The organism is Halolamina rubra (genome assembly GCF_000739555.1).
Lineage (GTDB): Archaea > Halobacteriota > Halobacteria > Halobacteriales > Haloferacaceae > Halolamina > Halolamina rubra.
This window is the reverse complement of record NZ_BBJN01000052.1, coordinates 1-54227: the sequence shown is the minus strand read 5'-3', so window position 1 is coordinate 54227 and position 54227 is coordinate 1. Positions and strand designations below refer to the sequence as shown.

The following is a 54227-nucleotide window of genomic DNA, read 5'->3' as shown; positions in this document are numbered from 1 at the left end:
GTCCTCGGCGTTAGATGTTGTCGAAGTACCCTCGGCGATTCTTCATTTCCTGTTCCTTCGTCCGTTTGTCGTAGTGCTTCTTCAGCACATCTGCACTCACGTCCATCCGTTCAGAGACAGCCTCAATCGGGACTTCACTACGGCGGGCGTAGGTAATCGCACCTTTTCGCAGGGAGTGCGACGCGTGAGAGGATGGACACTTCGACGCCGCGTGGTAGGAATTTGCGGCATCACATTCCTCAGGGTCGCGGTCATGTGGACAATCAAGGCCGTAATCACACGGGCGGGTAGTGCGGTAGCAGTTACTTCGAATAGAGGTCTTCGAGATACGTCCCTGACGGGTTGTTAGGAGTGGTTCACGACCGAATTCGTCAGTCTTGGCAAACCGATGATGGTCGATGTAGTCCTGCACGATTTGGTTGACCTTTGGCTTGAGAGAGACGACACGCTCGCCTTCTTTCCCGTTCTTCAACGGAGTGTCTTCGTCCGGTCGGTGATGGACTTCAAGCGTGCGTTCGTTGTTGTCGAAGTCATCAAGGTCGATAGTGCGGAGTGCGCCGTTTCGCATCCCCGTGTGCCACAGTAGCTCGAAGATGACGTGTTCCCGCTGAGAGTAGTTGAAGTTCCGTTGATACTCGATGATTGCCTGTGCAGTTTCGGAGTCAACGTAATCGTCGTTCACGTCCTCCTTGTTCTTCATCGTCGGCGGGTCGATGTAGTCCGACAGATTGGGTCGAACCGCGTCGATTCCCTCGCAGAAGTCGATGAAGACCTTGAGCGTACTCAGTTGTGTCGCCATCGTGACCTTGTTGCAGTCGCCTTTCTCCCGACGCCACTTCTTGTACCGGTGGAAGTGCCGACCGCTGAGGTCGTTCATATTCGTGACGTCTCCTTCGGTATTGCACCACTCAACGAAGGGAGAGAGCCGATACTTGTGGGCTTTGTAGGTGGCGTCAGCCAATTCGCCGCGACGGTTTTCGAGGTACCATTCCTTCGCTTCCTGCGGTTCGATGGGTTGGAGTTCGGTCGTCATTAGTGGGCCTCGCGCTCAGCACACCAACAGCGATACCCCGGTAATCCTCCTGCCCGTAGGCGCTGAAAGCGCCGGAGGGCGTCGAGGGTTCAAATCCCTTCCGGCCCGTTTTCCTGCGAACGAAGTGAGCAGTGAAAACGCCACGAAGGGATTCTGAACCAGGGAACGGAGCGAAGCGGAGTGACCGTGGTTCAAATCCCCTTCCGGCCCGCTTCTCGTCTTTCGAACGTGAGAACCCGAGAGCGTCGCGGCGGATCGAACGACGTTCCGGCAGTGCAGAACGCCGTCCGTCCCGCTCCGAACAGTGACCACCTGCATTTCCCAGTCGGTGATATGTTGCACAACGTTAATGTCGTGTTTGAACGAATATTCAGACGCTATGAGCACCGACGTGTTCGAACGACTCGACCGAGGAATCGACCGTGTCCGCGAGGAGATCAACGAAGCCATCGACGCCTCTCACCAGCTCAGCGAGGAGCTCCGGACCACCGTCGAGGAGTCGCTGGAGGAACTCGACGACCGACTGGAGACGATACGGTCCCAGACCGAGGAGCAACTCGACGCCGCCGTCGCCGACTCGCAGGAGTCGGGCGAGGAGGTCCGTCAGGAGGCGAACGACGCCCTCGACGACCTCGAAGACACGGTCGCGACGCTCCGGGAGCGGGTCGAACAGATGGGGGAGGAGGCCCGCCAGGACAGCATCGAGGCGATCGATACCCTGCAGGCCGAACTCGACGACCTCCGGGAACGAGTAAACGAGTGACGGCCGTCGCCGGGAGCGATCCTGGCGCCCCGGGAACGCGCCCTTTTTGCCCGCGTAGCGGGAACCTCCGGTAATGGCGAAAGTGAGCGTCGGCCTTCGCGGGTGGCGGTTCGACGAGGACGAGGTGTTCACCGAGGACGGGGAGTGGGCGCCGCTGGACGAGATGCCCGACGACGCCCGGAACCGGCTGCTGCGGCTGGGCCTGCTGATGGACCAGCCCTGCGACGCCTGCTACCTCGAGTACGGCGAGGCGGAGAAGAAACGCGCCAACCCCGCGGCCATCGTCTACGGCGAACCCGGCGACGAGGTGCTGCTCTGTGACGACCACGAGCCCGACTTCCTCTACTGGTTCCGCGAGGAGGGCGGCAGCGAGCTCGCCGGCGAGGAGCAGTTCCGCGACGAGTTCCACGAGTGGTTCGTCGCCGACAACCGCGCGCCCGAGGGGTACGGCCCCGACGAGCACGTCGAGGAGGCGCCGAGCGAACTGCCGAACCTCCCGACGCCCGAGGAGGCCCAGCGCCGCCTCGAGCAGGCCGTCGACTTCGAGGAGAAGCGCTACGACCTCCGCGCGGCCGAGAGCGAGGGCGAGGACGACGAGCTCGACGTGGCCGACCTCGACCTCGACACCGAGTACCCCAGCGGCGAATGAGCGAGGAGCGACAAGCCGACGCCGAGGGTGCCGACGGGAACGACGCCGTCGACGACGACACCGCCGAGGTCGCCGACGCCACCCCGGAGATCTCGGTCTGCGTCGTCGACGCCGGGACCCCGGGCAACGTCGGCACCATCGCGCGGGCGATGAAGAACTTCGGCCTCTCGGAGCTGCTGCTGATCGATCCGCCCGCGATCGAGCCCGACGGCGAGGCGTACGGGTTCGCGGGCCACGCCCGCGAGGACGTGCTCCCCGGCGCCGAGGAGATCACGTTCGACGAGCTCTGTGAGCGCTACCACACCGTCGGCTTCACCGCCATCACGGGCGAGGACAGCCGCAAGCACGTCCGGTTCCCCTACAGCACGCCCGAAAGCCTCGTCGAGGAGCTCGCCGGCGTCGATAAGCCGGTGGCGCTCGTGTTCGGCCGCGAGGACAAGGGGCTCTCGAACGAGGAGCTGAGCCGGCTGGATCAGGTCGCCTCGATCCCCGCCGACCCCGACTACCCCGTGATGAACCTCGGGCAGGCGGCGACCGTGACGCTGTACGAGCTCCGGAAGCTCACCCTCGAGGGGACCCAGCTGCCCGACACCGAGCCCCACCGCGCCGACCCGGAGCAAGTCGAGCGATTCCACGAGTACTGGGACGAGTTCCTGACCGCGATGGGCCACCGCGAGCACAAACACGAGAAGACCGAGCGGATGTTCCGCCGGCTCGTCGGCCGGGCGAACCCGACCGACCGCGAAATCACGACGCTGCTCGGCGTGCTCCGCCGAGCGACCGACCAGCTCGACGAGCGCCGGGAGCTGCTCGACGAGCTCGACGAGGAGGACACGCTGCGGCGCTGAGTCCGCCCGACGGCTCCGCCCGAAACTACCGTCGCGCGTACATCACCTCGCTGATCATCGAGAGCACCAGCTCGTCGTCGTCGGTCACCGTCTCCGAACGAACTCGAACGGTGCCTCGGTCCGGACTGTCGGCCGATTTCTCGAGCACTTCGGTCCGGACCCGGAGCGAGTCGCCCGGGCGAACCGGCCGTGGGAACCGCAGTTCCTCGACGCCGCGCGCGCCCATCGCCGCGCTGTCGTCGAAGTGGCCGTCGACGAGCAGTCGCATCGTCATCGCGCAGGTGTGCCAGCCGGAGGCGATGAGCCCGCCGTAGATCGTCTCGGCGGCGGCCTCCGGGTCCGTGTGGAACGGCTGCGGGTCGTAGTTGCCGGCGAACTCCAGGATCTCCGCTTCGGTCACGTCGTACGTGCCGAACTCGTCGGTGTCGCCGACGGAGACGTCTTCGAAGTAGATGGTCACGGCCGTCGTTCGCCCGGCGTCGTGTTGGCTGTTCCGGCGTCGGTCAGTCCGCGTAGTGGACCTCGACGCTCCCGCTCTCCGAGAGGTCGCTGTGGACGACTTCCTCGGTGTCGCCGACGCCCAGCTTCGTCAGCGGGTCGTCGACGGTCGCCAGCGCGAACCCGGCGGCGACGAGCAGGAACCCCGTCGCGGTCGTCGCCGTCGGCGCGCGGCCGAGGACGGCCCACGCCGCCATCGCCGCCGTCACCGGCTCGAGGTAGGCGACGAGGTTCACCCGGACCGGGCCGATCCGGGAGAGCAGTTCGAAGTACGTCAGGTAGCCGACGACGCCCGCGCCGAACACCAGGTAGAGGAACGGGAGCGCGGACGCGCCGCTGGCGACGCCGGCCGGGAACGCCTCGCCGCGGACGACGGCGCCGGCGATCAGGATCGTCGAGCCGAACAGCATCGCCCAGCCCTGGAGGGACGCGGCGGGGAGCCCCGAGTCGAGCGCCCGGAGGCCGACCGAGCCCGCGGCGAACAGCGCGACGCCGACGAACACCAGCGCGACGCCGTCGAGAGGAACGTCGCCGCCGGCCGGGTCCGCGATGACGAACACGCCCGCGAGCCCGAACAGCAGCCCGAGCCCGTCGACGAGATCCGGCGACTCGTCGGCGAGCAGCGCGCCGGCGGCGACGGTCGTCAGCACGGGGTTGAGGCTGACGATCACCGACGAGATCGACCCCGAGATGCTGGCGGTGCCGAGGTACAGCAGCGCGGGGTAGCCGGCCACGAGGAACGCGCCGACGACGCCGACCGAGAGCCACTCCGTCCGGCTGCGCGGCCGGAACCGACCGGTCGCCGCCGCGACGGCCGAGATGACCGCCCCCGCGAGGAGGTAGCGCAGCCCCGCGAACCACAGCGGCGGCACCGAACTCAGCCCCATCTCGATCGCGACGAACGCGCCGCCCCACGCCCACGCGAGAACGACGAACAACATTGCGGCCAGAAGTTGGCCGCGACTCCAGCGAATCGTACTCATTTCGTGTTTGAACCGAATCGAGAGGCGTACTTATGCTTGTCTCCCCCGGTACGCCGTTTTTTTTTCGAAGGCAGTTCGGAAAATTAGTTTTCAGTTGGTGATAGAGCTCAGTTCACCGCAATCCCTTTGGCTAACGGTCCCGAACAGTGATCCATGGACGAGCGAGACGTGCGCCTGCTGAAGGCGATCTCGGATCTCGGCACGGGGAGCCCGGAGCGACTGCACGAGGAGACGGGCATCCCCGTCTCGACGATCCACTACCGGCTGAACAACCTCCGGGAGGACGGCGTGATCGAGAACGAGCTGTACGACCTCGATCTCGACGCGCTCGGGCTCGGGGTGACCGTCGTCATCGAGGTGCTGGCGGACTACAGCGGCTCCCACGAACAGCTCAGCGAGCGCCTCCTCGCCGTCGAGGGCGTGACGGAGGCGTACTTCACGATGGGCGAGACCGACTTCGTCGTCGTCGCCCGACTCCCCGACAGCGACGATGTGGAGCGGCTCATCCGCGCCTTCGAGGACATCGAGGAGGTCGACCGCACCGACTCGACGTTCGTGATCAAGTCGCTGCGGGACGGCCAGCGGCCGCTGGAGAGCTACTCGCTGGAGTCGCTGGTCGGGATGCTGGCCGACGAATAGGGAGAACGGCTCGCCTGACCCCTCAGGCCCGCTTCTGGATTTCCTCGCGCAGCACCTCGCTCACGAGGTCGCCGCCGGCCTGCCCGCGGAGCGCGCCCATCGCCTCGCCCATGAGGCCGGAGAACGCGCCCATCCCCTCTTCTTCGACCTGCTCGGCGTTGCGCTCGACGACCTCCTGGACCGCCTCGCGAACCTCCTCCTCGCTCACGCCGCCGACGCCCGCCTCCTCCATCGCTTCCTCGGGCGTGAGGTCGGGCTTCTCGGCGAGCGCGGTCAGCACGGGGTTGACGCCCTCCTTCGGCAGGTCGCCGTCCTCGACGAGCAGCAGCGTCCCGAGCAGCGCGTTGTCGCGGATGTTCTCCACGTCGACGCCGTCGCGGCGCAGCTCCGTCAGCGTCGACTCCAGCGTCGAGGCGGCGAACGTGGGGTCGACGCCTTCCTCGACGGCCTCCTCGAACAGCACCATCCGGCGGCCGAAGGCGACCTGCTCGGCGAGCCCCTCGTCCAGCCCCAGTTCGTCGGCGTAGCGCTCCACGCGCTCGGTGAGGAGCTCCGGCGTCTCGACCTCGCTGGGGTCGGGCTCCACCGGCGGCACGTCGGTCTCGGGGTACATCCGCGCCGCGCCGGGGAGCGGCCGGAGGTAGCGCGTGGTCCCGTCGTCGTTCGCGCCGCGGGTCTCCTCGGGCACGCCCTCGATCGCGGTCCGTGCCCGGTCCGCGGCGGCCTCGATCGCCTGCTCGGCCACGTCGGCGCCGGCGGCGACGATGGCGACCGCGTCGTCCTCGTCGGCGTCGACGGCATCGCGGAGCGCGTCGACTTCTTCGGCTGTCACGCCGTAGGCCGGCAGTTCGTCGGTGTGGAAGATGCCGCCCGCGCCGGCGCGCTTGGCGTGGTCCGAGAGCTCGGTGCCGAGCCGGCGGTCGGGCTGGATCTCCCGGCCGACGAGCCCGTCGAACCCGTAGAGCGGGACCGCCTGCACCTCGCCGCCGCTGTCGAGCGCGCCGCCGATCACGCCGGAGTCGGTGTCGGCGAACACGCCGCTCACGTCGACGATATCGCCGACGGCGGCGTCGCGACTCTCGAGTTCGTCGCGGATCGTGAGCAGTTCGACCTGGCGGTCGACCTCGTTGGCGACGATGTCGCGGATGTCGCCCAGCGCCTGCACGCCCTTGATCTCGACGCGGGCGCCGTCGGCGATGGAGACGTTCACGTCCTGCCGGATCGTCCCGAGCCCGCGCTTCACGGAGCCCGTCGAGCGCAGGAGCATCCCGATGTGCTCGGCGGCCTCGTGGGCCTGCTCGGGGGTACTGATGTCCGGCGCCGTACCGATCTCCACGAGGGGGATGCCGAGGCGGTCGAGCGAGTAGCGGACGCCTTCGTCGGTCTCCTCGACGCGCTGGGCGGACTCCTCCTCGAGCATCACGTCGACGATGCCGACGCTCCCCTCGCCCGTCTCGATCTCGCCGTTCTGGGCCAGCAGCATCGAGCGCTGGAAGCCGGAGGTGTTCGAGCCGTCGATGACGAGCTTCCGCATCACGTGGGCCTGATCGACCACGTCGGCGTCGAGCAGGTCGGCGATGCTCATCGCGACCTGGAGCGCCTCCTCGTCGATCCGGGCGGGCGGCTCGTCGTCCTCCTCCACGAGGCAGGTGGTGTCGTAGGCGAGGTACTCGAACGTGCGGTCGACGCGGCTCTCCTCCATCGCCGCCTCGTCGAGCTCGCCGAGTTCGCTCCGCGTGGGGTGGAGCTCCCGGGTGATCGTGTGGGTCGCCTCCTCGGGCTCGCGGAGTTCGGTGGGCGACTCGCAGAAGAGTTTGGTCTCGGTGTCCAGCTGTTGGTGGATCTCGAGGCCGGCCACGAGGCCGAGCTCCTCGTAGTCGCGGGCGTCGTCGCTCATACGTTGATTGGGGAGCGGTGGGGGTAAAAATGGTCGCAGTTGTGGGCGGCTTCGACGCCACGCTCTGGCAGCGTTTACGCCGCTTCCTCCTCGGGGGCGCTACTCGAACGGACGAACTGCAGGAGGGAACTCCCCACGAGGTAGGCCAGCGCACAGAGGAGTACACCCAGCGCCAGTTCGTCCCCCATCGATAGGACGGGGTTCGTGAACGAGTGCGTTCGCCCGTAGTCCATTCGGATACGGGCGACGAACATCATCGGGAGCAGCGATACCACGACGACCAGCACCGCCAGACATCGACGCACGGTCCGCCGGAGGGCAGCGTCGGACATGGCCGACGGGTGCCACGCTCGGCGCAAAAACCTTCGTGGTGGATGCCGGGGCCCCAGTCGGGTTTACTCCTCGTCGCCCAGAATCCCGCGGTGGGTCATCTTCTCGGGGTCGAGCACGTCCTCGGCCTCGTCCTCGGTCAGGTACCCCTCAGCCACGGCGACCTCCTTCACGGACTTCCCCTCCGCGAGCGCCTGCTTCGCGACCTTCGACGCCTTGTCGTAGCCGATCGCGGGGTTGAGCGCCGTCGCCAGCGCCATCGAGCGCTCGACCTGTGCCTCGCAGTGTTCCTCGTTGGCCTCCAGTTTCGCGACGAACTTCTCGGCGAACGTCGTCGCGCTGTTGCTCAGCAGCTCCGCGGACTCGAGGAAGTTGTGCGCGATGACGGGCTTGTAGAGGTTCAGGTCGATCTGGCCCTCCGCGGCGCCCGCGGAGACGGCGGCGTCGTTGCCGACGACCTGCTTGTGGACCTGATTGACCGCCTCGGCGACGACGGGGTTGATCTTGCCGGGCATGATCGAGCTCCCGGGCTGGTTCTCGGGCTGCTCGATCTCGCCGAGGCCGTTGCGCGGGCCGGAGGCGAGCAGGCGCAGGTCGTTGGCGATCTTGTTTAGGCTCCCGGCGATCACGCGCAGCGCACCGTGGGCCTCGCTCATGGCGTCGTGGGCCGCCTGCGCCTCGAAGTGGTCGTCCGCCTCGCGGAACTCGAGGCCGGTCTCCTCGCTCATGTACTCCGCGGCGAGTTCGGGGAACTCGGGGTCCGTGTTGAGCCCCGTCCCGACCGCGGTGCCGCCCAGCGCGAGCTCCGCGAGGCGCGGGCTGACGCTCTCCAGTCGGTCGATCCCCTTCTCGACCTGCGTGCGGTAGCCGCCGAACTCCTGGCCGAGGCGGACGGGCGTGGCGTCCTGCAGGTGGGTACGGCCGGTTTTGACGACGCCGTCGAACTCGTCCTCCTTCGCGGCCAGCGCGTCCTCGAGCGCTTCGAGCGCCGGAACCAGGTCCTTCTCGACGGCCTCCAGCGCGGCGACGTGCATCGCGGTCGGGATCACGTCGTTGGAGGACTGCCCGAAGTTCACGTCGTCGTTGGGGTGGACGACGCGCTCGCCGATCTCGGCGCCGGCGATCTCGGCGGCGCGGTTGGCGATCACTTCGTTCGCGTTCATGTTCGAGGAGGTGCCCGAGCCGGTCTGGAACACGTCGACCGGGAACTGGTCGTCGTGCTCGCCGGCGATCACCTCGTCGGCGGCGGCGACGATCGCGTCGGCGGTGTCGTCGTCGAGGTGGCCCAGGTCGCGGTTGGCCTGCGCGGCCGCCTTCTTCACGACGCCGAGCGCGCGGACGAACCGCCGCCCGAACACGACGTCCGAGATCGGGAAGTTCTCCACCGCGCGCTGGGTCTGGGCGCCCCAGTAGGCGTCCGCCGGTACCTGCACTTCGCCGAGGCTGTCCGCTTCGGTTCGGTAGTCCTCGCTCATGCGCGATAGGTCGGCCGGTGCGGCGTAAAACCCTCCGGTGTCGGCGTCGCGGCCGGCCGCCGTCGGTCGCTACGCCTCGTCCTGTCGCTCGGCGTACTCCGCGGGCGTGTACGTCTCGATCTCCAGGGCGTGGACGCTGTCGGTCATCTCGTCGCCGACGGCGTCGTACACCATCTTGTGCTGGTCGACCAGCGTCTCCCCCTCGAACGCCGGCGAGACGACGACGGCGGCGAAGTGGGCGTCCTGGTGGTTCCGGTCGTGGTGCGCCCGCGGGAGGTCGACCGTCGCCTCCGCGTCGGGGATCTCGGCCTCGATGATGGCTTCGAGTTCGTCGGTCTCCATACCCAACACCCGGGGGGCGACGGGGAAAAACGGGTCGGTGGGTAGGGGACGAGGAGAGCCACACTCAAGCCGCCGGCCCGCCGACCAGTGGCCGTGACCGCCGACGACCCCGCGGCCGCCCCGCGAGCACACCTGCTCGACGCCCGCGCCGACGCCGTCGACGCCGTGCTCGCCGCCGCCGACGCCGTGGCGGCGGAGTGGCCCCGACTCGACGACGGCCGACGGGCGACCCCCGACCGCGACGCGCTGGTGGAGGACCTACGCGCTGAACTCGCCGACGCCGGCGTGCTCGAGAAGCTCCCGGAGGCGCTCGCGGCGGCCGTCGACGCCGCGGGCTACGCACTGCCGGCGACGCCCGTGGCCGCGCCGCCGTACGTCGTCCTCTCGAGCACCGGGCCGGTGCTGCGCGGCACGGTCGACGACGGCCGCCTCGTCGTCCGGATCGACTGCTTCGGGATCGCCCGCCAGCCCGACGGTGTCGACGCCGCCGTCGCGTACGCCCACCGGGCGGCGTCGCCGGCCGCGGCGCTGTCGGTCTCGTTCGTGGAAGCGGAGTAGGTGGTTTCGGCGACCGGCGGTTTCTGGACCCGAGCTACGTCCAGTCGTCCAGCCCGGTCTGGACTAGCGACTCCTCGATGCGCTCGAAGCCCCGCTCGACCTCGTCGGCGTCGACCTCCCACTCGTCGACGACGTACGCCCGAGCGGCGTCGATGTCGGGGTCCACGTCGAGATTCACCTCGTACTCGTCGGTGACCGGCGGGTCGAAGAACAGCTCCCGGATGCGGTCGGCGTTCTCGACGTACACGTCGTCGGCCTCCATCACGCCCCAGATGTCGCCGTGCTCCTTGATCGCCTTCACGGCGGTCTTGGGGCCGTAGCCGCTGACGCCCTCGTTGAAGTCAGTCCCCATCAGCAGCGCCACGTCGACCAGCTGTTCGTAGGTGATCTCGTGTTTCTCGAGGGTCGCCTGCAGGTCCATCAGCTCCGGATCGCCCTTCGAGGTGAGCTGGCGCAGCGTCCGCGGCGCGCCGAACACCATCGTGTCGTAGTCCTCGCTGCCGGCGTAGTCCACGTCGCCGCGGGCGGCCATGTGCGCGCACTGCGCCTCGCCCTCCGCCGGCGCCTCGATGTACGGCACGTCGAGTCGGTCGAGCAGCCCGCGGGTCGTCTCGTGGATCGTGTCGGTCAGGCGCTGGGTGCGGGCGTCGAGCCGCGCGGCCTCGACGCCGTCGCCGGCCTCCTCGGCCTCCTTCCGTCGCTCCTCCGCTTTCTCGCGCTGCTCGCGGCGGCGCTCGACCTCGTCGCTCTTGAGGTCGGTGACGCCGCCGTCGAACACGAACACCGGCGTCACGTCGTGTTCGAAGAACTTCGGCAGCCCCTGGACGACGCCGACGAGGTTCGCGACCTCCTCGCCCGAGCCGGTCGTGTACACGGAGTCGGCGGTGAACTTCACCGTCGTCGTGAGGTAGCGGTAGAGCCAGTTGTGCGCGTCGACGGCGACGACGCTGCCCGCGAGCGAGTCGAAGGAGACCGCCTCGATCGCGGCCACGTCGCGGAGATCCGCGTTGCCCATGGGTCGCGTAGCCGACGGGCGGGCTTGAAGGTGGAGGGTCGACGGTCAGGGCTCGGGGAGGTCGGCCGCGCCGTCGTCCCCGGCGTCGTCGCGGGCGCCTCCTCGTTCGGTACCCCCACGAGATCCGGCGCCGCGTCGCCCTCGTGGCGGTCGAGGAAGGCGCGCTCGTCGTCGCTCAGGTCGCGGTCCTCGTCGGTCCGGAACGTGTCCAGCCCGCACTGGTAGGTCGCCGCGTCGCGCTGGCCGGGGCGTTCGAGCACCAGCTCCGCGAGCCCGGTCTCCCGGCCGGTGAACACGAACCCCGCCTTGTACAGCGCGTGGTAGGCGAACGGGTTGTTGACCGCGATCCGGCAGCGTCGGTACCCCCGTTCGGCCGCGCGTTCGGCGACGAACGCGGCGAGCCGGGCGCCGATCCCCTCTCCCCGGCGGTCGTGGCGGGTGGTGATGTAGCGGATCCACAGCACCCCCGGGTCGGTGCGGTCCTCGTTGAACGCCGCGGCGGCGACCACGTCGCGCTCGAAGGGGTCGCCCTCGCTGCCCGGGTCCGGGCGGTCGATGTCGGCGTCGACGCGCGGCGGCGCCGCCCGCGGGCCGCCGGGGTCCCGAGCGACCGCTTTCCCCGTGTTGCTCATGACGAACTTCCCCGCGTAGCTGAACTCCCGGAAGTCGAGCCGTAGCGTCGGCCCCGCGTCCGGCCAGCCCAGCAGCGCGAACTCCATATCCGACCGAAACGGCTGCACCCTTATCAGCGTTCGCTCGTCCGAGGGTTGATTCCGCCGGGGCGCCAACCGCCGCCAATGACTGGCTGGCTCGGCCGGGGCGACGTGCGCTTCTTCGACCGTGTCGCGCGACTGTACGACGTGTTCATGCCGCCCTCCGGTACCGACTGGGCGACCGACGCGTTCGCGTTCGCGGACCGCCCGGTCGAGCGCGTGCTGGATCTCGCCGGCGGCACCGGCCGGGTCTCGGCTGCGCTCGCGGACGACTACGACCCCGTCGTCGCCGACGTATCCGTGGGCATGCTCGCCCGGGCACACGACCGCGGGCTCCCGACGGTCCGTGCGGACGCCGGCCGACTGCCGCTCCGTGACGACGCTGTCGACGCCGCGGTCGTCGTCGACGCCTACCACCACCTCCCGGACCGCGAGGCCGCGATCCGGGAGGCCACACGCGTCGTCGCACCCGGCGGCGTGGTGGTGATCCGGGACTTCGACCCCACCACGCTCCCGGGTCGCGGGATCGCCCTCGGCGAGGCGCTGTTCGGGATGGACTCCGAGTTCGTCGCCGCCGACGCCGCGGCGCAGGAGCTCACGCGGGCGGGCCTGCAGTCACGAGTGCTCGATCGCGGGACAGTGTACACCGCGGTCGGTCGCGTCCCGGGGGCGGACTGATCGGGACGGGAGCGAAGGAGCACTACGGAGGAGGGGGAAGCCGCGGCCATGAGCGAGTCGTTCCTCTCGAAGCGGGTCGACCGGTCGGCCGCGCCGCTGGCGGTCGGCGACGTGATCGCGATCGTCGCGGTGATCGCGATAGGTATGAAGTACGGCCACGGCACCCTCACGGGGCCGACGGCGCTGATCGAGACCGCCGCCCCGTTCCTGGTCGGCTGGGCCGTGGCGAGCGTCCCGATCGGCGCCTACTCCGCGGGCGCCGCCGAGTCGGCGAAGGCCGCGGTGCCGCTGGCGCTCCGCTCGTGGGTGCCGGCGGCGGTCGTCGGCGTCCTCCTCCGTGGCGTGCTGCAGACGAACCTCGACCAGGGGCTGCTGATCTTCCTCGGCGTGATGCTGGTCACCGGCGGCGTCGCCCTCGGCGGCTGGCGCTGGCTGGCGTTCAAGCTCCGGTAGGCGACGCGTTCTTCTCGACGCGAACTTCCAGCACGAACCGGCAGCCACGGGGCCGTGACCGACGACGCATAAGTTATCAGAATTCACTGAGAAGATTCGGCAACCGTTTCTAACTGGCCATCAGTGACCACGGTTCGGATTACCTCGACGACCGGAGTAACAGTTAATAGCGATCGTGGCAAACTCGTTACCGGAACATGACTGGCTACTACGACTACGTTCTGGCCCTGATTCCGGCCGTGTTGATCGGAGTGACGGCAGCGCTCTCCCTGCTCGGAATCCCCTTGCGCGGGGCGTTGGCGCTGGGGGCCGGGGCGGCGACGGTCGTAGTCGGCCACGCGCTGTTCGTCAGGAACCCGGTGGCCGACGGGTACGGGGCGCCCGACGCGCCCGGCCGCTCGGAGCCGCCGGCGTCGAACGCCGACTGATCGCCGACGGGGTCGGCAAGTACGCTTTAGACGCTCGCCGACCACGGTTCGGGTATGACCGAGACGCTGTTCCTGCGAAGCGACGAGCTCGACGGCCTCGCGACGCCCGCGGAGTTCGTCGACGCCGTCCGCGAGGGGTACCGCCAGCGCGGCGAGGGCGCCGCCGCCGAACCCCGGACCAAACTCGGCAGCGAGGAGCCGCCGGGGATGCTCACCACCTACGGCGCGGTGCTGCCGGACACGGGCGCGATGGGCGGGTACATGTACAGCGCCGGCTTCGCCGAGCGCGACGCGTGGTTCGCGACGCCGCTGTTCGACGCCGAGTCGGGCGAGCCGCTGGCGCTGCTCGACGGCGCGTCGATGAACCCGTTCAAAACCGGTGCGACGGGCGCCGTCGGCGTCGACGCGCTCGCCCGCGCGGACGCCGACAGCGTCGCCGTGATCGGCTCCGGCGCGCAGGCCCGCGGCCAACTGCGCTGTACCGCGGAGGTCCGCGACCTCGAGACGGTCTGGGTGTACTCCCCGACGAAGGAGTCCCGCGAGGGGTTCGCCGGCGAGATGAACGAGCGCCTCGACGCCTCCGTCGCCGCCGTGGCCTCCTCCGCCGCGGCGATCGAGGACGCCGACGTGGTGATCACGGCGACGACCGCCTCGGAGCCGGTGTTCGACGGCGACGACCTCGAACCCGGCACCCACGTCACGGCGATGGGGCAGTACGACCCCGACAAGCGCGAACTCGACGCGACGACGATCGAGCGCGCGAAATACGTCCCCGATCTCCGGGCCCGCGCGACCCAGGACGCGGGCTCGTTCCTCCACGCGCTGGAGGCCGGCGTCGTCGACGAGGACCACATCCACGCCGAACTCGGCGAGGTGGTCGCGGGCGAGGCCGAGGGGCGGACGGACGACGAGGAGATCACGGTGTTCGACTCCGGCGGCACCGGGATCGAGACGGTCGCCGGCGCGTACCTGCTGTACGAGAAGGCCGTCGACGCCGGGCTGGGCGAGACGATCGAGTTCTCGCCGGCGAGTCAGGCGCTGACCGGGGAGTAGGCGACGACTGTCCCTGTTCGGGCCGCTGCTCCTCCTAGTGGGTTCCCTGCTCTCGATCGAGAGCGATCCGTCGCCGCCCTCGGCGGCCGAAAGCCGTGCGAGAACCCACCCGACGACAGGTATAACCCACCGTATCGCCTCGTTTCGAACGAGCGGAGCGACCGCCGCACATCACCATTCAGCCCGGATCGGGCACTCACCATGCAAGACACAGCCAAATACCTCATCCACGCGAAGCTATCGGCGGACGGCGTCATCGAGCGCAGCGACGTCGTCGGCGCGGTGTTCGGCCAGACCGAGGGGCTACTCGGCGACGAGATGGACCTGCGGGACCTGCAGGACTCCTCGAAAGTCGGCCGCATCGACGTGAGCGTCGAGACGGAGGGCGGGCAGTCCTTCGGCGACGTGACCATCGCCTCCTCGCTCGACAAGGTCGAGACGGCGATCCTCGCGGCCTCCCTCGAAACCATCTCCCGGGTCGGCCCCTGTCAGGCCCGCATCGAAGTGACGAACATCGAGGACGTCCGCGCCGCCAAGCGCCGCATCGTCGTCCAGCGCGCCAAGGAGCTGCTCGCGAACTCCTTCGAGGAGACCGTCCTCACCAGCGACGAGCTCCACGAGGAGGTCCGCGAGTCGGTCCGCGCCGGCGAGATGCACGAGTACGAGGGCTACCCCGCCGGCCCGAACGTCGACGACGGCGACGCCATCGTCGTCGTCGAGGGCCGGGCCGACGTGGCCCGCCTGCTCGAGTTCGGCGTGAAGAACGCCGTCGCCGTCGAGGGGACGAACGTCCCCGACGCCGTCGCCGAACTCACGAAAGAGCGGACGACGACCGCGTTCCTCGACGGCGACCGCGGCGGCCAGCTTATCCTCCGGGAGCTCGGCCAGGTCGGCGACGTGGACTTCGTCGCGTTCGCCCCCGAGGGCGAGTCGGTCGAGGAGCTCCAGCGCGGCGAACTGCTGGCCGCGCTCCGGGAGAAGACGCCCTACGAGGTGTACGAGCGCGCCCGGCAGGCCGGCGACCCCGAGTCCGCCCGCGAGGTCGCGACCGGCGGGTCGAGCCACGTCCGGAGCGAGGCGACCGACTCCTCGTCCGCCGCCGACGGCGAGGCGCCGCCGCTGCGGGACGAGGCCCGCTCGGACGCCGCCGACGCCGACGACGAGCCCGCCTCGGCGGCTCGGGGCGACGGCTCCACCGCTGACACCAGCGCGACGGCGTCGGCGGACGGCGGCGCCGCGGCGGTGGCCGAGCCGTCGCTCGTCGACCAGGTCGAGGCGGCCGCCGAACCCGAGACGGAAGCGGAACCGACCGAGGCTGCGCCGACGCTGACCCAGCACGTTCGGGAAGTCGTCGGCGAGAACGCCGGCACGGTTCGCCTGCTCGACGACGAGCTGGAGACGCTGACCGAGGCGCCGGCCGACGACGCCTACGAGACCGTCGACGGGAGCGACGGCGCCCACGCGCTGGTGCTCGACGGCGAGCTCGACCAGCGCACGCTCGACGCCGCGGCCGATCGCGACCTCCAGCACGCGGTCGCCCGGTCGACCGGCGAGTTCGTCAAACAGCCCGCGACCCCGCACGTGCGGCCGGTCGAGGGGTTCCTCGACTGACTACCGCTCCGGACACTCCGGCAGGTGGGAGGCGATGTCGGGCACCGACTCCCCGCAGAGGCTACACTCGAACGGCTCGGTCTGTCGCCCGCCGCGGTCGGTGTAGTCCACCTCGTACCCCTCGGCGGAGAGCACCTCGCTGACCACGTCGCGTTTCTCGTGGGGCACCGACGCCCGTAGGCGCCGCCGGACCGAGTCCGGGGATATCTCCTCGATCTGGGACTCGTTCTCGGCGAGCCAGGCCTCGACGACCTCCGAGAGGGCGTGCTCGTCGCGGAGGTAGGCGATCCCCGTCAGCCCGCCCGCGACGCCGGCCGTCGACCCGCCGCCGCCCGGGCCGCCGGAGATGTTGAGCGTCCCGATCAGCGACCGCACGTTCTTCGCGAGGTTCTTCACGGGGAGCTCGTCGCGGGGGGAGGGCCCGTGCTCGGCGAGGTAGCGCACGGCGCGGGAGTCGCCTGGCTTCTTCGGCATGGTCTCACACACCACTGCACGCTCCAGAACTGTATGCGTATCGGCAGTTCACCCGTCGACGACGGCGCGAAACAGGTAGCCCGCGCCGCCGTCGTACGCGTCGGGCTCGACGCCGACGCGCCCGAAGCCGAGCTCCCGGTAGAGCGCCCGCGCGCCCTCGTTGTCGGCGGCGACCCTGAGGACGACAGCGGTCTCCGGTTCGAACCGGTCGAACAGCGCTTCGAACAGCGCGCGGCCGCGGCCCTCCCGGCGGTACTCCGGGTGAACGACGGCTTCGGCGACGTACACGGGATCCCCGGGGAGCCAGAGCAGGTAGCCGACGACCCCGCCCGCCGCCGTCGAGACGAACAGTTCGCCGCCGGCGACGGGGTCGAGCAGCTCCGGCGCGGGTTCGGGGAGGAGCTCCTGGAGGCCGCGGATCGCGGGCCGGTCGGCGGGGCGGCCCTCGCGGATCACACCACGAAGGCGACCAGCACGCTCGCGAGCGCCCCGGCCAGCGTCGCGAGCAGGTTCACCGTCTCGTTCTCGAGCCGGTCGCCCTCGACGGTGGCGCCGAGCAGGCTGTCGGCGGTCATCCCGGCGAACCCGCCCAGCGTCACGAGCGCGACGACCGCCGCCGGGCTCCGAGTGACGCCCAGCAGCAGGACCGCCAGCACGCCGACCAGCGCCGCGCCGACGAGCCCCGCGAGCTCGCCCTGCCAGGTGACGGCGCCGTCGGTGCCCGGCGGGACGCGCTCGCCGGTGGTGACCAGTCGCGGCGTGTCGAACAGGCCGCCGATCTCGCTGGAGAGCGTGTCGCCCGTCGCCGTCGCCAGCGAGCCGGCGAACGCGAGCCGGAACAGGTTCGGGTCGATCGGGAACTCGCCCGCGCCGACGGCCGCGAAGCCGACGACCGCGGCGAGGGCGATCCCCGCGTTGCCGAGCACGTTGCCGAGCCCGCGGGCGCCCTCGTTCGCCTCGGCGACGCCGCGGTCGGCCTTCTCCTCGTAGCGGAACTTCGTCGACAGCGAGCCGATCCCGAAGAAGGTGAGGAGGATGACGAACCAGCCCGGGCCGCCGAAGCCGATGGTGACGAGGCTGAACACCACGCCAGCGAGCATCCCCTCGCCGGAGGCGGTGCCGGTGCGTAGGTGAAGCCGCCGAGGAACAGGGCGACGCCCAGCGCGAGCGCCACGTCGAGCACGTGGACCGCGGGGACGAGCGCGCCGACGACGAGCATCGACGCGCCGACCGCGAACGTGACGGCGGCGGTGTCGCCCGGCGAGAGCATCGAGCGCGTGAGCGCGCCGATCAGCGCCGCCATCGCGGCGTGGAACGTGAACGTCGGCGCGGCCGCGAAGCCAACGTCGACGCCGGCCGCGGCGAACGGCGTCGACGCCAGCGCGACGACGATCAGCTGGGCCAGCAGCGCGGCGAGGAACGCGGCGATCGCGAACGCCGCGACGACGAGGAACTGCTCGTCGAACCGGTCGCGGACGGCGGTCGCGCCGAGGTTGCCGACGCCGACGGTGACGACGCTGGCGGCGAACGCCGGGAGCGGCATCGTGTACGTCGCAGCGACCGGCGGCGCCGCGAGGAAGGCGAGCACGGCCGCCGCGAGCGCGAAGGAGGCGAGGCCGTACAGCCGGCCCGCCTGTCGGTCCCGGGGGCGGGCGAACAGCTCGTACAGGGGGCCGTCGTCGACCAGAAACGCCGCGGCGCCGGCGACGGCGAGGAACGGCAGCGCCGTCGCCCGCCCCAGCAGCGGCGCCGCGAGCGCGAGCAGGGAGACCGCGGCGAAGCCGGCGTCGCGCCTGAGCCTCCGGTTCACGTCGTCGGCTACCTGCGACGCCTACTTAACGGTCCCGACACCACGCCGTCCCCGGAGACGGGGGCTCGGGGGACCCCGGCGGCATCGAGCGCCGGCGAAGGGTTTTCGAGCACGCGACCGCTACTCGGCGACGTGGGAGCTTACGACGCCTATCTCGCCCTCCGCCACCGCCTCGCCGACGCCGACGGCCCCGACCACGTCGCGCTGGTGCTCACCGAGCGCGACCTGCTGGAGCAGGGCGCCTACGAGACGCTTGAGGCGACGCTGCGCTGGGCGTTCGACTACGGCGCCGAGCGCGTGACGGTGTCGGTGTCCGTGCTCGACGAGGCGGTCGTGCCGACGCTCGTCCGGGAGCTCCGCGGCATCGACGCGCCCCGCGAGGTCGCGGTCCGCGGCCCCGACGACGGCGAGCGGGCCGCCGCGCCGATCCGGATCAACGTCGGCCTCGGCGGGCGCGGGGAGTTCGCCCGCGCGGTCCGGGAGATGGCCGAGGACGTGGCGGCCGGCGATCTCGCCCCCGAGGGCGTCGACGAGGAGACGGTCACGGACCACCTCGTGTTCCCGGAGGAGCCGGACCTGCTCGTCAAAACCGGCGCCGAGCGGCTCTCGGACTTCCTGATCTGGCAGTCGACGTACTCGGAGCTCTACTTCACGGACGTGAACTGGCGGGATTTCCGCAAGCGGGACTACCTCCGCGCGGTTCGGGAGTTCGAGGACCGACAGCGTCGGTTCGGCGAGTAGCCGGACCAGCTTTACCTTCGCGCCGACGAACGACGCACTCATGCGTCCCCGAACTCGCCTCCCCGTCGCACTGGTGCTACTGATCACGCTCGCGGCCGTCACCGCGGTTCCGACGGCCGAGGCGCGCGAGCCACCGACGCCGGTCTGTGGGGTCTGTTCGGTCGACACGACCGTCGACGGCACGCACGTCGCCGGTGGGGAGAGCGAACTCACGATCCAGCTCCACGAGAACGGCTCGACGACGTGGGTTGCCACGATCGAACTCACAGCCGGCGCCGACGCGATGGCCGAGAACGACTCGCTCCGGCGAGTCGTCGTCGACGAGGCGATGGGCCGGAGTATCGCCGAACCCGAGGACGTCCGGAGCGGGGTCGACGGCGAGACGATGACGGTCCGCTACCGCGACGCCGAGGCCGCCGAGAGAACCGTCGGTACCGTGGTGTTCACGCCGCTGACGCCGGAGAGTCCGGACGGTCTGTTCGTCGCCGGCGGCGAGGGGCCGCGTTACCTCGGCGTCGACCGGTTCACGCTGCGCGCGCCACCCGGGTACGAGCTGTACGGCACAGGTGACGGCGGTCGTTCTGGCGAACTCGTCTGGACCCGTAACGGGACGACCGAGCGAACGTATCTCGACGTGACCGCCGATCCGGTCGCCGTTGACGCCGACACGTGGCTGCCCGGGGTCCGGGTGTGGCTCGCCCGACTACTGAGCTAATCCGCTGACTCCGTCGTGTTGGCGTCGAGTTCGGCGTCGATCTCGGGGGCGGCGCCCCCGGGGAGCTTCTCGCGCAGGCGGCCGGCGACCGTGCGGGCCTCCGCGAGCTCGGTCTCGGCGACGGCGCGCACGATCGCCGCGGCACGCTCGCGGCGGGTGCGCTGCCAGGAGCGCTCGCGGGACTGGTAGGTTCGGATCCCCCGGAGGAAGTCGATCTTCGAGAACTCCGGCCAGTAGGGGGCACAGAAGTAGGCGGCGGCTTCGTTGCCGTTGGCGTGCCACGGGAGGAAGTTCGAGGTGCGCTCGTCGCCGCCGGTGCGGATGATCAGGTCCACGTCCCGGACCTGCCGCCCGTAGAGGCGGTCGTCGACGAGCTCGATGTCGATCGCCGAGGGGTCGAGCTCGCCGGCGTCGACGTCCTCGAGCACGTCGCGGGCGGCCCGGAGGAGCTCGTTCCGGCCGCCGTAGGCGAGCGCGACGTTGAGCCGGAACGAGTCGTACCCCGCGGTGCGGTCCTCGGCGTACCGGATCGCCTCCTGCACGCGGCCGGGCAGGCGGTCGGTCTCGCCGATGGCGCGGATCGCGACCCCGTTCTCGTGGATGCGGTCGTGGTCCGCGATCGACGTGAGCTTCTCCTCGAGCAGGTCGTAGAGGTGTTCGCGCTCCTCGGGCGGGCGCTTGAAGTTCTCCGTCGAGAACGCGTAGAGGGTGAGCTCCTTCACCCCGAGGTCCTGACACCACTCGAGCACCTGCTCGGTGGTCTCGGCGCCGGCGCGGTGGCCCTCGGGGGCGTCGTCGCCCTGCTCGCGGGCGTAGCGCCGGTTGCCGTCCTGGATGATCGCGACGTGTGAGGGGCCGCCGTCGCCCTCGCGACGGAGCAGCCGCTCGTAGGCCCGCGCGAACTGCTCCCGGACCCACTGCTTCATGGGTGCCAGTCCGCCGGCGTCGTGTATGAGTCTTGTGACGTACCGAGGCCACGGCGCTCGCCCCGCCGCGGCCTCCGTGTCGCCGCATTGAGGCTGTGCCGCGGCGGTGTGCTCGGCGCCGACGCTACCGTCCGCGACGAACACGGGTGCTCGCCGCCGGCCGGCAAGACAGTCGACGGTAGGCTCCCACAAACCACTTAACCCAGAGCGACGCAGTGAACCCCATGGACCCCGTTGCGCTCCAGTTAGACATCGACTTCCGGCAGCTCGGCGTGGAGGCCGGATCCGGCGCCCTCATCGGCGCCCTCATCGGCTTCGCCGCGAAGAAGGTCGCCAAGATCATCGCCGTGCTGGTCGGCATCGAACTGGCGCTGTTCAAGTTCCTCGAGTCCCGGGAGATCATCACCGTCGACTGGGACAGACTCACCGCCGGGCTGATGGGCGCCGGCGAGGACGCCGCCAGCGGGACGCCGCCGTCGTGGCTCGAGACGATCCTCTCGACGATGTCGGTGTCGGCCGGCTTCACCGGCGGGTTCTACGTCGGCTGGCGGCGGGCGTAACGAGCGTCGAGAACCCCTAGCGCGTCTTGAGGTCGTCTTTCTCCTTCACGATCCGCGTCTCGGCCTCGCCGCTGGTCTCCTCGTTGACCATGTCGTAGAAGTCGTTCTGCATCCCCGCGGGGAACGTGACGACGCCGATCCAGGAGCCGTCGGCCTGCCACTCCTCGCGCTCGAGATCGCCGTACTGGCGGATCTTCGCCTGCGCGCTGCCCGCGTAGTCCGCGGGGACGTTCACCGCGACGGTGACCTCGTCGAACCGGATCGGGATCACCGGCCGAGCGCGTCGAGGGCGTCGTCGACCTGGGCCTCCACGGGCTCCATCGGGTCGATGGAGAAGCCGGCCTCCTCGAGCGCCCGCTCGATGCGCTCGGGCGGGTGCGGTGCGTTGTCCATCTGGGGGTTGACCGCGTTCCGGGCGATCTTGTTGATCAGCGCGTTGTGCTTCTGCTCCTCCATCTCCTTGCGCTGCTCGGCGGTGATCTGGATCTCCCCGCGCTCGACGACCTCCGGGATGATCTCCAGCGGGTCGGTCGTCCCGAACACCTCCTCCAGCGCGCTCTCGGCGGGTCGGTCCCCCCGCGAGGCGTTCTCGAACACGTCCTCGGCGGCGATCACGTCCTCGAGCTCGCCCTCGAACTCGCCGCGTTTCATCTCCAGGGCGGCGTCCGGGTCGATCAGCACCTCGAAGCGCTCGCCGTGGGACTCGAGCCGCGCGGTGACGGCATCCTCAAGCGGAATCATGCTTCACGGTTCCACGGCCGGGACCATAAACCGTCGCCCTCCAGTCAGCCGAAGGCACCGAGGCTCGACTGCATCTCGCGCTCGCTCGCCCCCTCGCTCACCTCGTACCCGACCAGGCGCCGCAGGTCGACGGCGTAGCTGCTCCCCGCGCGGTCGAGCAACAGGATCCGGCCCTTGACGCCCCGGACCGTCCCCGTGGCCATCGTCTCGGTCACGGGCCGGCCGTCGAGCTCGAGGCCGTAGTCGAAATCGAACGTCTCGATCGGGTCGAACTCCGAGAGGAGCGACGCCCACGCGTCGTCGTCGACCGAGCGGTCGAGCCCCGCGATCTTCGTCGGCACGCGGACGCGGTCCGGGATGCGCTCGGCGATGCCGGCCTCGATGCGTCGGGCGGCGCGGCCGTCGTCGACGGTCCGGACGTGGGCCGCGCGGTCGGCGCCCTGCTCCAGCAGCCGGGTCTCGAGGCGCCACTCGCGGGTGACGCCGACTTTGAACGTGTCCGGGGCGAAGGCGGCGAGGTACACCGCGTGGTCCTCGAAGCAGTCCATCTCGTCTTTCAGACAGTCGCCGGTACATTTCGCACAGACCCAGACCTGGCTGTGGTCGTCGCAGTACGGCGCCCCGTCGGCGTCGCAGGCGGCGTGGCCGTCCTCCTCGACGACGCCGGCGCAGTGGCGCTCGCCCAACTGGTAGGCGAGCTCGGTGCCGGGCGTCAGGTCGACGTACTCCACGTCGCCGTCCCGGGCGAGCAGCAGGCCGCCGTCGCCGGCGTCGTACCCCACGATCTGCACACGCTCGCTTGGACGCCGGCCCGCATATGACTGTCCATCCGGTCGATCGATCACGGCGACCACGCCGTTCGAGGTGAAGAATATTTCTCCACCAGCCACGGGAGAATATGTCTACCGAGAGTTAGTTACAACTCACCGCCGATAGATTTTTCATGCCGCTACGTTAGTTCCCCACTGCCATGCCAGAGGATGACGCGGGCACGAAGCGTCGAACCGTACTCAAAGCGACCAGCGGCGCCGTCGCGGCCGGGGCGTTCTCCGGGCTGGCGTCCGCGGGCGAGGCGACGGTCGAAGTCAACGTCGGCTACGAGAACGAGCGCGGCCGCGGCGCCGCCGTCGAGGCAGCGAGCGAGGTGGTCCGGGAGTTCAACTTCGACGCGCTCACGATGCGCGTCTCCCGGAACGCGATCGAGGGGCTGGAGCAGAACCCCCACGTCCGGTACGTGGAGGAGAACGGCACGATGGAGGCGCTGGCCCAGTCGCTCCCGTGGGGGCAGGACCGCGTCGACAGCGAGGTGGCCCACGCCAACGGCGACACCGGCGAGGGCGCCGACATCGCCATCCTGGACACCGGGATCGACTCCGACCACCCGGACCTGACCGCGAACGTCGGCGCCGGGAAGGCGTTCGTCAGCTGTGACACCCAGGGCGGCTGTCGGTTCGGCGCCAAGCCGGCCGACAACACCTGCTACGAGTCGTGGGACGACGACAACGACCACGGCTCCCACTGCGCCGGCATCGCCGACGCCGTCGACAACAGCCAGGGCGTCGTCGGCACGTCGACGACAGCGACGCTGCACGCGGTGAAGGTGCTCGACAAGTGCGGCTCGGGCTCGTTCTCCGACATCGCCGCCGGGGTGGAGTACGTAGCCGACCAGGGCTGGGACGTGGGCTCGATGAGCCTTGGCGGCTCCAGCAGCTCCTCGACGCTCAAAGACGCCTGCCAGTACGCCCACGACAAGGGCGTGTTCCTCGTCGCTGCTGCGGGCAACTCCGGCCCGTGTTCGGACTGTGTCGGCTACCCCGCAGCGTACGACACCGTGATGGCGGTCTCCGCGACCAGCGCCGACGACAGCCTCGCTGACTTCTCCTCGACCGGGCCGGAGGTCGAGATCGCGGCGCCGGGCGACAACGTCAACTCGACGATCCCCGGCGGCTACAGCGAGTTCTCGGGCACGTCGATGGCCTGCCCGCACGTGGCCGGCGCGGCCGGGCAATTGATGGCCAACGGCGCGACCAACACCGAAGCGCGGGACACGCTGAGCAGCTCTGCGGAGGATATCGGCCTCGGGAGCAACGAGTCCGGCAGCGGCCTCCTCGACGTGGCCGCCGCGCTGGGGTACGACTCGAGCGACAACTGATCCGCGATCCGGTCCCCGTTCCTGCCGCCGGGCTGCGTGAAAAATGGGTAGTAGCCGGTCGGCCGTTCCACCCGACCGGTGCCGGCCTCAGGCGTCGGACGCGTCCCGCACGTCCATCGAGCGACAGTTCGGACAGCGCACGCCGATCATGCGGGTCTTCGGGAGGTCGAACTCGGTGCCACACGAGACGCACTCGTAGGTGAACACCTCGTCGTCGCCGTCGGACCCGCCGGAGATCGCGTCCGAGATGGAGCTTAGGAGCCCTGCGCTCATTGGCTCTCCGGGAAAGTTGCCCCGGGAGCCGTTTCAAAGTTGGGCCACCCCTGCCCCCACGGAGCGGCGGCCGGGAGCCGCACGCCTCTAGGGGGGTGACGCCGGGTCGACACCCATCCCCCGCAGCGCGTCGGCGTAGTCGTCGTAGGCGACCAGCACCGTGTACTCGGCGACGGCACGGGCGTCGGCCCAGTCGTCGTCGCTCTCACAGAGCGCCTCCAGCAGCCCGAGCCCGCGCCGGGTCCCCGCCTCGGTCTCCGCGCGCAGCTCCCGGAACAGCTCGGCGCGCCGGCTGTCGCCCGCGTCGACGAAGAAGGAGACCAGCCGCGAGTGGGTCCGATCGGCGACGAGCCCCCGCCCGACCGTCCCCGCGGCGACCCGAAGGATCGCCCCCTCGCGCCCGCGGAGGTACTCGTGGAGCGGGCCGCCGTCGTTCGGGTCGTACGCGCCGTCCATCGCGTCGAGAACCCGCTCGCGGTGGTCGCGCTCTCGGGCCGCGACCGCGGCGAACGCCTCGCGGGCCCGGTCGTCCGGCTCGTCGGCGGCCCAGCGGGAGAACGTGACGTGTGCGGCGTGTTCGGAGTCGGCGGCCGCTTCGAGCACGCGTCGCGTCGTGGGGTCGCCGTCGGTGAGTGCGGGCAGCAGGAGCTTCGAGCCGAGTCGGTCCAGCTCGGTCGATTTCGCGGCTCGCAGCCGTTCCCGGAAGGCGGCGCCGTCCATCCCGGTGTCGGCTCAGTCGTCGTCGGCCGCGGCGCCGGCGGCGTCGGCCGGGGCGTCCTCGATGCTCGGCGGGTAGCTCCCGCGGTCGAGTTTGAGGTCGGACTTGGGGCGGGCCATGCAGGTCAGCGCGTAGTTCTCGGCCTCCGCCTCGGTGAGCGCGCGCTGCTCGACGACAGTCTGTTCGACCTCGCCCTCGATTATCTCGGCGGAACAGGCCAGACACATCCCGACGCGACAGGAGTACTCCTGGGCGATCCCCTCCTCCATGCAGACCTGCAGGATCGGACGGGTCTCCGGGACCTCGATGGTCTCGCCGGTGCCGACGAACTCCACGGTGTGCTCGGTCATACCCCGGTGGTGGGTGGGGCGGCGAGAAAAGCGTTTCCTGATTCGGGCCTACTCCTCGTCCTCGTCCGTCTGTCGGATCGTGAGCACGGGCACGTCGGCGGTGCGGACGACACGCTCGGTAACGCTGCCGAGCAGGAACCGCTCGACGCCGCTGCGGCCGTGGGTGCCCATCACGACCAGGTCGACGCCCTCGCTGTCGACGTAGTCGAGGATGCGCCGGTACGCCGTCCCGGAGACGACGTGGGTCTCGACGTCGACACCCGCGGCCTCGGCGGCGGCGACGACCTCCTCGACCGCGCGCTGGCCCTCCTCCTCGAGCGCGTCGATCACGAGTTCCGAGCCGGACTCGATCGAGGAGAACGCGCTGGCGTCGACGACGTACAGCGCGTGGATCGTGGCGTCGTACGTCTCGGCCAGCGAGACGGCGTGGTCGATGGCGGCGGTCGCGGCGGGGCTCCCGTCGGTGGGTACGAGGATGTCGTCGTACATCTCGTCCCCACAGAGGGTCGGCAGGCTTTAGAAACCCCGGTTCAGTCGAGCGCCTCCCGCACCGCCGACTCGCAGGCCCGCATGCCGTCGTAGCGCTCGTTCTCGCCGTCGCCCAGCGACACCGTCTCCGCGACCCGCCAGCCTTCGGCCCCGTAGGCCAGCCCCTTCACCCAGTCCTCGGTCGCGAGGATCACGCCGCCGATGCCGTCGTCGTCGGCCTCGGCCACCTCGACGGCGATCTCGATCGCCTCGGACTGGTTGAACGAGGCGAGTTCGGCGTCGGTCAGCGGGCGATCCGGGAGGGAGTCGAGCACACGCATACGGTGGCGTCGACCGCCGCGGCAAAAGGCGCTTCCGAACGTTCCCTCGCGGCAGGCCGCTTCCGAACGGTCCCTCGCGGCGTGGCCGCTTCCGAACCTTCTTGCCACAGCGCGCGACAGGGACGGCCATGCGCCGACTCGACCGGGTCGAGCGAGCCGTCGTCGCGGTCGCGGCGGTCGCCCTCGCCGTCCGGCTCGACGGCCTCGGCGCGCGCCCGTTCCACTGGGACGAGGCCCGCGTCGGCTACTGGACGCTTCGCTCGCTCGAGACCGGCGCCTACGAGTACCGCCCGGTCGCAGGTGGGCCGTTCCTCTACGTCGTCGGCCGGCGGCTGTTCGCGCTCGGGCTGACCAGCGACGCCGCCGCACGCCTCCCGGTCGCCCTGATCGGCGGCCTGCTGCCGCTCGCGGCGCTGACCTTCCGCCGCGTCCGCGATGACGAACCCGGCGGCGGGCTCTCGGGGGCCGAGACCGTCTCGCTCGCGCTCCTGCTCGCGCTGGCGCCGCCGCTGCTGTACTACTCCCGCGTCCTCCGGGGGGATCTCCCGCTGGCGGCGTTCTCGCTCGTCGCCGTCGGCTTCGCCTGGCGCGCACACCGACTCGAGAGCCGACGCGCGCTGTACGCCGGCGCTGCCGCGTTCGGGCTGGCGCTCACGACCTCGGGGTTCGCTCTCGCGGTGCTGGGCTGCTGGCTGGTCGCCGCGGTGCTCACCGTCGACGAAGCGCGGATCCGCGGCGATCCGCCGCGGGCGATCCGGAACCGCGTTCGCGCGGGCGTCGACGCCGTCGCCGAGCGATCCGTCGCCCTGCTCCGCGCCGCCGTCGTCACCGTCGCCGTCGCGATCGCGTTCTACCTCCCGCGCGGGCGGGTCGACCTCGCCGAGCCAGCCTCGCTGCTGGCCGCCCTCGAAGCTGGCACAGTCGGCGCGATCCAACGGTTCCTCGCAGTGCGCGTGCTGGGTCGGCACGCGCCGCCGACGTACACGAACGACCACGCGCTGCTCCCCTTCGTCGCCGGCACCGCCGAGGTGCTGCTGGCGGCGGCGCTGCCGGTCGTCGGCCTCGCCTTCTGGGGGTTCTTCCGTGAGCGATACGCCGGCCGGTCGCGACCGCTGGTGAACTTCGCCGCCTACTGGGCCGGCGCGGGGCTGCTCCTGTTCCCGCTGGCGACAGAGGTGAACCAGCCGTGGGTCGCCGTCCACGTGCTCGCGCCGGCGACCGTCCCCGCGGCCGTCGGGCTCGCGGCGCTCTGGAACGCGGCGCGGGAGAGCCTCGCCGCCGAGGAGGTCGCCCGACTCACGGCGGCGCTGCTGCTGCTCTCGGCGGCCGGCGTCCAGACCGGCGCCGTCGTCGCCGGCGAGGTGTACGACGCGCCCGAGGCCGGCGACACGCTGCCGGGGTACGCCCAGCCCGGGGCGGAGTTCCGCGCCGCGGCGACGGCGATGACGGCGGCCGTCGGGGGGAATCCCGGCGGCGTCGACGTGCTCTACGTCGGCGCCGACCTCGCGGTGGCCGAGGAGTCGACGCTGGACCGTCCACCCGTCCCCGCGTCCGCACAAGACGCGTTCTCGGCGCGGCTCCCGTTCACGTGGTACGTCGAGCGCGCAGACGCGGAGACCGCGAGCGTCGACGCCCCGGACGGGATGGCGTCGGCGCCGCCGGTGGTCGTCACGACGCCCGAACACCGCCGAGCGGTGGCCGAGCGACTCTCGGGGTACGAGCGCTACACGGTCGAGCAGGGGCTGACGAACCGGCGGCTGGTCGTGTTCGTGGCGTCCTGAGAACGGCAGTCGCGGGGCGGGAGCGTCGCGCTACCGGAAGCCCATCGCTTCGATCTGTTCCTGATACCGGTTCCGGATGGTGACCTCGGTCACCTGGGCCACGTCGGCGACCTCGCGCTGGGTCTTCTTCTCGTTACAGAGCAGCGACGCGGCGTAGATGGCGGCGGCGGCGAACCCCGTCGGCGACTTCCCCGAGAGTAGCCCCTGCTCCGCGGAGACGTCGATTATCTCGGTCGCCTTCGACTGGACCTCCTCGCTCAGGCCGAGTTCGGAGGCGAAGCGCGGGACGAACTGTTTGGGGTCGACCGGCTTCAGTTCGAGGCCGAGTTCCTGCGAGATGTAGCGGTAGGTGCGGCCGATCTCCTTCTGAGGGACGCGGGAGACCTCCGCGACTTCGTCGAGGCTGCGGGGGATGCCCTCCTGGCGGCAGGCGGCGTACAGCGCGGCGGTGGCGACGCCCTCGATCGAGCGCCCGCGGATGAGGTCCTCGTTGAGCGCGCGCCGGTAGATCACCGACGCGACCTCGCGGACTGAGCGCGGGACGCCCAGCGCGGAGGCCATGCGGTCGACCTCCGAGAGCGCGAACTGGAGGTTGCGCTCGCCGGCGTCCTTCGTCCGGATCCGCTCCTGCCACTTCCGGAGGCGGTGCATCTGGCTGCGTTTCTCCGAGGAGAGTGACCGACCGTAGGCGTCCTTGTCCTTCCAGTCGATCGTCGTCGTCAGCCCGCGGTCGTGCATCGTCTCCGTGATCGGCGCGCCGACGCGGGACTTGCTCTGGCGCTCGGAGTGGTTGAACGCCCGCCACTCCGGGCCGCGGTCGATCTGGCGCTCGTCGAGCACCAGTCCGCAGTCGTCACAGACGAGCTCGCCCTGATCGTCGTCGGTGACGACCTCGTCTGATCCGCACTCGGGACAAGTGAGAACCTCGTCGGCCGACTCGGACTCGTCCTCGGACTCCCGCTGTCGCTCCCGGCTCGGACGTTCCATTAAAAGGTTTCTGGTGACCCCGACGGATAAGGCTTTTTTCGTCCTCGACTGGGGCACAGAACTAATCGCCCGACTGCATCCCCGCGCCGTCGTTCGTGTCAGATCCCACTACCGGCCGGGCCACCACGATGTCGTCGCCGACTGATTACTACTGCGAATTAAGAAAGACTTTTGGATAACCAGTAGCTATGCAGCCGTATGAGCATGAGCCCGACGCGCGTCGAATCCGCCGTGTCGTCCTGTCGCCCGTCGAACGTCGAACCCGTCGAGCTCTCGGCGTCGTCGCTGTCGACGACTGCACCGGAGTACCTGCGGGAGCTGAAGGCCGAACTCGCCGCCGAGGGGTACCAGCCCGCCGAACTCTCCGTGAGCGCCAGCTTCGGGGAGGACTGTTCGCTCGCGACCCAGCGGGAGGCCGACCGCCTCCGGGACGTGGTCCGGGCGGGCGCGTTCCTCGGCGTCGGCGTCGTCCGCGTCGAGATCGACGCCGTCGGCGACCGCGAGAAGGTCCGCCCCGCGCTCGAAGCGCTGGAGGAGCGCGCCCGCCGCGAAGGCGTCACGCTTTCGGTCGACGGCCTCGACGTGTCGACCTGAATGGGCAAACGGGCGCTGGCCGAACGACTCCACGGGCTCGCGGGGTTCTCAGAGCCCGACGTCAGCCTCGAACAGTACCCGACACCGCCGGATCTCGCGGCCCACCTTCTCCACCTCGCCGACCTCCAGGGCGACATCGCTGGCCACACCGTCCTCGATCTCGGCACCGGCACGGGCGTGCTCGCGCTCGCGGCCGCCTGTCGCGACCCCGCCCGCGTGCTCGGCCTCGAACGCGACGCCGAGGCGCTCGCGGTCGCGCGCGAGAACGAGCGCACGGTCGCGCCCGGAACGCCCGTCGACTGGCTCCGCGGCGACGCCACGCGCGCGCCGTTCGGGCCGAACTCGGTCGACACGGTCGTGATGAACCCGCCGTTCGGCGCCCAGTCCGGCAACGAGGGCGCCGACCGCGCGTTCCTGACGACGGCGGCGTCGGTCGCCACCGTCTCCTACTCGATCCACAACGCCGGCAGCCGGGCGTTCGTCGAGTCGTTCGCCGCCGACGAGGGCGGCCTCGTCACTCACGCCTTCGCCGCGGAGTTCGACGTGCCGCGGTTGTACGACCACCACGAGCGCGAGCGCGAGGTCGTCGAGGTCGAACTGTTTCGAATCGAGTGGGCCTAGTCGGAGCGGTCCGGGACCTGCCGCCGGCGCGGGCTCGGGATCGGTAACTCCTCGGCCGCCAGCCACAGCCCGGCCGAGAGCAGCCCGTAGCCGAGCACCAGCAGCGCCCCGTTGAGGAACGTCACGCAGCCGTCGGCGGCGATCCCGACGCGGACGCCGCTCCGGAACAGCTCGGGGGTGTCGGCTCCGACCCCGCAGCCGCCGCCGAACGCGGTGACCGGCGCGGCGAGGATCAGCGCCACCCCCGAGACGACGAACGTGGCGGTCCCGTCCGCTCGCCGGCGCACGGCGACGGCGCCGCCCGCAGCGGCGACACTGACGACGACGACGGGGAGCGACGACGCCGGCGGGGCGCCGTCGACGCCTCCCGCCGCGAGGCGGACCGAGATCGAGAGGGCGAGCAGTTCGGCGGCGACGACGGCGGTCGCCCCCACGAGCGCGACCGCGGCTCGCGCCAGCAGCTGTCTGCCCGGGAACACGTCACCCAGTCGTTCGGTCACTGACCTAACCTTTTCGTCACGACGAACCGTCGGAGCTATGCCCCGACCGGCCGGGCGCACGGACATGGACGAGACGTTCCTCGAGATGCTGGATCGGAACGCCGACCACGCCGAGACGTTCGACGCGCGGTTCGACGGGCTCCAGCACGAGCAGCACCCGGACGCGGTGACGGTCTGCTGTTCGGACTCCCGGGTGCTACAGGACCACCTCTGGGGCAACGACGAGCCCGGCCACCTGTTCACCTGCGGCAACATCGGCAACCGCGTCGTCCAGCGCACCGACGCCGGCCCGCGCGTCTCCGGCGACGTGCTCTACCCGCTGGCCCACACCGACACCGACGTGGCCGTCGTCGTCGGCCACACGGGCTGTGGCGCGGTCACCGCGACGTACGAGAAGCTCACCGACGGCAGCGCGGAGCCGCCGGGGATTGAACACTGTCTGGACCTGCTCGCGCCGGGACTCGAGCCCGGCGTCGAGCTGCTCCCGGAGGACCTCCCCCGCGAGGACGCCGTGAACCACCTCGTGGAGTACAACGTCGACCGCCAGGTCGAGTTCCTGCTCGACAGCGAGGACGTGCCCGAGTCGGTGCAGGTCGTCGGCGCCGTCTACGACTTCCAGGACGCCTACGACGGCAAGCGCGGCGAGGTGCACGTGATAAACGTCGACGGCGAGACCGACCCCGCGGCGATCAGGGAGCGCCACCCCGGGATCGACTCGCGCGTGCAGCGCCGCTGGACGTACTGACCCGCGGGAAAACCGACGACAGCCTGGCCGCGCTCAGAGGTCGACGCGGTCGCCGATCTCGACCAGCTCCAGCCGGCGCGGGTGGTCGAAGGAGTCGACGTGGTCGTGGAGCTCGGTCGGGTCGGCGGTGAGTCCCTTCCACATGTCCCAGTGGCTCGGCAGCAGGCGGTCGACCCCGAGCGCGCTCGCGGCCTCGACGGCCTCGCCGGCGTCGTTGTACCACTTGGTGTACGTCGGCTCCCGCGTCTGCTTGTCCGGGATCATCCCCGCGGTGCCGAACGCGACGATGCCGAGGTCGATGTCGAACTGCTCCCCCAGCGCCGCGAAGGAGTCCGCGGGCCGGGAGTCGCCGGGGTGGAACACGGTGCCGGCGTCGTGCTCGAACACGTAGCCCACGGGGTGCTCGGCGTCGGGGTCGTTCACCTCGACGACGTGGACGGTGAACTCGCCGACCTCGAGCACGTCGCCCTCGGTGACCTCCTGGAACTGGTCGTCGGTCAGCTCCCAGCGGTCCGCCCAGGCCTGCTCCTCGCGGGCGGCCGCCATCGACGCGTCGGGCGCGACGAACGGCGCGCCGGTGCGCTCGAGGATCGGCGCCTGGGACTCGCCGTGGACGTGGTCGCTGTGCTCGTGGGTCGCGAACACGGCGTCGGCGTCGTCGACGTCGATCGGGTCGAAGGGGATCGGGATCATCCGGACGGTTCGCGGTGGGTCGCCCGTGCCGAGGTAGGGGTCGACGAACAGCGTCGTCCCGCCGGCGCCCTTCAGCACGAACCCGTTACAGCCGAGGTACCAGACCGCCACGCCGTCGGGGTGGGCCGCCGCGATCGCCCGCGGGAGCCAGTCGCCCCAGTCGCTCGTGGTCATGTGGTTCGTTCGGGTCGGCCCGCCCATAGCCGTTGTGACGTAGCGAGTGGAAGCCCACCCCTTCAGGGGTGGGAGGATGTCAAACCCCCCGAAGATACTCAAGGGTCGGTCGTGTCAGGTAGTAGCATGAACGGCACCACCCGCGAGACGGCCGCGTTCCTCCAGATGGCCGAGGCGATGGCGGCCACGGCCGGCGACGCCGCCGCAGCCGCCGCGGACACGCTCCCGAAGCGCCGCTGATCGGCGGCACGCTCTGCTTTCTGGTCGGTTCGGTTCGCACAGTCACGGCGTAGTCTCTGTGGTCGCGACACGGAGATCGCGACAGTTCGTGCGCCGTGACTGGCCAGTATCGAAACCCGGATACCGCCCCACGGCCCACTCCCGCGTAATGGAGTCGGGCCGCATCGACGTCTCCTCGCTCGACGGACCGTTCGACCTGCAGTCGACGCTCGAGAGCGGGCAGACGTACCTCTGGGAGCGCGCCGACGGCGACGGCTACACCGAGTCGGCGGCCCACGGCGGCGACGCGTGGTACGAGACCGTCCTGCCGCCGACGCCGGGGCTCACCGACCGACCCACGGTCGTGCGCGCCCGCCAGCGCGGCGGCGTCGACGACGGGACGGTCGAGTGGGAGGCCGGCGCGGTCCCGGCGGACGCCGACGACGCCCCCGCGGCGCCGACCGACCCCGTCGACGGCGAGGCGATCCTCACTCACCTGCTCCGGCTCGACGACGACCTCGGGGCGATCTACGACGCGACCGACGGGCTCCCGCTGCTCGAACGCGCCTACGAGCGCTACCGCGGGCTGCGCCTGATCCGCGACCCGCCGTTCCCCTGCCTGATCTCGTTCATCTGCTCGGCGCAGATGCGCGTCAGCCGGATCTTCGACATGCAGCGCGCGCTCCGGGAGCAGTACGGCACGCCCGTCGACCTCGGCGACCGGACGCTGCACGCCTACCCCACGCCCGAGGCGCTCGCGGCCGCCACCGAGGCCGAACTCCGCGAGCTGAGTCTCGGCTACCGCGCGCCGTACGTCCAGCGCACCGCCGAGATGGTCGCCGCCGGCGAGGGACGGCCCGAGGACGCCCGCGGTTTGCCCTACGAGGAGGCCCGCGAGGCGACGACCCAGTTCGTCGGCGTCGGCGACAAGGTGGCCGACTGCGTGCTGCTGTTCTCGCTCGGCTACCTGCAGGCGATCCCGCTCGACACGTGGATCCAGACCGCCATCGGCGACTACTTCCCCGACTGCGACGGCGGCAGCTACGCCGAGACCTCGCGGGCGATCCGGGAGCGACTCGGCGCCGACCTGCCCGAGCGCGACGAGCCGTTCGGCGAGAGCGGCGTCGACGCCTACGCGGCTACGCCCAGACGTACGTGTTCCACCACCTGCGGACCGACGGGGAGTAGTACCGCGGCGACAGCTTCGTCCACCCGAACTGACAAGCCGTCGCCGCCACAACCCCTGTCCATGTCTACCACCCCCTACGGAGAGTGGGAGTCGCCGGTCTCCGCGGCCGACGTGGCCGCCGACACGCTCCGGTTCGGCCCCGTCTCGGTCGACGACGGCAGCGTCTACTGGCTGGAGCGCCGCCCCGACGAGGACGGCCGCGGCGTCGTCGTCCGCGCCGAGGCGGGCGCGCCCGACGAGCCGGTCGAGGTCACGCCCGCAGACACGGACGTGCGCACGCTGGTCCACGAGTACGGCGGCGGCGACTTCGCCGCGCAGGACGGGACGGTGTTCTACGCCGCGTTCTCGGACCAGCGACTGTACCGGATCGACGACCCGGGCGCGACCCGACGGCGATCACGCCGGAGCCGGAGACCGAACACGGCCTGCGCTACGCCGACGTCGAGGTCGCTCCCGACGGCGAGCGCCTCTACGCGGTCCGGGAGCGCCACGAGGGGCCGGGAGCCGACGACGAGGCGGTCAACGAACTCGTCACCCTCCCGGCCGACGGGAGCGGTGCGCCAGAGATCGTCGCCTCGGGCCACGACTTCTACTCGTCACCGCGGCTCTCGCCCGGCGGCGACCGGCTCGCGTGGACGACCTGGGACCACCCGCGGATGCCGTGGGACGGGACGGAGCTCCACGTCGCCGAGGTGGCCGCCGACGGCACGCTCGCGGACGAGCGAGTGGTGATGGGCGGCCCCGAGGAGTCGGTGTTCCAGCCCGGCTGGAGCCCCGACGGCGAGCTCCACGCCGTCTCGGACCGGACCGGCTGGTGGAACCTCTACGCGCTGGATCTCGACGGCGACGACGGCCCCCGGAACCGAACGCCCGAGGACGCCGAGTTCGGCGTCCCGCAGTGGACGTTCGGCCTCGCGACGTACGGCTTCCTCGACGACGGCCGGGTCGCGGTCCTGCGGAACAGCGACGGCGAGTGGTCGCTCTGCCTGCTCGACGAGGACGACGGGCTCACGGGGGCCGACCTCCCGTTCTCGGCGTACCCCCACGCGCGGCTCGCGACCGACGGCGAGACGCTGGCGTTCGTCGGCGGCGGGCCGACGACGCCCGAGACGGTCGCGCGCTGGACGCCGGGTGACGAGCGCACGGACGAGTCGGTCGAACCGGTTCACCTCCGCCAGTCGTTCTCGCTCGACCTGCCCGACGGGCTGATCTCGGAGCCCGAGCACGTCGACGTGCCGACGCGGGACGGCGAGACCACGCACGCGTACTACTACCCGCCGACGAACGCCGACGAGCGCGCGCCCGAGGGCGAGCAGCCGCCGCTGGTGACGATGGTCCACGGCGGCCCGACGAGCCAGACGCTGCCGATCGCGAAGCTGGCGGTGCAGTTCTACACCACCCGCGGGTTCGCCGTCGCCGACGTGAACTACCGCGGCTCGACCGGCTACGGCCGCGACTACCGCGACGCGCTGCAGGGGGAGTGGGGCGTGCTCGACACCGCGGACTGCATCGACACCGCCGAGCATCTCGCGGCGACTGGGCGCGCCGACCCGGACCGCCTCGCGATCACCGGCGGGAGCGCGGGCGGCTACGCGGTGCTCTGTGCGCTCGCGTTCCACGACACGTTCGACGCGGGCGCGAGCCACTACGGCGTCGCCGACCTCGAGGCGCTGGCGACGGGCACCCACAAGTTCGAATCGCGCTACCTCGACGGCCTCGTCGGCCCGCTCCCGGAGGCGAGAGAAACGTACGAGGAGCGGTCGCCGGCGTTCCACGCCGGGGCGATCGACGCGCCGCTGCTCCTGCTGCAGGGCGGCGAGGACCGCGTCGTCCCCCAGGAGCAGGCCGAGGACATGGTCGACGCGCTGGTCGCGACGGAGACGCCGTACGCCTACGCGCTGTTCCCCGGCGAGCGCCACGGGTTCCGGACCGCAGAGGCGACCCGCCGGGCGCTGGAGCTCGAGCTCGCGTTCTACGGCGAGACGTTCGGCTTCGACCCCGCCGACGAGATCGAGGAGATCAAGCTCCACGAGGGGCAGCGATCGGTCCGCCGCGTGGAGTAGGGCGAACGCCTCAGAGCGTGAGCGTCGCCGCCGGCAGGTTCATGAACGCGGTCTCGTACCCCTCGTGTCTGGAGAGCTGCGGCGGCGTGTCGACGGTGATCGTCAGCTCGTCGCCGCCCTCGACGCCGTCGACGACCGCGCCGTAGTGGATGCCGAGGTCGGGGTCGAGCCACTCGTTCAGGTAGCCGTCGAACGTCGTCTCGCCGTCGCGTGACAGCGTCCCCGACAGCGACAGCTGCGGCAGCGGGAACCGGTTGTACGGCGTGCGCGGCGAGACGGCGAGGTACCCCTGTCCCTCGTCGCCGCCGAAGGGCGTGGCGTCCTCGAGCGTCGTCACGACGAACTGCGCGTCGCCGCTCTCGGTCGTCCCCCGGACCGTCCCCGGGAGGTCGTCGCTCGCGGGCGCCCGCATCAGCGGCACCATCTCCATCTCCATCGGCTCGGCGGCGCCCAGCGTCCCCTGTCGGGCCTCGGGGACGTCCTGGAACGGGAGTTCCCGGAGCTCGGACCGCTGGTAGTCGAGCGTGAACTCGAACTCCGCGCGTTCCGTTTCGGCCAGCGAGCCGGTGCGGCGGTCGCCGCCCGCGCCCACCGAGACTGTGACGGTGTACTCCCCCTGCTCGGGGAGTTCGACGTTGTCGCCGAAGTGGAACCCCATCTGCTGGGCGAGCATCGGCCACGGGTTCAGCCCGTCGACGACCGACTCGCCGTCCCGGGTCACGTCGACGCTCGGGTTCACGTCCGAGGGGACGACCCCCGTCTCGCTGTGCCAGACGACCGGCATGAGGTGGAGCGCGTCGTCGGCCCCCACCTCGACCTGCGTGGTGTCGTCGCCCGTGACCGTCCAGAACCGGTGGGGGTAGCTGTACGTCAGCGCGCAGCTGTACCCCCCGTCGCTGACGACCCCCGCCATCGCCATCCCCTCGGTGTGGGTCGGGCGGTAAACCGCGTCGGGGCGGTTCTCGACCAGCGCCGGCTCGCGGCTCCCCGACTCGAGTTCGAAGCCCAGACAGCCCGCGAGACCGCCGACGCCGGCGGCGCCGACGCCGCCGAGGAACGCCCGCCGGGAGCGCTCACGCATCGGCCACCTCCGCGCGCTCGGCGACCTCGGCCACGTCCGCGTCGGGCCTGGCGGGCGGGAGCGCCCGCAGCGAGCGCGGCGGCACGAGGAAGTTCCCCCGCCGCACCGTGGTGATGTACTGCAGGATCCCGTTGTTCGTGCGCTGACCGACCGCGGAGTCGCTGTCGATCTCCTCGCCGTTCATCGCCTCCCGGGTGGTGACGAAATCGGAGATCGTCCGCTGGAGCGAGAGGAAGTGGACGCCGGCGCGGTCGCCGTCGGTCGAGTCGAAGTCCCGCCGCAGGATGATCGGCGCGTCGTCCTCGCGCACGTCGACCATCTTCTGACTATGGCCGACGACGCCCTCGCTCCGGGCGGTCTCCATCGGGTCGCCGCAGTCGTCCATCCGCGGATCGGTGCCGAGGTTCTCGCCGGCGTCCTCGACCACGTTGTTCGCGGCGTGGTGGGGACAGAACATCTTGGAGACGCGCTGCTCGCGGGTGTCCTGCTCGTACCACTGGGTCAGGTTCAGCGTCAGCGTCGAGAGCTGCTGGGTCGTGCCGCCGGCGAAGGGCCCCTCCCGGATCGTCACGCGGTCCTCGGTGGGCTGGTTCCCCTCGAACGCCGACTCGAACCCCATGTACAGCGGGGCGTCCTCGGGGACCGGGCCGTCGTCGGGGACGCCCGACACGTCCTGGTTCTCGGCGGGGAGGCCGTCGCCGATGAACCCCGTCCGGCGCTCGCGGACCGAGAACGCGTCGGTCAGCGCCGCGTCGGGCTGGGGGACACCGTTGAGCTCGTCGAGCTCGCCCTTCAGCGCCTCCTCGGCGCCCATCACCACCTCGCCGTGGTCGCTGGCGAGGTGGACGATCGCGTCGGCGTCATCGGCGGCCGGGTCCTCGAAGGCCGAGAGCGCGCGGGGCTCCGGCAGGTCGACGCTCTCGGGCAGGTCGGCGTCGAACCGGTCGAAGTAGTACGGCGAGTAGCTTATCGTCAGCAGCAGTCCAGCCGCGGAGCGCTCGTAGGCGCGCTCGACGCCCGCCAGCGCGGCCTCGACGGTCTCGCGCTCCGCCTCGGTCGGCGTTCCCTCGCCGTAGTCGAGCGCGAGCAGCACGCGGTGGCGCGGGTGGTGGTTGTTGCCGGCGTCGGTGGTCGGCAGCGCGGCGTTCCAGGCGTGCTGGCGCTCCGGGAACGCTGCAGTCGGGTCCTCGGGCCCGCGTGGCACGTCGATCTCGGTCCCGCGGTCCAGGCAGGCCGACAGCGCCGCCGCGCCGCCGATGGCGACGGCGGACTTCACGAACGCGCGGCGGTCGATGCCGTGGGAGTCGCTCATGGGCGCCGTAGGAAAGCGACGGGAAAGTGGGTTCTGGTGAGCCTCTCGAAACCGGCGCTACCCCTCGAGCAGGTCGTCGACGAGCCGGGTGAACCGGTCGAGGAGCCGGTCGCCCATCTCGGGCTCGACCGTCGAGAGCAGCCCCCGCGTCGTCTCGGGCTCTGACAGCGAGAGGTGGACCCGTCCCCGCTCGTCGCGGCGCTCGTCGACGAGGTCGGCCTCGCGGAGGCGGTCGACGTGGTAGGAGAGGGTGCTCCGGGCGACGTCGAGATCGTCGGCGAGCTCGGCCGCGGGGCGTTCGCCCGACAGCAGCGCGACGAGCACGGCGCGGGCGGTCTCCCGGCGCGCCAGCGCGATCCGCTCCCGCTCGCAGTCGTCGTACCCCGGCGGGAAGTAGTGGGTGCGGCCGTAGCGGTCGTCGGCGACGACGCGGCCCGCGCGGCGCAGGCGTCGCAGGTGGTACTGGAGCTGGCCGGTCGCGAGGTCCAGCTCCCGGCCGAGCGCGCTGGCGTGGCGGCCGGGGTGCTCGCGGACGTGCGCCAGCAGGCGCTCGCGCGTGTCGCTCATCGCTCCCGATCACCCCCGTCGTCGGCGCCGCCGTCCGCACGGGTGGCACCCGCGGCCGACGGCTTCCCCACCAGATACACCGCGGCGATCACCAGCGCCGCCATCGCCACGTCGAGGCCGTGCTCGAGCGTGTGGTGGATTCCGGGCCCGACCGCGCCCAGGTACGCGGCCAGCCCCACGGCGCTGCGGGCCAGCAGCGTCGACAGCGCCAGCGCCACGAGCAGGTAGCGCCGGGAGCGCCGCCGGACGAACGCGGCGACGGCGAGGCCGGCGACGACGGCGGTCAGCGCCGCCGCGAGGCTCAGCAGCAGGAACGTCACGGGCTCGCGCCCGTGAACGCCGGCCACGAGCGGGCCGGCGGTCGCGACACCGTTCATTATCGGCGGTTCGCACTCGACGGGGATACGCCTCTCGATACGGTCGCTGGTGTGCCACGGCCGCCGTCGACGCGCTCGACGGCGTCGAACCTGGGTATGCCGGTCCGTAGAAGGAGTGCGGAGGGCGCTCTGGGTCCGAGCGGGCCTATCAGTCGTCGAACTTGACGGCTGACCGCTCGCCGTTCAGTCGTCGAACTTCACGGCTGACAGCGCGCCGTTCAGTCGTCGGCCAGCGGCGCGCCGTGTTCGGTCTCGGGCTTGTTCCGCAGACAGGCCGAGATGTGGCCGTTGCCGTGGTCGGTCTCCTCGGGCACCTGCTCCTCGCAGGGCGTCGTGAACGTCGAGAGGTGGTCGTTCGCGTCCTCCATCCGGCCCTCGGCGAGCGCGTCGAGCGCGTCCTGGAGGATCGACTCCGCCTCGGGGTCCGAGAGCTCCTCGGCGAGCTCGAACTCCGTTCTGAGCTCGTCTTTGATCGTCTCGTCGTCGACGGCCGACAGGTCGTCGGCCTCGAACGCGAGCGCCTCGCGGATGCTCTCGGGATCGACCTCGCCGCTGCGAACGCGGTCGCGGAACGTCAGCAGCGAGCGCCAGCGCTCCTGTTCGAGGTCGAACTCGTCGGACTGGATCACCATGTGACACCGCGTGTGGAACTTACAGCCCGACGGCGGGTTGGTGGGGCTCGGGACGGTCCCCTTGAGCTCGATGTTCTCCTGCTCCGCGGAGGGGTCGGGCCGGGGGATCGCCGACAGCAGCGCCTCCGTGTAGGGGTGCTGGGGGTTCCGGAACACCTCGTCGGTGTCGCCGATCTCGACGATCTCGCCCAGGTACATCACGGCGACCCGGTCACAGACCTCCCGCACGACGCTCATGTCGTGGCTGATGAACAGCATCGAGAGGCCGAACTCCTCCTGGATGTCGTTGAGCAGCGAGAGGATCTCCGCGCGGATCGACACGTCGAGCGCGGACACCGGCTCGTCGGCGACGATGAACTCGGGGTTGAGCACGAGCGCGCGGGCCAGCGCGATGCGCTGTTTCTGCCCGCCGGAGAACTCGTGGGGGTAGCGGTCGTAGTAGTCCGCTTCCAGCCCCACGCGTTCGAGCAGGTCCTCGACGATCTCGCGGCGTCGCTGTTTGTCGGTCATCCCGTGGACGAGCAGGAGCTCGGCGACCGAGCTCCCGACGGTCATCCGCGGGTCCAGGCTCGAGGAGGGGTCCTGGAAGATCATCTGGGCGTCCCGGCGGAACGACTTCAGCTCCTCGTCGTCGAACGTGGTCACGTCGTTGGGGTGGGCGCCGTCGCCCTCGCGGCTGCGGCCGGCGCGGCCGCCGCCGTTGAAGATCACCTCGCCCTCGGTGGCCTCCTCGAGGCGGATGATCGACGAGGCGGCGGTTGACTTCCCGCAGCCGGACTCGCCGACCAGGCCGAGCGTCTCGCCCTCGGCGATGTCGAAGCTGATGCCGTCGACGGCTTTGGCGGCGCCGACCTGTCGGGAGAGGATCCCCTCGGTGATCGGGTAGTGCTTCTTCAGGTTCCGGACCGAGAGGATCGGCTCCTCAGTCACCGGAGACACCTCCGGTTACCGTGCCGTCCTCCTGTGTGAACTCGCTTTTCACGGTCGCGGGGTCGTACCCCTGCTGGTAGTGGACACACGAGACGGCGTGGGTGTCCGACAGCGGCTCCTCGGGCGGTTGCTCGCCGGCGGTGCACTCCTCGACCGCGTAGTCACACCGCGGTGCGAACCGGCAGCCGTCCGGCGGGCTGATCGGCGAGGGGAGCGTCCCGGGGATCCCCTCGGCCGAGCGCGCCTGCCCGGGCAGACACTCGAGCAGCGCACGCGTGTACGGGTGGGAGGGGTCGTCGAAGATCTCCTCGACGGTGCCCCGCTCCATCACCTTCCCGGCGTACATCACGACCACGTGGTCGGCGATCTGGGCGACGACCCCGAGGTCGTGCGTGACGAACAGGATGCTCATGTCGTACTCGTCCTGGAGATCCTCGAGCAGGTTGAGGATCTGGGCCTGCACAGTCACGTCCAGCGCCGTCGTCGGCTCGTCGGCGATCAGGAGGTCGGGGTTGGTGACCAGCGCCATCGCGATCATCACGCGCTGTTTCTGACCGCCGGAGAACTCGTGGGGGTAGTCGTCCAGCCGCGCGGCGGCGTTGGCGACGCCGACGTCGTTGAGCAGGTCGATCGCCCGCTCGCGGGCCGCCTGCTCGGAGGTGTCCGGCTCGTGGGTCTGGATCGCCTCGACGATCTGCCACCCCACCGTGTAGCAGTGGTTGAGCGCGTCCTGCGGGTTCTGGAACACGTGGGCGATCCGCCCGCCGCGGATCTCCCGGAGCTCGGACTCGCTCAGCGACGTGATCTCCCGGCCGTCGAACGTGACGCTGCCCGTCACTTCGCCGGGCGGCGTCGGGACGATCCGGGTGATCGACTCGCTGGCGACGGTTTTGCCCGACCCGGACTCGCCGACGAGACACACCGTCTCGCCGCGCGGAATCTCGAAGTCGATGCCGTCGACCGCGGTCAGTACGCCGTTGTCGGTGTCGAACTCCGTCGTGAGTCCGTCGACCGTCAGTAGTGGTTCGTCAGTCATTTTTCGGCCTCCGCGTCGGCTTCGGGGTTCAGTGCGTCGAGGAGCGCGTCCCCGAGGAAGTTGAACGCCAGGATGGTGAAGAAGAGGAACAGCCCGGGGATCAGCGTGATCCACGGCGCGAACGCCAGGTCCGAGCGCCCCTGCGCGATCAGCACGCCCCAGGACGGGATCGTCGAGTCACCCAGCCCGAGGAACGCGAACTGCGCCTCGAACAGGATGAACGACGGGATCAGCAGCGTGATGTCGGTGACGATACTGCTCGCGCTGTTGGGCATGATGTGCGAGCGGATCACCCGGTAGGTGCTCGCGCCGCTGAGCTGGACCGCCTTGATGTACTCCTCCTCCGTCTTCGCCAGCGCGTTGCTCCGCACGTAGCGTGCGGTCCCCTCCCACGAGAACAGCGAGAAGAGGACGATGAACAGGAACAGGCTGGCCCCGTAGATGTAGAGGATCAGCAGGTAGAGGATGAACGTCGGGAACGACTGCTGGATGTCGACCCAGCGCATCAGGACCTCGTCGACGAGGCCGCCGGCGTAGGCGGCGACCGTGCCGACGATGCTCCCGATCGTGACGACGAACAGCGTCGCGATGAAGCCGATCTTCATGCTGATCTGCATCCCGTAGACGATGATCCGGAAGATGTCCTTCCCGTCGCCGGTCGTCCCGAGCGGGTGCTCGAGCGATCCCTGACAGGCGCCGCCGACGACGTCGCCGGCGCAGTTGATCGGGTAGATATTGTTGATCTCCAGGAACATCGGCGGCTGGTACTTCGTCATCAGGTCGACCGTCGGCGCCTTGATCACCGCCGGGCCGATGACGCCGATGACGAAGATGAACAGCAGCCACCCGAGGCTCGCCATCGCCGGGCGGTTGCGCTTCATGTCCCGCCAGTAGTACTTCGTCATCCGCGGGTTCTGGTACAGCGGCAGGATCATGTACGCCCCGAACAGCAGCAGGGAGAACGCGAACAGCCAGTCGAGCTGGGTCACGTCGTACCCCCAGCCGATGAACTGGAACGTCGGGGTGTACTGGTTGCCGAAGTCCATCCCGATCGCGGCGTCGTACGTTCCCGTGACGAAGAAGTAGTCGAACGCCCACACTAGGCCCATCAGGGCCGTGCCGACCGCGACGATGATGAAGTTCGGCGAAATCTCGCGTTCGGTCTCCTCGTCGATCTGCGCCCAGTCGATCTCGTCGAAGGATTGTCTGTCCGTCGCCATTATCGATCCTCGAAGCTGATCCGCGGGTCAAGCACTGTGTACACCAGGTCCTGGAGCAGGTTGCCGATGGTCGCCACGAACGTGAAGAACAGGGTCGAACCCAGTACGAGGTTCGTGTCCTGTGCGACCACCGCGTCGTACAGCGTCCGCCCCAGCCCCGGGATGCCGAACACCACCTCGACCAGCAGCGACGAGCCGGTGAAGATGGCGAGCAGGTAGCCCACCATCGTCGTCGACAGCGGCACCATCGTCGGCCGGATGACGTGGCGTGCGTAGATCCGGTACGTCGAGACGCCCTTGGCCTTCGCCGTCTTGACGAAGTCCGCGTTCGCGTACTCCGCGGCCTCGTTGCGCGAGACGCGCATGATGGCGCCGATGGAGCCGGTGACCAGCACGAATATCGGAATCGTGAGCTGGATCACGTTCTGGACGCTGAACACCGGCACGTCGGTCTGGTAGACGATGGGGATCCATTCCAACTGGACCCCGAATATCAACAGCAGTATGATCCCGAAGAAGAAGTTCGGGATCGCGTAGCCGAAGAACGCCAAGCCCGTGGCTGCGTGGTCCCGCCAGCTGTACTGGTTGGCCGCGGAGTAGACGCCGACGATCGGACCTATCAACACGGTCAATATCGTCCACGGCACCGAATACTGGACGGTGAAGTACAGCGCGGTGACCAGCGCGTCGGTCACCGGCTCGTTACGGGTGTTCGACCACCCCCACTCGAGCGTGTACACGCCGACCACGTAGTCCATGAACCGCACGTGGAGCGGGCGATCGAGCTGGAGCTGTGCCTCCATGCGCTCCTCGGCCGCGGCGGGGTTCTCCCCGTCCATCGCCGCCTGTGTGACCGCCGCCTGAACCTGGGGGTTCGGCGCCGCCGTCATCAGGCCCCAGGTGATCGTCACGATGATGAACGTCACGATGGCCGCCCACGCGACCCGTCGGACGATGTACCATTCCATTCCCATTGCTTATAACGACCTCATGTGTGTATTGCTGAAAGCTTCGACCGTCGTTTCTGCTGTATATGCATGCTCCCCCATCCGCGTGTGCGTACGTGTAGCAACCGTCGAACCGGTGTGTACCGGTACGACATGATTACCACATGTGTGTTTCGGTGGACAGCTCGATCGGGCGCTCAAAAAACGCCGAAGGCCCGCTGTGTCGTTACTCCTCGCGGTACCAGGCGGGGAAGTCCCAGCCGCTGAAGAAGTTCTCCTGCGGGCCGACGATGTCGGCGGCGTACCCGGCACGGCTGCTCGGGAACGCGAGCATCCCCATCGGCTGATCCTCGGCGACCTTCACGAAGATCTCGCTGAGGACCTCCTGGAGCTCCTCGGTGGACTCGGCGTTGTTCGCCTCCTCCCACAGCGACGGCGCGTCCCAGGACGGGACGTAGCCGTACGGGTTGTAGAAGGAGTCCTTGTCGAAGAACACCTCGGCCGTGAGCGGGTTGAGCGGGTAGGTGTTGAGGCCGAACACGACCGTCATGTCCCACGCGTTCTTACTCGTGGCCTCGTCACGCGGACCGGCGTTGTAGGCGCCCTTGGACCACTCGAGCTCGTCGGCGTTCTCGGGGATCTCCTGCTGCCAGTACTGGTTGGAGAACTGCGACCCCTGGATCGCGTTGACCTCGACGACGATCCCGGCGTTCCGCTCGAACTCCTGGGCGATGAACTCCGCCATCGAGCGCTCGGTGTTCTGGCCGGCGCTGTGGTAGAGCGTGAGCGTACACTGGTCGCCCTCGGGGTTGAGGAGGCGGCCCTGGCCGTCGTAGCTGTAGTCGTACTCGACGTTGTCGATCGCTTCCTGGATGCGGCTCTGGGTGGCCTCCTGCCCGTAGAGGTCGCCCGTCCCGTACTCCGGCACGTCGGCGTCGCTCGGGTACCACTTGGACCAGCGCGGCTGCCACGTGTACTCGACGTTCGCGTAGCCGCGGAACACGCCCTCGACGAGCGCCTGCTTGTCGACGGCGCAGCCGAGCCCCTGGCGGAACTTCTTCTCCCGGAACAGGTTGCCCGGGCCGGCGTTCCAGCCGTTCTCACGCATGTTGTAGACGCAGACCTCGTTGTACGGCTGGGGCTGGAGGTACACGTTGACGTTGTCCATGCCGTCGAACTCCTCGACGCGCTCCGGCGGCACCGACGCGTAGTCGGTCTCGCCGGTCTCGAGGGCGCCGAGGCGGGAGGCCTGCTCCTGCACGACCCGGCTCTCGAGAGTCTCGAAGTAGGGCGCGTTCTCGAAGAGCTGGTTGATGTCGGTCGCCTCCTGCATGTAGTAGTCCTCGTTGCGGGTGTACGTCTGCCCGCTGGAGCGGTTCCACTCCTCGAGGGTGTAGGCGCCGAGGTTCCCGGTGAACTCGAGGTTCAGCAGCTCCTGGTCCTCCTGGAGCCCCTGGGAGTCCTCTTCGGCCACGTAGGGCTCGAGGAGCTCCTTCGGGATCGGGTACATCAGCGGGTCGTACGTCGCCGGGTACAGCAGGTTGGCGCTCTCGAGCTCGATCTGGAACTCGAACTCGCCCGTCTGCGTGATGGTGGTCGTCTCCGGCCACGAGCTGGTGGCGGACGTCGCCGCCCAGTCGGACTTGTGGACCTCCTGCACCAGGTAGACGAAGTCCTCGGCGGTGACCTGGCCGTAGTCGCCGCCGAACTGGAGGTTCTCCCGAACCTTCCCCGTCCAGACCTTCCCACCGTCGTCGGTGGTCAGCTCGTAGAGCTGGGGGATCTGTTCGTTACCCGGACCGAACGTGTACCCCATGTCGAGGGCGTAGCCGATCAGCGTACCGGCGCCGGCCTCGGTGTTGAACAGCGGGTTGAGGGTGTCGACAGGGCTCGAGGTGACGGTGTTGTACGTGCCGCCGACCTCGGGGATCTCGACCTCGCCCTCGGGCGTGGCCGTGTCTTCGCCCATCGCGTCGCCCTCGGTGTCGGTCGGTGAATCCGTCGCCGTGTCGGTGCCGTCGCCGCCCGTACAGCCGGCCATCCCGGCTGCACCGGCGACGCCGATGGCCTGCAGCCACCGACGACGGTTGATACCTGGGTTGCTGTCGTCACCACGTCGTCCGTGAGGGTCAGACATGTGGTCACTCTGTTATCAGAAATAGCAGATAAAACTGTCGTTTGGTACCATGGTCCTTTCACTCATGGACCGATGCCGGCCGGGAACTCGTGGATCGACCCCGGGTTCGGTGGCTGTTTCGAAACTATCTACGGCGAAATCTCGAGATTCATCTGACCGCTACTGGCCGCGTACCTCCCACCCCGTGGAGACAGTGGACTGATCGAGCAGTCCCACGAGGCGGGCGTCGACGACGTGGTCATCGTCGGCTCCGAGGCCGAGAGGTGGGTTCCCGCGCCGACCTCTCGGGGGCGACCGTCGTCGAGAACCAGGAGTACGTTGGCGGGCACGCTCTCCTCAGTGCGCGCGTCCGGGTGGCGCAGGCGCGGGACGCCGACGGCCTGCTGCTATCGCCGGTCGACTACCCGTTCGTCCCGGCCGACGTGATCGGCGCCGTCGTCGACGCGTTCGCGACCTCCCGGGCCAGCGCCTCGACGGTCCCGCCGCCGATGGTGCCCTTTGTGTCGCCGTTCTCCCGGACGAGCATCGTCGCCCCCGGCTCGCGGGGGGCGCTCCTCTCGACGTCGGTCACCGTCGCGATCGCGACCGTCTCGCCGGCGTCGGTGAGTTCGGCCGCGCGTCGGTGGACGGCCATCGGTCGGGTTGCGCCGCGCTCCGAACTCAAGTGTGTCGGGGGCGGAACCCCCGCCGAACTGTCGGCTCGTGGCCGCGAACGACCGCCCCTGCATAGCGTGGGAGGTTTATCAGCTGGACCGGTGTTACAGCGTCTCTGTGTGGCGATTTCTAAGAAACTGAGAATCGGCAGCCCCCCATATACTCCCTCGGCCCCATGGTCTAGATGTGATGAGCGAAGTACCCACGACGACCCGACGGCGCGTGTTGCAGAGCATGGGTGCGGCCGGGGCCACGGCGGTCGCCGGCTGCGTCTCAGCCCCGCCAGCCGAGGAGGAGGCGGCGAACACCACCCCGCAACCCCCGAGCATGAACGAGAGCCCCGCACTCGACACCCAGCGCATCGCCGGCAACCCGACCGCGGTCCCGGCGCCGATCGACCGCGACAGCCCGGAGACCGTCAGCGTGGAGATGACCACCCACGAGCAGGTCGCCGAGATCGAGCCCGGCGTCACGTACATGTACATGAGCTTCGACGGCCGGATCCCCGGGCCGATGATCCGGGCCCGCGTCGGCGACCACGTCGAGATGACGATCACGAACGACGAGTCGAACTCGATGCCGCACAACATCGACCTCCACGCGGTGCGGGGGCCGGGCGGCGGCGCCGAGGCGACGATGGTCGCCCCGGGCGAGACGAAGTCGTTCACGTTCAAGGCGACCTACCCCGGGCTGTTCACCTACCACTGCGCCGTCCCGAACCTGGACTACCACATCTCTAGCGGGATGTTCGGCGCGATCCTGATCGAGCCCGAGGAGGGGCTGCCCGCGGTCGACCACGAGTTCTACCTCGGCCAGCACGAGCTGTACACCACCGGCGACGCCGGCGAGGAGGGCCACCACGACTTCGACTTCGAGGCGATGAAGGCCGAGGAGCCGACGTACGTCCTCATCAACGGCGAGAAGTACGCCATCGGCCCCAACGGCTACAACGAGATGGAGATGGAGACCGGCGAGAGCGCCCGGCTCTACTACGTCTCGGGGGGGCCGAACCTCTCCAGTTCGCTCCACCCCATCGGCTCGGTCTGGGACGAGGTCCACCCCCAGGGAGGCATCGGGAGCGACGTGCACCGCAACATCCAGACGACGCCGGTGCCGCCGGGATCGGCGGTGGTCGCGACGCTGCACTCGCCCGTCCCGGGCCCGATCAAGATCGTCGACCACGCGCTCTCGCGAGTCGGCCGGAAGGGCGCGCTGGCGGTCATCGACGTGCAGGGTGAGCCGAACACGGACGTGTTCGACCCCGGTCAGGAGGCGGGCGGCGAAAGCGAGGGCCCCGCCGAGTTCGACGGCTGGTTCGACAACGTCGACAACTACGACGGCGTCGTCGACCGGACCGGCGAGGAGGAGATCACCGTGCAGGTCGGCTCGCAGGCCAACGGCGGCGGGTTCGGCTTCGGCCCCGCCGCGGTCGCGGTCTCCCCCGGCACGACCGTGGTCTGGGAGTGGACCGGCGAGGGCGGCAGCCACGACGTGCAGGCCGACGACGGCAGCTTCGCCAGCGAGATGGTGGGCGACGCCGGCCACACGTTCAGCCACACCTTCGACGAGACGGGGACGACGAAGTACTACTGCATGCCCCACAAGACGATGGGGATGAAGGGCGCCGTCGTCGTCGAGTGACGGGCGTCTCTCCTGCCGAACACCTTTTTCGCGTCGTCGGGCTGCTCGCTCCTTCGATACGTCCTGCCTCCCGCGAGTAGCTATCACTGCGAGTGAATTACCGCGGGAGCAGTAACATTGAGGATGCGCGAAACCGTACGGACGGTCGTAATGAGCTTCGACCTCACTTGGTACGGCCACTCGACCTGGAGCGTCACCGTCGACGACACCGAGTTCCTGATCGACCCGTTCTTCGACACGCCGTTCACCGACACCGACCCGGAGGAGCTGGACCCCGATCACGTCCTGATCACCCACGGGCACGCCGACCACATCGGCGACGCCGACCGCTTCGAGGGGAGCCACTTCGTCTCGACGCCGGAAGTGACGAGCTACCTCGCGGACAACTACGGCGTCGAGCACTCGACGGGGATGAACCTCGGCGGCACCGTCGAGCTCGGCGACGCGTTCGTCACGATGGTGCGGGCCGACCACTCCAACGGGCTCGACACCGACTACGGCGCCAGCGGCGGGATGCCCGCGGGCTACGTGATCAGCGAGACGAAACCCACCCAGGAGTCCGACGCCGACTCGACCGCGTTCTACCACGCCGGCGACACGTCGCTCCACTCCGAGATGAAGGACGTGATCGCGCCGTTCCTCGAGCCCGACGCCGCCGCGGTGCCGGCCGGCGACCACTTCACCATGGGTCCGGCCCAGGCCGCGATCGCGGTCGACTGGCTCGACGTCGACGTGGCGTTCCCGATGCACTACGACACGTTCCCGCCGATCGAGATCGACACCGACGAGTTCGTCCGCGAGGTCAGGGCGACGGGCAGCGACACCGAGGTCGTCGTCCTCGACGGCGACGAGTCGTACACGCTGGCGGAGTAGCCGTCGACGCCCCGGCGCCGGCGACCGGCCGCCCTCGGCCGGGGCAGCAAGATTTAGGCCGCGACCGGACCAACTTCCGGTCGCGATGAGCAAAGAAGTCACCACAGTCTCCGAGGACGGCTACGCTTCCACGACCGAGATCCGCGATTTCTCCGTCGACATCGACCCCGGCGGCGAGTCCGCGCCCGACACGCTGGAGTCGCTGCTGGCGTCCTACGGCGCCTGCTACGTGCCGGCGCTGCGCGTCGGCGCCCAGCAGCGCGACGTGGGCGAGCTCGGCGAGATCGAGCTCTCGATCACGGGCGAGCTCAACGACGACGACAAACTCGACAGCGTCCACTTCGACATCGCCGTCGAGAACGACGTGAGCGACGCCGACGGGCAGGAAGCGATCGACCGCGCGTTCGACCTCTGTAAGGTCCACGACGCGCTCAAGAGTTCGCTCCACGCCGAGACGAGCTTCGAAGGCGACGCGTTCTGAGCCGGCGACTCAGCGCTCGACGGTCGCTTCCCGCTCGCGGTCCGCCGGGGCCGCGTCCCGCTCCCGCCGGTACTCCCCGTAGGTCATCGCCTCGCCGTCGCAGATGACGAGGTCGGTGCCGAGGGGTGACAGATCCGGACCGCGATCCCGGGGCGGCGAGTCGCGGACGACGGGCGGTGTGCTACTTGTACCCATACGTCGACCTTCGAGGGAGACGGCATAAGTCTTTGGCCAGAATCCCCCGCAGCGGACGGGTATCGGTGGTTCTCGGCACCCGCCACTCGGGTGAACCTTTTTGCCCACGGGGGTGTGACCGCCAACCGTGCCGGCGCTCTCAGTCCACCTCAACCGGGACCGCCCTCGCGACATCGACGCGCCGGCGTCGTACGTAGCCGACGGGCCGTTCGACGTAGCGCTGGAGAACCACGGGCAGGGCTCGCACGTCCACGTGAAGCTCGACGAGTCGCTCTCGCGGGCGGCGCGGCTCCGCGAGGACAGCCGCTACGTCGAGCCCGAGGCGACCGCCCGGATCGGCGTCGACGCCCAGCCGCTGTCGGAGCCGGTCACCGGGCAGCTGACGGTGTCGGCCGGGTACGGCGCGGAGACGGCGACGATCGAGCTCCGCATCGAGCCGTCCCGCGCCGGCGGCTACGGGATCGACGTGGACGAGACCCTCGCCAAGCCACAGTCCGAGGCGGGGATCCGGGACCAGCTCGACGCCGAGACGCTCGGGCTGCTGACGCTCGCGGCCGTGGCACTGCTCGCGGCCGTGGGCGTCTCCGTCGTCGTCCAGAGCGCCGTCGTCGTCGCCGCCGCCGCGTTCGTGGCGCTGGTCGCGCTCGTCGGCGTCGTGCTCGCGCTGACCTGAGCCCGCCCCGACGCCCGCGGGTGGATGGACTTTTGACGCCGCCGCCGTTGCGCTCGTGTATGTCCACCGCAGCAGCGACCCGCGACGCCGTCCGCGAGCGGCCGTTCCTCCTGCTCGCGCTCCGCGCGGGCGTGGTCAACTACACCGCCGCCGCCGAGTTCCTCGACACCGGCGAGACCGACTCCGTCGCGACCGCGCTCCGCCGGTTCGCCGACGATCTCCCGCCGCTCGCCCGTCACGACGCCGAGGCCCGCGTCCGCATGGAGAGCGGCGTCGGCTTCGTCGACGACGCGGCCGACGACGCCGACGGCGGACTCCTCTCGATCGGCGGCGTCGCGGTCGTCCCCGACGCCGGCTCGCTGACGGCCGTGATCGCGACGGGCGACGTCGGAACGAGCGCGCTCGGGGCGGTCTGTGGCCGCCTCGACGCCCAGGGCATCGACGCCGAGGCGGCCGCGGTCGCCGACGAAACCCTGCTCGTCGTCGTCGACCGCCGCGCGGGCGTCGACGCGCTGCGGGCGGTCGAGGACGCGCTGTCGGGCGTTCCCGACGCGTCGACGGGGGAGTGAGCCGCGCTTCCGACGGCTTCAAACCGCCGGCTGGAGAAGCGTCCCGCATGACCCTATCGCTGACCGACACGCTGTCGGGCGAGCGCGAGCCGTTCGAGGCGAGCGGCGACTCGGTGCTGCTCTACGTCTGCGGGCTGACGGTCTCGGACGACCCCCACCTCGGCCACGCCCGCCTCTGGGCGCAGGCGGACATCCTCCACCGCTGGCTGGCCCACGAGGGGTACGACGTGCGCCACGTCGAGAACATCACCGACGTGAACGAGAAGATCACGGCCAGGGTGGGCGAGCGCGAGGCGTGGGAGACCGAGGCCGACGTGGCCCGCCACTACACGAACGAGGTGCTGGGCCGGATGCGGGACCTAAACCTGCTGCGCGCTGAAGTGTACCCACGAGTCTCCGAGCACGTACCGGAGATCGTCGCCCTCGTCGAGACGCTGATCGAGCAGGGCCACGCCTACGAGTCGAACGGCTCGGTGTACTTCGACGTGACCTCCTTCGAGGAGTACGGCAAGCTCTCGAACCAGGAGATCGAGTCCCTCGAGGAGCAGGGCGACCCGGACGAGCGCAGCGAGAAGCGCAACCCCGCGGACTTCGCGCTCTGGAAGGCCGGGGGCGTCGACGCCGACGCCGTCGAGGAGCACCGCAAACACGAACACGAGGGCGCCCTCCCCGAGGGGCAGACCTGGGAGTCGCCGTGGGGCGCGGGCCGCCCCGGCTGGCACATCGAGTGCTCCGCGATGTCGATGAACCACCTCGGGGACACGCTCGACATCCACATGGGCGGCCAGGATCTCGTCTTCCCGCACCACGAGAACGAGATCGCCCAGAGCGAGGCCGCGACCGGCCAGCGGTTCGCCAACTACTGGCTCCACGTCGGCTTCCTGCAGGCCGGCAGCGAGAAGATGTCCTCCTCGCTGGGCAACTACTTCACCGTCGCCGACGCCGTCCGGGAGTTCGGCGTCAACGTCCTGCGGACGTTCTTCGCCTCCGCGGAGTACCGCTCCCAGCAGGCCTACACGGAGGAGACGATCGAGGAGGCCCGCCGGCGCTGGGAGCGACTCGAGCGCGCCTACGAGACCGCCGTCGAGCACGCCGACGGCGCCGACGCGCTCACCAAAGTCGAGGACGCCGAGTTCCGCGACGACCTGTCCGCCGCCCGCGCGGGGTTCGAGGCGGCGATGAACGACGACCTCAACGCTCGCGAGGCGATGGCCGAACTGCTCGAGGTCGCCACCGCGGTCAACCGCCACGTCGAGGCCGGCGCGCCATACGACTACCGGGCGCTCCGGGAGTCGATCGAGTTCTTCGAGGAGTACGGCGGCGACGTGTTCGGCCTCCAGTTCGGCGACGTGACCGAGGGCGAGGCCGAGATCGCGGAGAGCCTCGTGGAGCTGGTGCTCGACGTGCGCGAGGGGGAGCGCGACGCCGGCAACTACGAGCGCGCCGACGACCTCCGGGACCGGCTGGAGGCGCTGGGCGTCGAGGTCGAGGACGGCGACGACGGGCCGACGTACCGGTTCGACTGACTACTCCTCGCCGGCGTCGGTCGTGAACAGCGCCGTGTCTTCGGGGATCTCGAACAGCCCGAACCGCACGCCGGCGTCGAGCCAGCCGTAGCCGTAGGAGTACGACGCCAGCGCGTTCACGGGGTCGTCGGCCGCCCGGAAGTGACGGCCGTCGTCGAGGTAGGAGTCGGCCATCTCGTACGTCTCGGCGGCGGCCTCGCCAAGCGGGGTGCCCGGCGGCGCCGCGGGCTCGGCGGCGTCGAGGGCGTCGGCGAGCATCTCGCCGTAACGGTCGGTCTTCTCCTCCAGATCGGCGGCCATGGTCGGGCGTCCGGCGCTCGGGCGGTAAGGCTGTCGGAGGCGTCGCCGGGCGCGGTCTTGCACGGACGGCACACCGACAGCAAAACGTACATACCCGCCACCGCCGTACCGGCGACCATGAGCGAGTACGTCGAGGAGGCGGTCGCGCACCGTCGCCTGATCATCGCGGGAACGGGGATCGCCGGGCTGACCGCGGCCATCTACGCCGGCCGGTCGAACAACGAGCCGCTCGTGTTCGAGGGCGACGAGCCGGGCGGCCAGCTCACCCTGACGACCGAGGTCGACAACTACCCCGGCTTCCCCGAGGGGATCTCCGGGCCGGAACTGGTGAACAACATGAAGGAGCAGGCCGAGCGCTTCGGCGCCGAACTCGACCACGGGATCGTCGTCGACGTGACGGGGCTGGGCGAGAGCGACGACGGCAGCGACGCGCCGCCGTTCCGCGTCGAGATGCGCGACGGCGACGTGTACACCTGTGACGCGTTCATCGCCGCCTCCGGCGCCTCGGCGCGCACGCTGGGGGTCCCGGGCGAGGACGAGCTGATGGGGTACGGGCTCTCGACCTGTGCGACCTGCGACGGCGCGTTCTTCCGCGACGAGGACATGCTCGTGATCGGCGGCGGCGACGCCGCGATGGAGGAGGCGAACTTCCTCACCAAGTTCGCGGACACCGTCTACATCGCCCACCGCCGCGACGAGTTCCGCGCGGAGGACTACTGGATCGACCGCATCATGGAGAAAGTCGACGACGGCGAGGTGGAGATCCTCTGGAACACCGAACTGATGGAACTCCACGGCACGCCGGAGGACGGGATCGACCACGCCGCGCTCGTGCGCCACCCCGAGGGCCACCCCAAGGAGAAGTTCGAGGCCGGCGACGACGAGGTCGAGGCGTTCGACATGGACGTGGGTGCGGTGTTCTACGCCATCGGCCACACGCCGAACGCGGGCTACCTCGAGGGCACCGGCGTCGAACTCGACGAGGAGGGGTACATCGTCACCCAGGGCGGCCGCGGCGGCGGCCAGACCACGACCGACGTCCCGGGCGTCTTCGGCGCCGGGGACGTGGTCGACCACCACTACCAGCAGGCGGTCACCGCCGCCGGGATGGGGAGCGAAGCCGCGCTCGACGCCGACGACTGGCTCGAGGAGCGCGAACGTGCGGGCGAACTCGGCGTCGAAGCCGAGGCCGAAGCCGCAGCCGGCGACGACTGAGGGGGTCGCCGAGGCGAGCAGCGGGCGAGGACTAACGGTGTCGCCGAGGCGAGCAGCCGG

The 54227-nt window shown here is 70.1% G+C and carries 59 protein-coding genes and 5 pseudogenes; 29 read left to right on the top strand and 35 right to left on the bottom strand.

Translation table 11 applies throughout. The features are described from left to right. Nucleotides 1–10 precede the first annotated feature (10 nt). Nucleotides 11–1033, bottom strand: coding sequence for a tyrosine-type recombinase/integrase (locus ACP95_RS13375; protein ID WP_049981678.1), 1023 nt, complete (start codon nt 1031–1033; stop codon nt 11–13). A 379-nt stretch (nt 1034–1412) separates the two neighbouring features. Here ACP95_RS13375 and ACP95_RS13370 point away from each other — a divergent pair, with 379 nt between their 5' ends. The 3 genes from ACP95_RS13370 to ACP95_RS13360 all read left to right on the top strand — a co-directional run bounded on the left by ACP95_RS13370 (nt 1413) and on the right by ACP95_RS13360 (nt 3293). Then, nucleotides 1413–1796, top strand: a complete 384-nt coding sequence (locus tag ACP95_RS13370; RefSeq protein WP_049981677.1) for a hypothetical protein — start codon at nt 1413–1415, stop codon at nt 1794–1796. A 73-nt stretch (nt 1797–1869) separates the two neighbouring features. Continuing rightward, nucleotides 1870–2445 (top strand): hypothetical protein, encoded by a 576-nt coding sequence (locus tag ACP95_RS13365; RefSeq protein ID WP_049981676.1) that lies wholly within the window; start codon nt 1870–1872, stop codon nt 2443–2445. Beyond that, entirely contained in the window at nt 2442–3293 is an 852-nt protein-coding gene (locus ACP95_RS13360) for an RNA methyltransferase (protein ID WP_049981675.1), read from the top strand. Before ACP95_RS13365 ends, ACP95_RS13360 begins: the two co-directional genes overlap by 4 nt. A 25-nt stretch (nt 3294–3318) precedes the next feature. Here ACP95_RS13360 and ACP95_RS13355 read toward each other — a convergent pair whose 3' ends face one another. Then, nucleotides 3319–3753, bottom strand: coding sequence for a MaoC family dehydratase (locus tag ACP95_RS13355; protein ID WP_049981674.1), 435 nt, complete (start codon nt 3751–3753; stop codon nt 3319–3321). Between the two features lie 43 nt (nt 3754–3796). Then, entirely contained in the window at nt 3797–4732 is a 936-nt protein-coding gene (locus tag ACP95_RS13350; RefSeq protein ID WP_049981673.1) for a DMT family transporter, read from the bottom strand. 195 nt (nt 4733–4927) lie between these two features. Here ACP95_RS13350 and ACP95_RS13345 point away from each other — a divergent pair, with 195 nt between their 5' ends. After that, nucleotides 4928–5413 carry an Lrp/AsnC family transcriptional regulator gene (locus tag ACP95_RS13345; RefSeq protein ID WP_049981672.1) on the top strand — a complete coding sequence of 162 codons (486 nt, stop codon included), beginning with the start codon at nt 4928–4930 and terminating at the stop codon, nt 5411–5413. A 22-nt stretch (nt 5414–5435) separates the two neighbouring features. On the opposite strand, the gene gatE is transcribed toward ACP95_RS13345, so the two are convergent. The 4 genes from gatE to ACP95_RS13325 all read right to left on the bottom strand — a co-directional run bounded on the left by gatE (nt 5436) and on the right by ACP95_RS13325 (nt 9457). Then, entirely contained in the window at nt 5436–7310 is a 1875-nt protein-coding gene (gatE, locus tag ACP95_RS13340) for a Glu-tRNA(Gln) amidotransferase subunit GatE (protein WP_049981671.1), read from the bottom strand. Nucleotides 7311–7384: 74 nt separating this feature from the next. After that, entirely contained in the window at nt 7385–7642 is a 258-nt protein-coding gene (locus ACP95_RS13335) for a hypothetical protein (RefSeq protein ID WP_049981670.1), read from the bottom strand. 63 nt (nt 7643–7705) lie between these two features. Further along, on the bottom strand, nt 7706–9115 hold the full coding sequence (locus tag ACP95_RS13330) for a class II fumarate hydratase (RefSeq protein WP_049981669.1): 1410 nt from the start codon (nt 9113–9115) through the stop codon (nt 7706–7708). A 69-nt stretch (nt 9116–9184) separates the two neighbouring features. Further along, nucleotides 9185–9457 carry a BolA family protein gene (locus tag ACP95_RS13325; RefSeq protein ID WP_049981668.1) on the bottom strand — a complete coding sequence of 91 codons (273 nt, stop codon included), beginning with the start codon at nt 9455–9457 and terminating at the stop codon, nt 9185–9187. Between the two features lie 93 nt (nt 9458–9550). Here ACP95_RS13325 and ACP95_RS13320 point away from each other — a divergent pair, with 93 nt between their 5' ends. Then, nucleotides 9551–10015 carry a hypothetical protein gene (locus ACP95_RS13320; RefSeq protein ID WP_049981667.1) on the top strand — a complete coding sequence of 155 codons (465 nt, stop codon included), beginning with the start codon at nt 9551–9553 and terminating at the stop codon, nt 10013–10015. 34 nt (nt 10016–10049) lie between these two features. Here ACP95_RS13320 and fen read toward each other — a convergent pair whose 3' ends face one another. Together fen and ACP95_RS13310 are read right to left on the bottom strand one after the other, a co-directional pair. Next, nucleotides 10050–11030 carry a flap endonuclease-1 gene (gene fen, locus ACP95_RS13315; RefSeq protein ID WP_049981666.1) on the bottom strand — a complete coding sequence of 327 codons (981 nt, stop codon included), beginning with the start codon at nt 11028–11030 and terminating at the stop codon, nt 10050–10052. Nucleotides 11031–11137: 107 nt separating this feature from the next. Then, nucleotides 11138–11749 (bottom strand): annotated as a pseudogene (locus ACP95_RS13310) (GNAT family N-acetyltransferase); the annotation flags it as partial. 78 nt (nt 11750–11827) lie between these two features. Here ACP95_RS13310 and ACP95_RS13305 point away from each other — a divergent pair. From ACP95_RS13305 to dnaG, 5 genes are all read left to right on the top strand, one after another. Then, the gene (locus ACP95_RS13305) at nt 11828–12421 is read left to right on the top strand and encodes a class I SAM-dependent methyltransferase (RefSeq protein WP_049981665.1); all 594 of its coding nucleotides are present in this window, start codon (nt 11828–11830) and stop codon (nt 12419–12421) included. 48 nt (nt 12422–12469) lie between these two features. Then, nucleotides 12470–12874 carry a DUF3054 domain-containing protein gene (locus tag ACP95_RS13300; RefSeq protein WP_049981664.1) on the top strand — a complete coding sequence of 135 codons (405 nt, stop codon included), beginning with the start codon at nt 12470–12472 and terminating at the stop codon, nt 12872–12874. A gap of 197 nt (nt 12875–13071) precedes the next feature. Next, nucleotides 13072–13302: a hypothetical protein gene (locus ACP95_RS13295; protein WP_049981663.1), complete on the top strand. Its 231-nt coding sequence runs from the start codon at nt 13072–13074 to the stop codon at nt 13300–13302. Nucleotides 13303–13356: 54 nt separating this feature from the next. Continuing rightward, complete coding sequence (locus ACP95_RS13290; protein WP_049981662.1) at nt 13357–14355, top strand: ornithine cyclodeaminase family protein; 999 nt, start codon at nt 13357–13359, stop codon at nt 14353–14355. Nucleotides 14356–14556: 201 nt separating this feature from the next. Further along, on the top strand, nt 14557–15966 hold the full coding sequence (gene dnaG, locus ACP95_RS13285) for a DNA primase DnaG (protein ID WP_049981661.1): 1410 nt from the start codon (nt 14557–14559) through the stop codon (nt 15964–15966). Here the strand turns inward: dnaG and ACP95_RS13280 are convergent, their stop codons facing one another. The 3 genes and pseudogenes from ACP95_RS13280 to ACP95_RS13270 form a co-directional block, all read right to left on the bottom strand. Further along, nucleotides 15967–16440: a hypothetical protein gene (locus ACP95_RS13280; RefSeq protein ID WP_049981660.1), complete on the bottom strand. Its 474-nt coding sequence runs from the start codon at nt 16438–16440 to the stop codon at nt 15967–15969. It abuts the gene before it with no gap. 48 nt (nt 16441–16488) lie between these two features. Further along, nucleotides 16489–16896 (bottom strand): GNAT family N-acetyltransferase, encoded by a 408-nt coding sequence (locus ACP95_RS13275; RefSeq protein WP_049981659.1) that lies wholly within the window; start codon nt 16894–16896, stop codon nt 16489–16491. Then, nucleotides 16893–18250: pseudogene (locus ACP95_RS13270) on the bottom strand (DUF92 domain-containing protein). Before ACP95_RS13270 ends, ACP95_RS13275 begins: the two are co-directional and overlap by 4 nt. A 132-nt stretch (nt 18251–18382) precedes the next feature. On the opposite strand from ACP95_RS13270, the gene ACP95_RS13265 reads away from it, so the two are divergent. Beyond that, nucleotides 18383–18991, top strand: coding sequence for an undecaprenyl diphosphate synthase family protein (locus ACP95_RS13265; protein WP_049981658.1), 609 nt, complete (start codon nt 18383–18385; stop codon nt 18989–18991). Nucleotides 18992–19031: 40 nt separating this feature from the next. Continuing rightward, entirely contained in the window at nt 19032–19706 is a 675-nt protein-coding gene (locus ACP95_RS13260) for a hypothetical protein (RefSeq protein ID WP_049981657.1), read from the top strand. Here ACP95_RS13260 and uppS read toward each other — a convergent pair. Further along, a complete protein-coding gene (uppS, locus tag ACP95_RS13255) occupies nt 19703–20632 on the bottom strand; it encodes a polyprenyl diphosphate synthase (RefSeq protein WP_049981656.1) in 930 nt (309 codons plus the stop codon). The two genes, ACP95_RS13260 and uppS, sit on opposite strands and share 4 nt — an antisense overlap. Before the next feature lie 224 nt (nt 20633–20856). Here uppS and ACP95_RS13250 point away from each other — a divergent pair, with 224 nt between their 5' ends. Then, the gene (locus tag ACP95_RS13250; protein ID WP_049981655.1) at nt 20857–21192 is read left to right on the top strand and encodes an FUN14 domain-containing protein; all 336 of its coding nucleotides are present in this window, start codon (nt 20857–20859) and stop codon (nt 21190–21192) included. A gap of 16 nt (nt 21193–21208) precedes the next feature. Here the strand turns inward: ACP95_RS13250 and ACP95_RS13245 are convergent. After that, nucleotides 21209–21933: pseudogene (locus tag ACP95_RS13245) on the bottom strand (ribosome assembly factor SBDS). 44 nt (nt 21934–21977) lie between these two features. Next, complete coding sequence (locus tag ACP95_RS13240; protein ID WP_049981654.1) at nt 21978–22724, bottom strand: DUF2797 domain-containing protein; 747 nt, start codon at nt 22722–22724, stop codon at nt 21978–21980. Between the two features lie 179 nt (nt 22725–22903). Between ACP95_RS13240 and ACP95_RS13235 the strand changes: the two genes are divergently transcribed. Next, on the top strand, nt 22904–24085 hold the full coding sequence (locus tag ACP95_RS13235) for a S8 family peptidase (RefSeq protein WP_049981653.1): 1182 nt from the start codon (nt 22904–22906) through the stop codon (nt 24083–24085). A gap of 87 nt (nt 24086–24172) precedes the next feature. Here the strand turns inward: ACP95_RS13235 and ACP95_RS13230 are convergent, their stop codons facing one another. From ACP95_RS13230 to ACP95_RS13210, 5 genes are all read right to left on the bottom strand, one after another. Next, nucleotides 24173–24358, bottom strand: coding sequence for a hypothetical protein (locus ACP95_RS13230; protein WP_049981652.1), 186 nt, complete (start codon nt 24356–24358; stop codon nt 24173–24175). An 87-nt stretch (nt 24359–24445) separates the two neighbouring features. Further along, nucleotides 24446–25078: a hypothetical protein gene (locus ACP95_RS13225; RefSeq protein WP_049981651.1), complete on the bottom strand. Its 633-nt coding sequence runs from the start codon at nt 25076–25078 to the stop codon at nt 24446–24448. A gap of 12 nt (nt 25079–25090) precedes the next feature. After that, a complete protein-coding gene (locus ACP95_RS13220; protein WP_049981650.1) occupies nt 25091–25426 on the bottom strand; it encodes a 2Fe-2S iron-sulfur cluster-binding protein in 336 nt (111 codons plus the stop codon). Between the two features lie 48 nt (nt 25427–25474). After that, nucleotides 25475–25915 (bottom strand): universal stress protein, encoded by a 441-nt coding sequence (locus ACP95_RS13215; protein ID WP_049981649.1) that lies wholly within the window; start codon nt 25913–25915, stop codon nt 25475–25477. Nucleotides 25916–25956: 41 nt separating this feature from the next. Next, a complete protein-coding gene (locus ACP95_RS13210; RefSeq protein WP_049981648.1) occupies nt 25957–26235 on the bottom strand; it encodes a hypothetical protein in 279 nt (92 codons plus the stop codon). 128 nt (nt 26236–26363) lie between these two features. On the opposite strand from ACP95_RS13210, the gene ACP95_RS13205 reads away from it, so the two are divergent. Further along, nucleotides 26364–28016: a flippase activity-associated protein Agl23 gene (locus tag ACP95_RS13205; RefSeq protein ID WP_049981647.1), complete on the top strand. Its 1653-nt coding sequence runs from the start codon at nt 26364–26366 to the stop codon at nt 28014–28016. Nucleotides 28017–28046: 30 nt separating this feature from the next. Here the strand turns inward: ACP95_RS13205 and ACP95_RS13200 are convergent, their stop codons facing one another. Continuing rightward, complete coding sequence (locus ACP95_RS13200) at nt 28047–29003, bottom strand: transcription initiation factor IIB (RefSeq protein WP_049981646.1); 957 nt, start codon at nt 29001–29003, stop codon at nt 28047–28049. A 204-nt stretch (nt 29004–29207) separates the two neighbouring features. Between ACP95_RS13200 and ACP95_RS13195 the strand changes: the two genes are divergently transcribed. Continuing rightward, entirely contained in the window at nt 29208–29597 is a 390-nt protein-coding gene (locus tag ACP95_RS13195; protein ID WP_049981711.1) for a hypothetical protein, read from the top strand. After that, on the top strand, nt 29598–30218 hold the full coding sequence (locus tag ACP95_RS13190) for an METTL5 family protein (protein WP_049981645.1): 621 nt from the start codon (nt 29598–29600) through the stop codon (nt 30216–30218). Here the strand turns inward: ACP95_RS13190 and ACP95_RS13185 are convergent. Continuing rightward, a complete protein-coding gene (locus ACP95_RS13185) occupies nt 30215–30718 on the bottom strand; it encodes a hypothetical protein (RefSeq protein WP_154018546.1) in 504 nt (167 codons plus the stop codon). The two genes, ACP95_RS13190 and ACP95_RS13185, sit on opposite strands and share 4 nt — an antisense overlap. Nucleotides 30719–30782: 64 nt before the next feature. On the opposite strand from ACP95_RS13185, the gene ACP95_RS13180 reads away from it, so the two are divergent. Next, nucleotides 30783–31463: a carbonic anhydrase gene (locus ACP95_RS13180; protein ID WP_049981710.1), complete on the top strand. Its 681-nt coding sequence runs from the start codon at nt 30783–30785 to the stop codon at nt 31461–31463. 33 nt (nt 31464–31496) lie between these two features. Here the strand turns inward: ACP95_RS13180 and ACP95_RS13175 are convergent, their stop codons facing one another. Continuing rightward, nucleotides 31497–32330 carry an MBL fold metallo-hydrolase gene (locus ACP95_RS13175; protein ID WP_049981709.1) on the bottom strand — a complete coding sequence of 278 codons (834 nt, stop codon included), beginning with the start codon at nt 32328–32330 and terminating at the stop codon, nt 31497–31499. A 388-nt stretch (nt 32331–32718) separates the two neighbouring features. On the opposite strand from ACP95_RS13175, the pseudogene ACP95_RS13170 reads away from it, so the two are divergent. From ACP95_RS13170 to ACP95_RS13165, 3 genes and pseudogenes are all read left to right on the top strand, one after another. Further along, nucleotides 32719–33737, top strand: a pseudogene (locus ACP95_RS13170) (DNA-3-methyladenine glycosylase family protein). A gap of 61 nt (nt 33738–33798) precedes the next feature. After that, nucleotides 33799–34470 carry a hypothetical protein gene (locus ACP95_RS16390; RefSeq protein ID WP_237560448.1) on the top strand — a complete coding sequence of 224 codons (672 nt, stop codon included), beginning with the start codon at nt 33799–33801 and terminating at the stop codon, nt 34468–34470. Beyond that, nucleotides 34395–35801: a S9 family peptidase gene (locus ACP95_RS13165; protein ID WP_237560447.1), complete on the top strand. Its 1407-nt coding sequence runs from the start codon at nt 34395–34397 to the stop codon at nt 35799–35801. Before ACP95_RS16390 ends, ACP95_RS13165 begins: the two co-directional genes overlap by 76 nt. 10 nt (nt 35802–35811) lie before the next feature. Here the strand turns inward: ACP95_RS13165 and ACP95_RS13160 are convergent, their stop codons facing one another. The 10 genes from ACP95_RS13160 to ACP95_RS13115 form a co-directional block, all read right to left on the bottom strand. Further along, nucleotides 35812–36882: a DUF7350 domain-containing protein gene (locus ACP95_RS13160; protein WP_049981643.1), complete on the bottom strand. Its 1071-nt coding sequence runs from the start codon at nt 36880–36882 to the stop codon at nt 35812–35814. Next, nucleotides 36875–38194, bottom strand: coding sequence for a DUF7405 family protein (locus tag ACP95_RS13155; protein WP_049981642.1), 1320 nt, complete (start codon nt 38192–38194; stop codon nt 36875–36877). The genes ACP95_RS13160 and ACP95_RS13155 overlap by 8 nt, the downstream gene beginning before the upstream one ends. Nucleotides 38195–38251: 57 nt before the next feature. Beyond that, complete coding sequence (locus tag ACP95_RS13150; protein WP_049981641.1) at nt 38252–38761, bottom strand: winged helix-turn-helix transcriptional regulator; 510 nt, start codon at nt 38759–38761, stop codon at nt 38252–38254. Further along, nucleotides 38758–39138, bottom strand: coding sequence for a DUF7471 family protein (locus tag ACP95_RS13145; protein ID WP_049981640.1), 381 nt, complete (start codon nt 39136–39138; stop codon nt 38758–38760). The genes ACP95_RS13150 and ACP95_RS13145 overlap by 4 nt, the downstream gene beginning before the upstream one ends. A gap of 218 nt (nt 39139–39356) precedes the next feature. Continuing rightward, the gene (locus ACP95_RS13140) at nt 39357–40700 is read right to left on the bottom strand and encodes an ABC transporter ATP-binding protein (protein WP_049981639.1); all 1344 of its coding nucleotides are present in this window, start codon (nt 40698–40700) and stop codon (nt 39357–39359) included. Continuing rightward, a complete protein-coding gene (locus ACP95_RS13135; protein ID WP_049981638.1) occupies nt 40693–41736 on the bottom strand; it encodes an ABC transporter ATP-binding protein in 1044 nt (347 codons plus the stop codon). Before ACP95_RS13135 ends, ACP95_RS13140 begins: the two co-directional genes overlap by 8 nt. Further along, complete coding sequence (locus ACP95_RS13130) at nt 41733–42956, bottom strand: ABC transporter permease (RefSeq protein ID WP_049981637.1); 1224 nt, start codon at nt 42954–42956, stop codon at nt 41733–41735. Before ACP95_RS13130 ends, ACP95_RS13135 begins: the two co-directional genes overlap by 4 nt. Continuing rightward, nucleotides 42956–43930: an ABC transporter permease gene (locus ACP95_RS13125; RefSeq protein ID WP_049981636.1), complete on the bottom strand. Its 975-nt coding sequence runs from the start codon at nt 43928–43930 to the stop codon at nt 42956–42958. Before ACP95_RS13125 ends, ACP95_RS13130 begins: the two co-directional genes overlap by 1 nt. Nucleotides 43931–44129: 199 nt before the next feature. Next, nucleotides 44130–46040 (bottom strand): ABC transporter substrate-binding protein, encoded by a 1911-nt coding sequence (locus ACP95_RS13120; RefSeq protein ID WP_049981635.1) that lies wholly within the window; start codon nt 46038–46040, stop codon nt 44130–44132. 400 nt (nt 46041–46440) lie between these two features. Next, a complete protein-coding gene (locus tag ACP95_RS13115) occupies nt 46441–46674 on the bottom strand; it encodes an XdhC family protein (protein ID WP_049981634.1) in 234 nt (77 codons plus the stop codon). 209 nt (nt 46675–46883) lie between these two features. On the opposite strand from ACP95_RS13115, the pseudogene nirK reads away from it, so the two are divergent. The 4 genes and pseudogenes from nirK to ACP95_RS13100 form a co-directional block, all read left to right on the top strand. Next, nucleotides 46884–47957 (top strand): annotated as a pseudogene (gene nirK / locus ACP95_RS13110) (copper-containing nitrite reductase); the annotation flags it as partial. Beyond that, nucleotides 47946–48335, top strand: coding sequence for a halocyanin domain-containing protein (locus ACP95_RS16550; RefSeq protein WP_321163005.1), 390 nt, complete (start codon nt 47946–47948; stop codon nt 48333–48335). The pseudogene nirK and the gene ACP95_RS16550, both read left to right, overlap by 12 nt. A gap of 150 nt (nt 48336–48485) precedes the next feature. Next, nucleotides 48486–49208, top strand: a complete 723-nt coding sequence (locus ACP95_RS13105; protein WP_049981633.1) for a metal-dependent hydrolase — start codon at nt 48486–48488, stop codon at nt 49206–49208. A gap of 85 nt (nt 49209–49293) precedes the next feature. Further along, on the top strand, nt 49294–49689 hold the full coding sequence (locus tag ACP95_RS13100) for an OsmC family protein (protein WP_049981632.1): 396 nt from the start codon (nt 49294–49296) through the stop codon (nt 49687–49689). 9 nt (nt 49690–49698) lie between these two features. On the opposite strand, the gene ACP95_RS13095 is transcribed toward ACP95_RS13100, so the two are convergent. Beyond that, nucleotides 49699–49884, bottom strand: coding sequence for a hypothetical protein (locus tag ACP95_RS13095; RefSeq protein ID WP_049981631.1), 186 nt, complete (start codon nt 49882–49884; stop codon nt 49699–49701). Nucleotides 49885–50011: 127 nt separating this feature from the next. On the opposite strand from ACP95_RS13095, the gene ACP95_RS13090 reads away from it, so the two are divergent. The 3 genes from ACP95_RS13090 to cysS are packed head-to-tail and all read left to right on the top strand — an operon-like array spanning nt 50012 to nt 52652. Next, the gene (locus tag ACP95_RS13090) at nt 50012–50557 is read left to right on the top strand and encodes a DUF7524 family protein (RefSeq protein ID WP_049981630.1); all 546 of its coding nucleotides are present in this window, start codon (nt 50012–50014) and stop codon (nt 50555–50557) included. Between the two features lie 59 nt (nt 50558–50616). Next, a complete protein-coding gene (locus ACP95_RS13085; protein ID WP_049981629.1) occupies nt 50617–51126 on the top strand; it encodes a DUF7523 family protein in 510 nt (169 codons plus the stop codon). 47 nt (nt 51127–51173) lie between these two features. Further along, on the top strand, nt 51174–52652 hold the full coding sequence (gene cysS / locus ACP95_RS13080; RefSeq protein ID WP_049981628.1) for a cysteine--tRNA ligase: 1479 nt from the start codon (nt 51174–51176) through the stop codon (nt 52650–52652). Here cysS and ACP95_RS13075 read toward each other — a convergent pair whose 3' ends face one another. After that, nucleotides 52653–52952: a DUF357 domain-containing protein gene (locus ACP95_RS13075; protein WP_049981627.1), complete on the bottom strand. Its 300-nt coding sequence runs from the start codon at nt 52950–52952 to the stop codon at nt 52653–52655. Nucleotides 52953–53069: 117 nt separating this feature from the next. On the opposite strand from ACP95_RS13075, the gene ACP95_RS13070 reads away from it, so the two are divergent. Next, complete coding sequence (locus ACP95_RS13070) at nt 53070–54167, top strand: NAD(P)/FAD-dependent oxidoreductase (RefSeq protein ID WP_049981626.1); 1098 nt, start codon at nt 53070–53072, stop codon at nt 54165–54167. The last annotated feature ends 60 nt before the right edge of the window (nt 54168–54227 follow it).

Excerpts from the sequence above, each read along its gene's own strand:
- ACP95_RS13375 (WP_049981678.1), bottom strand. The coding sequence starts at position 1,033 with ATGACGACCGAACTCCAACCCATCGAACCGCAGGAAGCGAAGGAATGG.
- ACP95_RS13370 (WP_049981677.1), top strand. The coding sequence starts at position 1,413 with ATGAGCACCGACGTGTTCGAACGACTCGACCGAGGAATCGACCGTGTC.
- ACP95_RS13365 (WP_049981676.1), top strand. The coding sequence starts at position 1,870 with ATGGCGAAAGTGAGCGTCGGCCTTCGCGGGTGGCGGTTCGACGAGGAC.
- ACP95_RS13360 (WP_049981675.1), top strand. The coding sequence starts at position 2,442 with ATGAGCGAGGAGCGACAAGCCGACGCCGAGGGTGCCGACGGGAACGAC.
- ACP95_RS13350 (WP_049981673.1), bottom strand. The coding sequence starts at position 4,732 with ATGTTGTTCGTCGTTCTCGCGTGGGCGTGGGGCGGCGCGTTCGTCGCG.
- ACP95_RS13345 (WP_049981672.1), top strand. The coding sequence starts at position 4,928 with ATGGACGAGCGAGACGTGCGCCTGCTGAAGGCGATCTCGGATCTCGGC.
- gatE (WP_049981671.1), bottom strand. The coding sequence starts at position 7,310 with ATGAGCGACGACGCCCGCGACTACGAGGAGCTCGGCCTCGTGGCCGGC.
- ACP95_RS13335 (WP_049981670.1), bottom strand. The coding sequence starts at position 7,642 with ATGTCCGACGCTGCCCTCCGGCGGACCGTGCGTCGATGTCTGGCGGTG.
- ACP95_RS13330 (WP_049981669.1), bottom strand. The coding sequence starts at position 9,115 with ATGAGCGAGGACTACCGAACCGAAGCGGACAGCCTCGGCGAAGTGCAG.
- ACP95_RS13325 (WP_049981668.1), bottom strand. The coding sequence starts at position 9,457 with ATGGAGACCGACGAACTCGAAGCCATCATCGAGGCCGAGATCCCCGAC.
- fen (WP_049981666.1), bottom strand. The coding sequence starts at position 11,030 with ATGGGCAACGCGGATCTCCGCGACGTGGCCGCGATCGAGGCGGTCTCC.
- ACP95_RS13305 (WP_049981665.1), top strand. The coding sequence starts at position 11,828 with ATGACTGGCTGGCTCGGCCGGGGCGACGTGCGCTTCTTCGACCGTGTC.
- ACP95_RS13300 (WP_049981664.1), top strand. The coding sequence starts at position 12,470 with ATGAGCGAGTCGTTCCTCTCGAAGCGGGTCGACCGGTCGGCCGCGCCG.
- ACP95_RS13295 (WP_049981663.1), top strand. The coding sequence starts at position 13,072 with ATGACTGGCTACTACGACTACGTTCTGGCCCTGATTCCGGCCGTGTTG.
- ACP95_RS13290 (WP_049981662.1), top strand. The coding sequence starts at position 13,357 with ATGACCGAGACGCTGTTCCTGCGAAGCGACGAGCTCGACGGCCTCGCG.
- dnaG (WP_049981661.1), top strand. The coding sequence starts at position 14,557 with ATGCAAGACACAGCCAAATACCTCATCCACGCGAAGCTATCGGCGGAC.
- ACP95_RS13280 (WP_049981660.1), bottom strand. The coding sequence starts at position 16,440 with ATGCCGAAGAAGCCAGGCGACTCCCGCGCCGTGCGCTACCTCGCCGAG.
- ACP95_RS13260 (WP_049981657.1), top strand. The coding sequence starts at position 19,032 with ATGCGTCCCCGAACTCGCCTCCCCGTCGCACTGGTGCTACTGATCACG.
- uppS (WP_049981656.1), bottom strand. The coding sequence starts at position 20,632 with ATGAAGCAGTGGGTCCGGGAGCAGTTCGCGCGGGCCTACGAGCGGCTG.
- ACP95_RS13250 (WP_049981655.1), top strand. The coding sequence starts at position 20,857 with ATGGACCCCGTTGCGCTCCAGTTAGACATCGACTTCCGGCAGCTCGGC.
- ACP95_RS13235 (WP_049981653.1), top strand. The coding sequence starts at position 22,904 with ATGCCAGAGGATGACGCGGGCACGAAGCGTCGAACCGTACTCAAAGCG.
- ACP95_RS13230 (WP_049981652.1), bottom strand. The coding sequence starts at position 24,358 with ATGAGCGCAGGGCTCCTAAGCTCCATCTCGGACGCGATCTCCGGCGGG.
- ACP95_RS13225 (WP_049981651.1), bottom strand. The coding sequence starts at position 25,078 with ATGGACGGCGCCGCCTTCCGGGAACGGCTGCGAGCCGCGAAATCGACC.
- ACP95_RS13220 (WP_049981650.1), bottom strand. The coding sequence starts at position 25,426 with ATGACCGAGCACACCGTGGAGTTCGTCGGCACCGGCGAGACCATCGAG.
- ACP95_RS13215 (WP_049981649.1), bottom strand. The coding sequence starts at position 25,915 with ATGTACGACGACATCCTCGTACCCACCGACGGGAGCCCCGCCGCGACC.
- ACP95_RS13210 (WP_049981648.1), bottom strand. The coding sequence starts at position 26,235 with ATGCGTGTGCTCGACTCCCTCCCGGATCGCCCGCTGACCGACGCCGAA.
- ACP95_RS13205 (WP_049981647.1), top strand. The coding sequence starts at position 26,364 with ATGCGCCGACTCGACCGGGTCGAGCGAGCCGTCGTCGCGGTCGCGGCG.
- ACP95_RS13200 (WP_049981646.1), bottom strand. The coding sequence starts at position 29,003 with ATGGAACGTCCGAGCCGGGAGCGACAGCGGGAGTCCGAGGACGAGTCC.
- ACP95_RS13195 (WP_049981711.1), top strand. The coding sequence starts at position 29,208 with ATGAGCCCGACGCGCGTCGAATCCGCCGTGTCGTCCTGTCGCCCGTCG.
- ACP95_RS13190 (WP_049981645.1), top strand. The coding sequence starts at position 29,598 with ATGGGCAAACGGGCGCTGGCCGAACGACTCCACGGGCTCGCGGGGTTC.
- ACP95_RS13180 (WP_049981710.1), top strand. The coding sequence starts at position 30,783 with ATGGACGAGACGTTCCTCGAGATGCTGGATCGGAACGCCGACCACGCC.
- ACP95_RS13175 (WP_049981709.1), bottom strand. The coding sequence starts at position 32,330 with ATGACCACGAGCGACTGGGGCGACTGGCTCCCGCGGGCGATCGCGGCG.
- ACP95_RS16390 (WP_237560448.1), top strand. The coding sequence starts at position 33,799 with ATGTCTACCACCCCCTACGGAGAGTGGGAGTCGCCGGTCTCCGCGGCC.
- ACP95_RS13165 (WP_237560447.1), top strand. The coding sequence starts at position 34,395 with ATGCCGTGGGACGGGACGGAGCTCCACGTCGCCGAGGTGGCCGCCGAC.
- ACP95_RS13160 (WP_049981643.1), bottom strand. The coding sequence starts at position 36,882 with ATGCGTGAGCGCTCCCGGCGGGCGTTCCTCGGCGGCGTCGGCGCCGCC.
- ACP95_RS13155 (WP_049981642.1), bottom strand. The coding sequence starts at position 38,194 with ATGAGCGACTCCCACGGCATCGACCGCCGCGCGTTCGTGAAGTCCGCC.
- ACP95_RS13150 (WP_049981641.1), bottom strand. The coding sequence starts at position 38,761 with ATGAGCGACACGCGCGAGCGCCTGCTGGCGCACGTCCGCGAGCACCCC.
- ACP95_RS13145 (WP_049981640.1), bottom strand. The coding sequence starts at position 39,138 with ATGAACGGTGTCGCGACCGCCGGCCCGCTCGTGGCCGGCGTTCACGGG.
- ACP95_RS13135 (WP_049981638.1), bottom strand. The coding sequence starts at position 41,736 with ATGACTGACGAACCACTACTGACGGTCGACGGACTCACGACGGAGTTC.
- ACP95_RS13130 (WP_049981637.1), bottom strand. The coding sequence starts at position 42,956 with ATGGCGACGGACAGACAATCCTTCGACGAGATCGACTGGGCGCAGATC.
- ACP95_RS13125 (WP_049981636.1), bottom strand. The coding sequence starts at position 43,930 with ATGGGAATGGAATGGTACATCGTCCGACGGGTCGCGTGGGCGGCCATC.
- ACP95_RS13120 (WP_049981635.1), bottom strand. The coding sequence starts at position 46,040 with ATGTCTGACCCTCACGGACGACGTGGTGACGACAGCAACCCAGGTATC.
- ACP95_RS13115 (WP_049981634.1), bottom strand. The coding sequence starts at position 46,674 with ATGGCCGTCCACCGACGCGCGGCCGAACTCACCGACGCCGGCGAGACG.
- ACP95_RS13105 (WP_049981633.1), top strand. The coding sequence starts at position 48,486 with ATGAGCTTCGACCTCACTTGGTACGGCCACTCGACCTGGAGCGTCACC.
- ACP95_RS13100 (WP_049981632.1), top strand. The coding sequence starts at position 49,294 with ATGAGCAAAGAAGTCACCACAGTCTCCGAGGACGGCTACGCTTCCACG.
- ACP95_RS13095 (WP_049981631.1), bottom strand. The coding sequence starts at position 49,884 with ATGGGTACAAGTAGCACACCGCCCGTCGTCCGCGACTCGCCGCCCCGG.
- ACP95_RS13085 (WP_049981629.1), top strand. The coding sequence starts at position 50,617 with ATGTCCACCGCAGCAGCGACCCGCGACGCCGTCCGCGAGCGGCCGTTC.
- cysS (WP_049981628.1), top strand. The coding sequence starts at position 51,174 with ATGACCCTATCGCTGACCGACACGCTGTCGGGCGAGCGCGAGCCGTTC.
- ACP95_RS13075 (WP_049981627.1), bottom strand. The coding sequence starts at position 52,952 with ATGGCCGCCGATCTGGAGGAGAAGACCGACCGTTACGGCGAGATGCTC.
- ACP95_RS13070 (WP_049981626.1), top strand. The coding sequence starts at position 53,070 with ATGAGCGAGTACGTCGAGGAGGCGGTCGCGCACCGTCGCCTGATCATC.